Source organism: Synechococcus elongatus PCC 11801, assembly GCF_003846445.2.
Taxonomy (GTDB): domain Bacteria; phylum Cyanobacteriota; class Cyanobacteriia; order Synechococcales; family Synechococcaceae; genus Synechococcus; species Synechococcus elongatus_A.
In genome coordinates this window covers 1195717-1253387 of record NZ_CP030139.2, presented here as the reverse complement: position 1 = coordinate 1253387, position 57671 = coordinate 1195717, and the positions used below count along the sequence as shown (strand labels likewise).

The following is a 57671-nucleotide window of genomic DNA, read 5'->3' as shown; positions in this document are numbered from 1 at the left end:
GATCTTAAGAAGGTTAATTTCAGTCAAGATCAGTCAGTCAAACGACTGTTGGTTTCCAATAATGAAGTCTACGCAGGTGATGCTCTTAGCTCATTCAAACCTGCAAAACCTTTTGAGTTTGCCGGTTTGTAAATCAGGTCATTAAGATTTGCAACAGGTCTGGCCTGGCTCATTGCGATCGCTTAGGTTTACCTACTTCCCAGCTATAACAAAGGGCCGATCGCTGTCGGCCCTTGTCCTTTTATCCAATGTTGCTAGAAATTCTGCGGCCCTGTGTAGCCTGACAAATTTGCCAGCTCTTGGAGCGGTCGCGTACCCGAGTACTGCTTGCCATTAATTTCCCAGGTGGGGAAGCCCTGGATACCCGCTTGTTGACAGAGTTGCGGACGCGCATCACGACCTTGAGGGTCGCATTCAACAACATCCAGCTTTTTCACGGCTTCTTGGCCAAACAGTTCTTTCTGATCGTGGCAGTGCGGACACCAGTAAGCGCTATACATCTTGGCGCCCGTCTTGGTGAGGTATTCAGCCAAGGACACGGCTGCGGGTTTCGAGACGTTGACAATGGGTGGGCCTACTTGTCCTTGATCTGCAAGGGCTGGGTTCTCACTCCCCCCTGCATAAATTCCCAACAGGGTCACCAAAACGGCGATCGCAGTGATGAAGCCACCAAACAACACTTGACCGAGGTCTTCCCAGTCATGACCGAAAAGTGACACGAGCAAAATTCCCAATGAGAGGATAGCCGAGCCAATACAGAAGAAACAGAAGGCTTTGATCTCATAGGCCATCAAATAGATCAGATAGCCACTGAAGACAACCATTGCCGTTGAGAGTAGAAAGAGCAACAACCAGGTGCTCTTCTCAAGCTTTAATCGCAGGCTTTTCGCTTGCTCTGTTTTGACAAACAACGGTAGAGCAGCCAAAATACCGGCACTCAAATAAGCGATCGCCCCAAACAGCGAGAGGGGCAGTCCAAACAGCACTGCATAGGGACTGTTGAGAACTTGGGAGCAGCCTCCGCCAAAGAGCGGACAGACCGTTTGTTCAATGATGCCGAACTTCTCAAGAGTGATGTAGCCCGTATCCAGCAAGCCAATGGTGGCGAGGAAGAGGATGATGGGCCGCGACCAACGATGCAGCCAAGGAGTCGGACGTTTGCGCACCATAGTGCTGTTCTGTACTCACCAAGGGACGGAACACCCACAGTGTCTCTGTGTGGCGTCGCTGCTGTCCACAATAGCGGCTCTCCTGCTCTGCTGCCTGTCTATGAATCAGAGATGAGCCGTCATCATCTGACTGGCGATCGCAGCGATCGCCCAAGGGTACGCAACAATGGTGCAAGCCGTATCGGTCGATGATTGGGAACGACTTGTGACATTTAAGGTTGGACTGTTGGGGCTGGGAACCGTGGGCACCGGCACTGCAGAGATTTTGCTAGACCCTACAGATCGGCAACCCCTGCTGCAAGAACTCGAGCTGTATCGGGTCGGGGTGCGTAACCTCGAGAAGGCTCGCAGTGTCGAAGTCCCTCGCGATTGCCTCACGACGGATTTAGAAAGTATCGTCCGCGATCCAGCCGTAGAAATTGTTGTTGAGTTGCTGGGTGGACTCGAGCCAGCCCGCAGCCTGATTTTGACGGCGATCGCCCACGGCAAGCATGTGGTGACCGCCAATAAAGCGGTGATAGCCCGCTACGGCGAAGAAATTTTTGCGGCAGCGGCGGATGCTGGCGTGTACGTTCTTCTGGAAGCAGCGGTCGGTGGCGGGATTCCTGTGATCGAGCCGCTGAAACAGTCCCTCTGTGCCAATCGTATTCAGGGCATTTTGGGCATTGTTAACGGCACGACCAACTACATCCTGACGCGGATGCAGCGCGAAGGCGGAGACTTTGGACCGATCTTGGAGGATGCGCAGCGACTAGGCTATGCCGAAGCCGATCCCACGGCTGATGTCGATGGCTGGGATGCGGCTGACAAGATTGCCATTTTGGCGTCGCTAGCGTTTGGCGGCAGAGTCGAGCGATCGCAAATTACCTGCGAAGGTATCCGCGCAATCACAGCAAGCGATATTGCCTACGCTGAACGGCTCGGTTTCACGATTAAGCTGCTGGCAAAAGCCAAGCGGCAAAACCAAGGCGACACTTGGCGACTGGAAGCCAGCGTCTATCCGACTTTGGTCCCCCTTAGTCATCCGCTCGCCAGCGTCAATGATGTTTACAACGCCATCTTGGTTGAGGGTGAACCGGTTGGGCAGGTGATGTTCTTTGGACCGGGTGCAGGGGCAGGACCGACGGCCAGTGCTGTTGTGGCCGACATCCTCAACATTGCGGCGGTGCTGAGTGCAGGCGGCGATCGTGATCACCTCGATCCGCTGCTGGCTTGTCGCTATTTGCAAACAGTGGAGCTGGCACCACCGGCTGAAACAGCAGCTCGTTTCTACTTGCGCATCGTTGTTCAAGATAGTCCCGGCGTGATTGGCAAAGTCGGCACGATCTTTGGTGAGCAAGGCATTAGTCTGGAGTCGATCGTGCAGACTGACGTCAGTGGCGAGACGGCTGAGTTAGTGGTGATTACCCACGAGGTGCAGGAAGGTATCATGCGACGAGCGATCGCTGAGCTGGAAGCCTTACCACTGGTGCAGGCGATCGCTAATCTCTTGCATGTGCTCTAGTGGCTGATTGCACTGTCCAACTACTGAGGAGTTCCTGGACTCAGCCCAAAACGCACAGACTGTGTCCAGCTCAAACATCGGCATCGATAAGTTTCGCTTGGGGTGTCGATTGAAAATTTCTGCGGGTCTTAGGGGATCAACCTATAAATTTATCCCCTAGTATTTTCAGAAACCATAGATTTTCTTAAAACCTACTGCTCCTCACCTCTGGCTTCGGCAGAGGGGTCTTATTCCGCACCTTGGAGGTTGTGATGCTTTCTGCTGCCAGCCAGAGCGTCTGGCTGATTCCCGGCTACTCGCTATTCAGTGCGATCGCTTCCTTGCTGTGGTCTCCCGGGCTGGTTCGCCTTACAGGGCCGCGGCCCTCTGGCTATGTCAATGTCGTTGCCAGCGGCTTGGCGTTCCTGCATTCCCTGCTGGCGCTCTGGGCAATGCAACCCGCACAAGGCTCCTTTCGCTGGCTCAGCACGGTGGGCTTCGAGCTGTGTTTTGACTGGTCCACCACCACGGCGGGACTGGTCGCCTTAACCGTGATCAGTGGCCTGACCTGGTTTGCCCAAATTTATGCGATCGGCTACCTCGAACGAGATTGGGGCTGGGCGCGCTTCTTTGGCTATCTCAGCCTGTTTGAAGCAGGGCTGAGTGGTTTGGTTCTCTGTGACTCGCTGTTCTTCAGCTACGTCATTCTTGAGATGCTGACGCTGGGGACCTACCTCATCGTCGGTTACTGGTACAACCAGCCGCTGGTACTGACCGGTGCCCGCGATGCTTTCTTGACGAAACGTATTGGGGACTTGATTCTGCTGATCGGGGTGTTGGGTCTGCTGCCGCTGGCCGGGACTTGGAACTTTGATCAACTGGCGGAATGGGCATCTACGGCTAAACCGTCTCTAGCATTGACGGCGATCGCGATCGCTTTGATTGCCGGTCCGTTGGGCAAGTGCGCTCAATTCCCCTTCCACCTCTGGCTGGATGAGGCGATGGAGGGGCCGCTACCCTCGACGATCCTGCGGAACGCGATCGTTGTCGTCTCCGGTGCTTGGGTTCTGATCCGACTGCAGCCAATCATTGCCGCGGTGCCGCTGGCTGAAACCCTGCTGATTGGCGTCGGGACCGTCACTGCTATCTGCGCCAGCCTGATTGCGATCGCGCAGGTGGATGTCAAACGGGCGCTGTCCTACTTGGTCAGCACCTGGATGGGCTTGGTCTTTATCGCTGTCGGTGCTGGTCAAACCGTCGCTGCCGAACGGCTGTTGCTGGTCTACAGCCTCTCGATGGCGCTGATGATGATGAGCGTCGGCACGATTGTGATCCGCAATATCACTCAAGACATCACCCAGTTGGGTGGCCTCTGGTCGCGACGCCCGCTGCCGGCCCTTGCGTTTGCCTTGGGTGGCCTATCGCTGTTGTCCATGCCGCCCTTCGGTGGCTTCTGGGCCTGGTTGGGCTTGGCCGAAGGACTGTGGCCGGTATCGCCTTGGTTAGTGATTGTCTTGGTCTTTGTGCTGGCAGCTGTTGGCTTTGGCCTGACCCGCGTCTTTGCCCGCATCTGGGGTGGCCCGACCAAGGAAATGTCAACGCGATCGGCTGAGGTGCTCTGGCTGATGGTGCTGCCCATGCTGGTCTTGGCGGGTGTGACCCTCCACTTGCCGATTGTGATGTACCGCGTCGGACTGTTACCCCAGTTGAATAATCTGGCTATTCCCTTGGTGTGGGCCAGTGTGGTTGGCGTCGCGACAGGTGCGGCTGTCTACTTTGGGCCGGCTCGCAATCAGCCGGTTCGTCTACCCTGGCAAGGCTTGCAGAACTTCTTCGCCCAGGATTTCTACACACCCATCCTCTACCGACGCACGATTGTGGCCAGCGTGAGCGCTGTGGCGACGGTCTTGCAATTCCTCGATCGCACGATCGTCGATGGTACTGCCACCCTGATGGGGCTGATTGCGCTCGGTAGTGGTCAGAGCCTGCGCTACAACGTCTCGGGGCGAGCCCAAGGCTATGCCTTGACGATGTTGTTGGCGATCGCAGTGGGCAGTGTCTTCTTCCTGATGCCGTTCCTACGGCAGTCTTCCGTACTCGGTCTGCTCTAGGAGGAATTGGACGATGTTAGTTGCTTTGATTGCAGCGGCCTTAGGGTCTGCTCTTCTCTTCTCTGTCGGCGGCGATGACAGCGCCAAACTCCGGCGCTGGGCGATCGCGGCTGCAGGCGGCATCCTCCTGCTCGCGGTTAGTCTCCTCACGGGCTTTGATCCGGCGATCGCTACGCCCCAACTGGCGATCGATTGGGACTGGCTACCCGCCCTAGGGATTCACTTCAGCTTAGGCTTGGATGGCCTGTCGCTGCCGCTGTTGCTGTTGGCTAGCTTGCTGACCTTGCTGGCGATCGCCTCTAGCCCAGCCGATCAGTCGCGCCCCCGCCTCTACTACAGCCTGATCTTTTTGGCTGCGGCGGGCATGGTCATCTCCTTGCTTTCGCGCGACCTCATGCTGTTTGTGCTCGGCTACGAGCTGGAGCTGATTCCGGTCTACCTGCTGATCTCGATTTGGGGCGGGGAACAGCGAGGTGCCGCTGCCACTCGCTTCTTGATCTTCACGGCGATCTCGGGAATCCTGCTGCTGCTCGGTGCGATCGCCACTGCTATCCTCAGCAGCCAGCCCTTTAGCTTCTCTCTGGATCAGCTCCAGACTGTTGATCTGCCCCTTGCGCTGCAACTGCCCTTGCTGTTGCTGTTTGTGGCTGCCTTCGCGATCAAACTACCTTTGGTGCCGTTTCACAGCTGGCAGCCCGCAGCCTATGGTCAAGCCTCACCGGCGATCGCCATGCTCTTGGGAGGCGCGATCTCCAAATTGGGTGGCTACGGTCTCTTTCGGTTTTGCTGCAGTCTCTTCCCCGAAGCTTGGTCTTTGATTGCACCCAGTTTGGCGGTTCTCGCGGCGATCACCGCTCTCTACGGCACCCTCAATGCCCTGCGGCAAACTGATTTGCAGCGACTGGTCGCTTTTAGCTCGATGGGGCACATGGGAACTTTGCTGCTGGCTTTGGCAGCAGGAACCCCGCTCGCTCTGCAGGGCGCGATCGCCCAAATGGTCGCCCACGGCTTGATTCTGGCGCTGTTGTTCCAACTGATTGGCACGATCGAGCGGGTTACCGGTCGGCGCGATCGCGATCAACTCTCGGGTCTACTCAATCCAATTCGGGGACTGCCCCTGACCGCGGGTCTGCTGCTCATGGCTGCCATGGCCAGCGCTGGGATTCCGGGACTCGTTGGCTTTATCGCGGAATTCCTGATCTTCCAAGGAAGCTTCGCTATCTTCCCTTGGGCTACGGTCGGCTGTATCGCCGCTTCGGGTCTGACCGCGGTCTACTTTGTCAGCCTGATCAACCGAGCCTGCTTTGGCAAACTCGATAACCAAGAAGCCCGTTGGCGGTCTGTCACGGCTAGCGAGCGCTGGCCCGCTGTTGTTCTCGCCTTGACGGTGATGGCGCTGGGTATTGCACCCCAGGCTTTGGTGCGCTGGAGCGAAGGCAGCAGTTTGGCGATCGCGGCGCATCTACCACAACCGCTCCAGTCCACGATCGCGGAAGGGCGATCGCGATCGACGCCGGTGTTCCCTACCCCATCGCTCTCTGCTGTCCTGCAGTAACGCACTCTTTCCCAGTTCACCGCTCTTGATCTTGCGAGGCCTGCTGCCATGACTGTCACGACCCGTCCGCCCCAACTACCCCCGTCCCAGCATCCCTTTGCTGAGGTCATTCATCGGCTGGAAGCTGGGGGCTCGATGCTGCCCGACACCCCCGACAACTTGAAGCAGATCATCGGCATTTATAAGGCCTATGCCGTGCCGATGGATTTCTACTGGCGGGACCTGCTTTATATTGCCGAGCAAGTGTTTCTGAATCCCCTGCCGGCTTTCAAGTACTTCCCCTCGCAGGAGTATCTCGATCGCCCTAACTCCTACGCCGGTGACAGCGCCGACCTCCGGATTTGGCGAGGCGAGGCAACAGCGCACCCCGAGCTACTGGAATTTATGCAGCGGGGCGAGTTGAAGCGCAAGCTGCCGAAGGTCTTGCATCACCTCTGGCACGATCGCATCAACATGGAGTTTGCCGAAGCCTGCATGGACGCCATGCTCTGGCACCAAGGCATGGGCGGTCGCTTCAATGACTACCTGGAAAGCGAGGAGTATCGCCAGAACGCCGATCGCGCCATTCGGGCCTACTTCAAAGGCAACCCGCTGATGTTGGGGCTGTACAAGCTCTTCCCCGAGATGTTCCTCGAGCAGGTGCGGATGCTCTCCTACACTGCCAACCTCGGGCTGTTCTGGGAGGTGATGGCGCCGGTCTTCTTCGAGATGAGCGACATCTACGACGAAGGCGGTTTCAAGGGCGTGCCAGATGCAATGAACTTCCTCGTCAACGGCATTTTCGCGGTCGCAGGTCGCCCGATCTATCACCATGTCTTCATCGATGGCGAGTGCTACGAAATTATTCCCAAGTCGATGGGCTTTACTTGGCTCTATGAAGCGGCGCTGCCCTACGTGGAAGCAGTGTTTTACCGAACGGCGCCCTTCCGAGGCACCAAGTCCTACAACGCTCAGGCACTCCAAGTGCCGGATCAGCAGGCAGACTTCCACTACGGCATTCTCTACGCCGATGTCTTCCCTGTCGGCTCCGCTGGCATTCCACCGACGCTGCTAATGCAGGACATGCTGCACTTCCTGCCGCCCTACTTGGTAGAGGAGTATCAGCAACACTGTCGCGGGGAAGACGACATGCTGATTCAGTTGGGCATTAGCTTCCAGCGATCGATGTACAACGTCACTTCGGCGGTGATTCAAGCGCTGCGGGCTGCCTTGCTCTATCCCCTCGATGACACCGATCCGGTCCATCTGCAAGCCAATCGGGCTTTCTTCGAAGCACAAATCAATCGATTCCTGCGTCCCGAAGCACGGTTGCGTGATGTCCAAAGTCAGGACTATCGCTAACCCTGTTCTCATCTGTTTTGCTCCTTAAACTTCTGAGGCTTGCACGATGGCCAAAATCCTTGAGGTTGCCCGCGAGGCGGGCTGCTTTCAGACGTTGCTGACGGCTGTTGAAGTTGCCGGTTTAGTTGATGCACTTAACAGCGACGGCCCTTTTACCGTTTTTGCGCCGACGGATGAAGCGTTTGCCGCGCTGCCCCCTGGCACCGTCACGACGCTGGTTCAGAATCCGCCCCAACTCGCTCGGATCTTGAAATTTCACGTGACGGCTGGAGCGCTCTCCAAGTCTGATCTGATCGATCGACCGTCTGTGGATTCCTTGGAAGGCGCACCTATCCCCATTGGTCGGGCAGAACCCTTTGAAATCAAAAATGCAACGGTTCTCTCGGCGGATATTGCCTGTGATAACGGCATTGTCCATGTTCTCAATCGCGTGATCTTGATGGGGTAATCAGCCTCTCTCAATCGTGATGGTGGTGCGATCGCGCGTTTCCAGCAACGACCACTGCGTACTCGACTGCACAACAGTCCTAGTCATGGCATTCAGTAGGGTCCGATTGGACATTCCCTGAGTGCCATTCATTTTGGGTTGCGCACTGTCTAGTTACGGGGCCGCTCGGTCGTACTTGCTCTCGCTAGGATCACCAACAGCGCAGAAGAAGTGTTTTGATGATTTATCGATTGATTCTTGGGCTGACTGCGATCGCGATCGCCCTAGCCGCTGGGCTGGGCTTGCCGTCAGTGGCTCAAGCAGCCAGAACAGAAGTGACCTATGTTTGCGCCGATGCACCTCTCGTAGCGCTGTATGACAACGGGCCGGTCGATGATCCGCGGGTGAACAATCAGCTAGCAGGAACCTTACCCGGCGCTTTCGTAGTTTTGCGCTGGCGGGATCTGAATTTACAGCTGCCGCGCACCAATATCGAAGGGGCTCCTAGCTACAGTGACAATAAATGGTTTTGGAGTCTCAGCGATCCTGACCATCCCACCTTCTTTGTGAAAGTGGGCGATCGCCAAGATGTCCCCTGCGATCGCACCGATAGCGTAAACACAACTCGTTTGTAGGTTTTATCCGCACCATTAGCAGTTGCCGAGTGGATGCTTGAATTCAATTCTGACCTGGATATGAATTTTATTTAGTCTCAGCTTCTACTCTCATTAAAACTCATCGAAATTTTCTGTGAATTTATCATTAAAAATAATTCGCGAGTAAAATAGTGAAAATTAGAGAAATCGCTTTTGTAACTCATCGATCTATCTCAGTCTCCAGTAAACGGTATTTGGGTTGAGGAATCATTAGATGGCAACGGTCTCGATGTTCGCGATTGAAAAAGCCATCGATCGGCAACCACTCACGGTTTTGCCAACTCTGCCCATTGCCGATGCTTTGGCTCTGATGGAGCAGCAGCGATCGACATATGTGCTGCTAGTGGAACCACCCCAAAAACTGGTGGGTATCTTTACGGAGCGAGATGTAGTCCGTCTCACTGCTGCTAAAAGAGCGCTCGCCTCAACCTGTATTGCTGATGTGGCAACCTCTTCCGTGCTCACGATTTCCGAAGCGGGAACGAACGATGTAATCAGCACGCTGAATCTGTTTCGGCAATACAACGTTCGACATCTACCTGTGGTTACAGCAACAGGTCAAGTTGCTGGTGTGATGACCTATGAGGGCATTCGACGACTGCTGAAACCGATTGATTTGTTGCGACTTCGGCGCGTGTCGGAGGTGATGGTACGGTCGGTGATCTGTGCTGATCGCTATCAATCAGCTTTAGCTTTAGCGAAGTTGATGAACGATCGCCAAATTAGTTGTGTTGTGATCACGGAACAGGATCGGTCAGGCTATCCAAAACCTATTGGATTGGTGACCGAGCGCGATATCTTGCATCTACAAGTTCAGAGAGCTGATTTACATCAGACAACCGCTGCCGATTTTATGGGAGCTCCGCCTGTCTGCATCCAAGCTGATGACACGCTTTGGCAAGCTAATCAACGCATGCGTAGCCGACAAATTCGGCGCTTGCTAGTGGTTGATGATCGGGGCATCATGATTGGCCTGCTCACGCAGACCAGCCTGATTCAAATGATTGATCCCTTTGAGGCAACACTGACCATTGAAACCTTGCAGCAGATGGTTGGTGAGCGAACAGAAGCCCTTGATGCTGCCAATGAAAAGCTTGAGCGTAAAGCCCTTGAACGTAAGCGGGCGAAAGCGGCGCTTCAACAGCAAATCTATCGGGAACGATTGGTCAATCGCACGGCTCAGCGAATTCGTGAGTCGCTGCAGCTCGATGAGATTCTAGCGACGACGGTTTCGGAGGTTCGGCAGTTTCTAAAAGCTGAACGGGTTCTCATTTATCAATTTCAACCGGAACAGGTTGGCGCGATCGCTGCAGAGTCTACGGATATTAATCAAGCCTCAATCCAAGGTAATTCTGCCCTTGAAGGAATTTTGCAAGCCATTGATCCAACTTTTTACTCTCGCGACCGCATTCACTCGATTCCTGATTTACAAGCCGAGGGAATCGAAATTCCCAATGTGCTTCTTCTCAAACGCTTACAATTACGCGCCAGCCTTGTTGCCCCCATTTTTGCTCAAGATATCCTCTGGGGACTCCTCATTGTTGGTCAAAATTCAGAGCCGCGCCGTTGGGAAAAGCTAGAAATTGATCTGCTTAAGCAGTTAGCAACCCAAGTGGGAATTGCCATTCAATAGGCCCATCTCTATGCTCAATTGGCAGCAGCCAATCAACAGCTCTTGCGCCTTGCTCAGTCGGATGGTTTAACCGGGTTAGCGAATCGCCGCTGTTTTGATCAGTCCTTGGTGACAGAGTGGAACCGTGCACTCCGCGATCAACAAGCCTTGGGTTTAATCCTGATTGACGTAGACTTTTTTAAGCAATTTAACGATACCTATGGCCACCAAGCTGGCGATGACTGCCTCAAGGCAGTGGCGACAGCACTTCAGAAGGTTGTTGCGCGTCCAGCAGACTTGATTGCTCGCTATGGCGGAGAAGAATTTGTTGCGCTTCTACCCAATACGCCCGCTCAAGGGGTCTTGCATCTGGCGGAAGCCATGCGTTCTGCCGTTGAGCAATTGAAAATACCCCATCAAGGCTCGCGAGTTCGCCCTTGGGTCAGTCTAAGTTTGGGAGCCACTGCCTGGATTCCCGATCCTCAGCAGTCACCAGATCTCTTGGTTGCTGCCGCTGATCAAGCTTTGTATCGTGCCAAGGAGTCAGGTCGTGATCGCGTCTGTTTGGCAGAGATTCCGTCTCTCGCAACTTCTTGAAGCGATCGCTTAAGTGGGGGGGTGGTTCGCCATTTGTGGCCAGTCTGGATGGACCAAAAAGCCCCGACTGATTTCTATACCCTGAGCATTGCAACCCACCACGAATTGGGCAGTATCTTGGGGGGCGATCGCTGCAAGTTCCAGCAAGCTACGGGCTTCCGCCACAATCCCTGCCCGATCGCGATCGTGGACGTAGCGCGACATCCAGAGATCACGGGGCAAACTCGCCCAACGATGAATGGACGGGAACTCCGCAGCGGAGGGCAGGCGATCTCGATGGAGAAGCCAGCCTTGTTGTGCGTGGCGTGAAACTTCTGCTTGATCGGTAGGCAGTGCTTTTCCCCAAGGTACAAAGGCAAATCCGCGAGAGAGAAGACGGCGTTGCCAAGGCGATCGCTTGGCTTCGGGAGCCTGTTGCTCGAGCCAATCTTGAAAAGCGTTTGTTTGACTCAGGGCCAACTGTCGTCCTTGCATACGCTGCAGTTTTTGAGTCAGCAGATCCTTGCTATCTGGGCCAACCCAAGCAGCACCGCTCCAGCCAAAAAACTTGAGTGCGAGTTCCCAATGCTCGTAGCGTTGCAAAACGCGATCCTCAATCAGGAAATCCAATTCTCCTAAGCAGGTCGAGCCATCGCGGAGTTGAAGCTGAGAGGCTAACAGTCGAAAGCGTGGAAGCTGCCGGAGTGCCCAGACCAGCAATGCTTCCGCACGGATCCCCAACTTGTAGGTACGGGGCTGTGCCGTCACCCACTCTGCGGCTTCGGCCGCAAGGCGATCGCGATCTTGGTCTTGCCATTGGGCTTGTAACTGTTGTCCTGCAAGGTGTAGTCGAGCATCCCCCACCAAGGGATAGCGATCGCGGCGAATCAATGCTGGACTTTGCAATAGCCACAGCACATCTGCCAACTCACGCGGCCAAGTGAGAGACTGAGCAGCCATCAGAACAGCAAGAACGATGCAGGCACTGTTGAGACCTTAGTCTCTTTCACCCTCTACCTTCTGTCTGCTTGGTGCAAGCAGGAGAACTGCCTCATTGTGAGAGTGCGTCATCCTCATGGATGGTTTCCAATCACCTCAAACCCAGCGTGAGACAGAGGACTGTTGTTTGATTACCCAGAAGCAGACGACAACGCAAGCGATCGCTGGTGATCAGTACTGCTGAATTGTGACCTGATTTGCAGGCGATCGGATATGGAAACGAGCTGAACCAGAGTAAAGCTGCTGCGTGTGATCAATCTCACAGTTGCTTGTGAGCTGCTACAAAGCTCCAAATCAGCGATCGGAGGAGAGTGAAAGTGTTCTCAGAAGAACAGCTCATGACTCTCCTAAACGACTCCCTTCAAATCACTCAAAAAACGACCGTTAGCCAAGCCATTCCTGAGTCTGTTAAGGAACAAGCTGCTGCTCAGATTGCAGTTACGCCAGAATATACGAATAAGCTCAACCCACCTTCTGGATTTGCGGGCCCAATCCCTGACTTCAAAGCACCGACCAAAGATATCGAGGGAGCCATTCAAACCACACCCGGTGGACAGAAAAACAATGGAACTATTTTTGGCACTGGATTCACTGTTGAGAGCTTTTTGAAGCACTCTTTGGCAAAGAAACAGGTGCAAATATTTGGCAATCTGTGCTAGAAGAAGTTGCCACCAAAACAGGTGTCTCTTTAGAGAATTTGACAAGGATTATCAATTCTCCTGAATTTAATCAAGGCTTTGCTAATTTACCAAAATTTGTATCAGTATCTACTGATGCAAATCCTAGTTATGCAGGTTCAATTGGTACTTCCTCAGGAGGTTCCTCAGCTCTTGGAGTAGTAGCAACAGCAGGTGGAAAATCACCCATTAGCAGCAATCCCATGGATGTTTTTCAAAACAATGGCGTCAGTGGGCTACTAGGTACGTCAGCTAGTGCAGGAGTTAAAACACTTGAAGACTTTAATAAAGCTAGTCTTATCGCAATAGATTACGATCCTCAGGAAACTCAGTTCGTCAAAGATTTTGCTAACGATGTAATGGTTGCTGCTACTGGCCTTGGAGCGGCAGCAGGTGTAGCTGCATTAGCTGGAGTATCCGCACCTCTTTTACTTGCAGCAGGCGCAGTTTTAGGAGGATATGGTGCTTATGCTCACGCTGTTGTAAGACTAACTGAGACGTACGGAACACCAGTTGAAGGTACTGCTACAGGATCTGCTATCAAGATTCCAGACCCAGAAATGCAGGGAAAAATCGTCAATATTATTAGCGAAGCTATTCTGGATCAGCTCGCTCAAGTGAATTTAGGAAAACCTGTCGGGCAAGGTGGAAGTGGAGATGCCATGCCAGTCGATGATGGTGGAATTGGTGGGGTATTTCAAGGTGGTGCGATCGCGGTTAATTCTCAATCACAACTCGGCAAAAATCTATTTGGTCAGCCCACCGGCTTGAATGGTGAGAATGTCAGCGGCGGCAACAAAGGCCTCGACACCTTTGGTAACAGTAATGGCGCAGGTGTGATTAATCCTGGCGATGGGGGCAGTAATCCTGCTGGCGACTCTCGCTTTCTGAATGATCCGGGTCAAGCGATCGGTGGTGCTCAATCAGCGCCCAATCTGTCTGGTGCACCGACTCAATCGGGTCAGACTTTGATCGGTACTGCTGGGAATGATGTCCTGACAGGTAGCACCAGCAATGATTTGCTAGATGGCCGTCAAGGTCGCGATATTTTGACGGGTGGCAATGGCAGCGATCGCTTTCGGTTTACAACTCCTGAATTCGGTCTGAATCAGGCCGATCGCATCACCGATTTCAACCGCTTGGCAGGCGATCGCCTTGAAATCTCTCGAGCCGCTTTTGATTTGGCAGCGAATACGGTGCTGAGCTTTCAAACTGTCAACAGTGATGCAGTCTTAGCACAAGCATTAGAGAGCAACAACCTGTTTGTCTATGACCAACGGAATGGCTCTCTCTTTTTTAACCAGAATGGTGCGGCTGCAGGCTTTGGCGAAGGCGGAGTCTTTGCAGTCCTTGAAGGAGGAGCTGCTTTAACTGCCAGTGACATTACTTTCCTAGGCTAGTCTTCACGGCTTCTTCAGTCACATCCTTCAACTCGTCAGCCAGACCTTAATGATTGAGGGTCTGGCTTGTTTGATGCGATCGACCCTTAAATCTCTTGAGTGATTTCGGTTGTAATTAGAAGTCCAGCAAAATCTAATCAATAACAAGGGCTCCACAAAAACCAGTGAAGTCCTCCGAATCTCTTGTGGTTTTAGTGTGCATTAGAACTGCTTGAGGAAGCGGAGATCACTGGCGTAGAGACGGCGGATATCATCCATACCGTGCAGCACCATCGCGAAGCGCTCCACGCCAAAACCGGCTGCAAAGCCGCTGTAGGTTTCCGGATCGCAGCCCACGGCTTTGAGAACATTGGGATCGACCATGCCGCAGCCTAAGACTTCTAGCCATTTGCCTTGCCAGAGCACATCGACTTCAGCTGACGGTTCGGTGAAGGGGAAGAAGCTGGCGCGGAAGCGAATCGGTAAATCGCCAAACAATGCCTGAATTAGGGTTTTGACAGTGCCCTTCAGGTCCGTGAATGTCAAACCCTCATCCACAGCTAGCAATTCCACCTGATGGAAGACTGCCGAGTGAGTCGCATCAACGGCATCGCGGCGATAGACGCGGCCTGGAGCGACGACCCGAATTGGCGGCTCCTGCTCTTCCATGTGGCGAATCTGCACGGAAGAAGTATGCGTCCGCAACAGGTTGCCGTCAGTCAGGTAGAAGGTGTCCTGCATGTCCCGCGCTGGGTGATCAGCGGGCATGTTCAGGGCTTCGAAGTTGTAATAATCCGACTCCATCTCTGGGCCTTCAGCCACCTGATAGCCGAGGCCGACCAGGATGTCGAGAATGCGATCGATCGTGCTTTGCAGCGGATGAATGCGACCCTGCGGGCGGTAGTGCCCCGGCATGGTCACATCGATCGCTTCTGCAATCAGTCGTGCTTCCAGTTCTGCTTTACCGAGGGCTTCGCGCCGCTGATCCAAATCGGTTGTGATGTGCGCTTTGACAGTGTTGGCTAGGCCACCAATGCGGGGGCGATCGCTGGCATCCAGTTTGCCCATCGCGCCGAGGATGGCTGAAAGTTCTCCTTTTTTACCCAAAAAGGCGATGCGCAGTTGCTCCAAGGCTTCACGATCGCTCGCTGCAGCGATCGCCTCGAGGGCACGGGTTTGCAGAGCTTCGAGTTGAGCCTCAAGCTCGCTGAGCTGACTGAGCATAGGATTCAAGCAAAAAGGGCGGCGGAGCCATCAAAGTCCAGATTACCAGTCGTGCGATCGCGCCGGTGTCGGCCACCCAACCCGTTTTGGGCGCAGAATCCGGCTAGGGTAGTCAGGGCAGGCCCAGCAATTCGGTATGCGACTTCTGATCAGCAACGACGATGGCGTATTCGCCCTCGGCATCCAAACCCTCGCCAACCGCCTCGCGCAGGCAGGCCATGAGGTCACGGTTGTCTGTCCCGATCGCGAGCGATCGGCCACGGGTCACGGCCTGACGTTACACAAACCGATTCGGGCTGAGCGGATTGAAGGACTTTTTGATCCGGCTGTGCAGGTCTGGGCTTGCTCCGGGACGCCTTCAGATTGCGTCAAACTAGCGCTCGGTACGCTTTTACCGGAACTCCCCGAATTTGTTCTCTCCGGCATCAATCACGGTCCGAATCTGGGCACCGACGTGCTTTACTCGGGCACTGTCTCGGCAGCGATGGAAGGGGTGATTGAAGGGATTCCCAGCATTGCTCTGAGCCTGGCGAGCTTCACAGCACGTGATTTTGAACCGGCTGCTGAAATTGCTGTGGAGTTACTGGAGCGCTTGCCGCACCCCAGTTCACCGAAAGTGCTGCTGAGCGTCAACATTCCGCCCGTACCGAAGGAAGAGATCGCAGGCATTCGTTTGACGCGCCAAGGCATTCGCCGCTATGTCGATCTATTCGATCAGCGGGTTGATCCACGCGGTAAGCCCTACTTCTGGCTCGCAGGCGAAGTTGTGGAAGAAAGTGAGCCGCAGGAACCGGCTGATAGCCACTGGAGCGACGTCGATGCGATCCGCCGCAACTATGTGACGGTGACGCCGCTGCAGTACGACTTGACACACTACGCCAGCCTCAACCAGCTCGATCACCTCAATCGCTAGGGGCGATCGCGTCCTGCAGGGCTAGGATCGCAATCGGTGATCACGGTGCAAGTAAAGGCTGGGAGAGCGATCGCGTGTTTGATGCCTTAGTGATTGGGTCGGGGCCAGCGGGCTTGGCGATCGCGGCGGAGCTGGCACAGCGCGGCTTGAAAGTCCAAGGACTGTCCCCCGTTTATCCGTTCCATCCTTGGGAAAATACCTACGGTATCTGGGGACCCGAGCTGGATAGCTTGGGGTTAGGGCACCTATTCGGGCATCGCTGGTCGAACTGTGTTAGCTACTTTGGTGATGCTTTAGTTCGACACCAGTACGATTACGGCCTCTTCGATCGCGCCAAATTGCAACAGCACTGGTTGCAGCAGTGTGAGCAAGGCGAAATGCGATGGCAGCTCGGCAAAGCAGCCGCGATCGCCTACGACTCGCACCATTCCTGCGTCACCACAGAAGTAGGTCAGGAACTGCAAGCACGGTTAGTAGTTGACACAACCGGGCACCAAGCGGCCTTAATCCAGCGTCCTCAGTCAGACGCGATCGCCTACCAAGCGGCCTACGGGATCATTGGGCAGTTCTCTCAGCCGCCGATTGAACCCGGGCAGTTTGTGCTGATGGACTACCGCAGCGATCACCTTTCACCGGAGGAGCGCCAGCTGCCACCAACCTTCCTCTACGCGATGGATCTCGGTAACGATATCTACTTCGTTGAAGAAACATCATTAGCGGCTTGCCCAGCTATTCCCTACGATCGTCTCAAACAGCGGCTCTATCAGCGACTGAATGCTCGCGGCGTGACGGTGCAGGCGATTCAACACGAGGAATATTGCCTATTTCCGATGAATTTGCCACTACCCGATCTGACTCAGCCGGTGGTGGGTTTTGGTGGGGCGGCCAGCATGGTGCATCCAGCTTCTGGCTATATGGTCGGGGCGTTACTGCGGCGGGCTCCTGACCTAGCAAATGCGATCGCGGCCGGACTCAATGCGAGCCCCAGTTTGACAACCGCAGAATTGGCAGCACAGGCTTGGGGAGGTCTTTGGCCAACCGAAAAAATTCGCAAGCACTACATCTATCAATTTGGCCTCGAAAAGTTGATGCGCTTCTCGGAAACGCAACTCAACCACCATTTCCAAACCTTCTTTGGTCTGCCGCAGGAGCAGTGGTACGGCTTTTTGACCAACACGCTCTCGCTACCGGAGCTAATTCAAGCCATGCTCGGCTTGTTTGCCCAAGCGCCGAACGATGTGCGCTGGGGGCTAATGGGTCAGCAAGGACGGGAACTCCAACTGTTTTGGCAGGCGGTCGTAGCTCGCTAAAGGCTGATGAAGGGCTGTATTTAGCCCCTGCAACGCTGGCCGCCTTTGCCAAGATCCCGTAAAGTTTTTGAAGCGCTGCTGTGATTGTTACAGAATCCCAGTGAGCAGTTGTCTCGCTTCAACTTGAGGATCGTTTCCCCCAAGCAATGGCTTCCGAAAACTACCTCAACCATCCCACCTTCGGATTGCTCTATCAGATCTGCAGCTTTGGGGATAGCAAAGAACTCTTTGCGACTCTGTATGCTCAGCGCCTCTTTTTCTTAGTCGCCTTCGATGCTCGCGGCACACGCTTTGAGCCGATCGGACGCAATGAAGCGCGCATGCTAGTTGACAATCGCCTGCGTCAGCTGCGCCGCGAAGCCAGCCTGCAGGAATACAATCAGTTGCAGCAAGTCTTTAAGCAAACTTTTCTGTAGCGAGCCAAGGAGTCAGAGGCAGGCATGGCCCAAATTGCCGAGCGGTTGGCCAGTCTCCGATCGCAGTTGCCGCCTTCAGTCCAGCTCATCGCCGTCAGTAAAAACCATCCCGCCACCGCAATTCGGGAAGCCTATGCAGCGGGGCAACGGCACTTTGGTGAAAATCGCGTTCAAGAAGCGATCGCCAAACAAGCAGAACTAACCGATCTGCCAGATTTGACTTGGCATCTGATCGGGCCACTCCAGAGCAATAAAGTCCGCAAAGCGGTCGAACACTTCGATTGGATTCACTCTGTGGATAGCTGGGCTTTGGCTGAGCGACTCGATCGCATTGCCGGCGAACTCGGGCGATCGCCCCAGATTTGCTTGCAGGTCAAACTGTTGCCGGATCCGAATAAAGCCGGTTGGGACCCCGTCGACCTCCGTGCAGACTTCAGTCAACTCAGCCAACTGCAGCACATCCAGATCCGCGGCTTGATGGCCATTCCACCCCTGGGTTTGACGCCTGCCGAGACACAAGCCTTGTTTGCCCAAGCGCACACCTTGGCGTCGGAGTTACAGCAGCAAGCGCCGCAGCTAAAACTGACTGAGCTTTCGATGGGAATGTCGAATGATTGGCCCCTCGCAGTCGCGGAAGGAGCAACTTGGATTCGGGTAGGGACTCAGCTCTTTGGTCCGCGATCGCCCCAGTAGTTGAAATTGATCATCCAGCTCCCAGATTGAGCCTGCGATCGCGTTGTAAGCAGCTTTCAGCACCATTGTTAAAAAAAAGCTGAGATTTGTTCAATAAGACCAGTCAAAATCTTGTTGTTTGTGCTATTACTACTGCGTCTCCATAGACCCAAGCAGTGCCACACGGCCTCGCTGGTGGTCGGCGGAAAGAGTGTGGTGTCGTTGTCCTTGGAGGAACTTGACCGTGTCTTTTGTAAATCGCATCCGCGATATCGTCGGTCTCAATGAGTCGGTGGAGTACGACGAAGAGTACGAAACCTATGATGTCGGTACGGACTCTTACAACAGCTATAACGATGCTGCAGAGACTGGTTCCCGCCGGAGACAGCGCAGCCACACGGCCGCTCTAGAGCCCGCCAGCACCCCTACCAGCAATGTGATTGGCTTGCCTGGTCTCAGCAGCAGCTCGGAAGTTGTGGTGATGGAACCCCGCTCCTTTGAAGAGATGCCCCAAGCTATCCAAGCCCTACGCGAGCGTAAGACGATCGTCTTGAATCTGACGATGATGGAGCCGGAGCAAGCTCAGCGTGCCGTTGATTTCGTTGCTGGCGGCACCTTTGCGATTGATGGCCATCAGGAGCGCGTTGGCGAAAGCATTTTCCTCTTCACCCCGAGCTGTGTTCACGTCACAACCCAAGGTGGTGAGCAGTACCTGAGCGACACACCGGTGGCAGCCCCTGTTCAGCCCGCGGCGAGTTTTGGTCGGACAGCAACTCCCACGCCAGCTTGGGCAACGGAAACGCGCTACGCCGCTCAATAGCGTACAAGTAGACTCTCCGCACCGCCTTAAGCGGCACCTCCCCCTAGTACCTGTCGAGGGCGATCGCAGTGATTGCACTTGGCAGGTTTTTCGTTGCTCTAGGATCAGAAGTGAATTTTTGAGTCGGGATCGGCATGATCAGCAGCTTGGGCATCATTGGCGGCGGTGTGATGGGAGAAGCCCTGCTTGCCCGGCTGTTGGCCCAAGGTCAGGTGGATGCCGCGGCAGTGATCGTTAGTGAACCCTTTGCCGCTCGTCGTGAGTTTTTGAGCGATCGCTATGGGGTGAAGTGTGTTGCCGAAAATGCTGAGGCATCCCAGGCGGATTGGCTATTGCTGGCGATCAAGCCCCAGGTGTTTGATGCCGCAGTGTCAGGCTTAGCAAGTCTGCGCTGCGATCGCCTGATCTTGTCGATTTTGGCGGGGGTGCCCTTGGCCAAGCTGGAAGCGGCATTTCCCGGTGAAGCAGTGATCCGAGCGATGCCCAATACGCCGGCGACTGTTGGAGCTGGGGTGACTGCGATCGCAGCGGGGCAGCAGGTGACTGCAGATCAGATCAGCCAAGCGCAGGAATTTTTCGCGGCTGTGGGTCGCGTTGTCACCGTGCCTGAGTCGCAACTAGATGCTGTGACGGGTCTATCGGGGTCGGGCCCTGGCTATGTCGCCTTGATTATCGAAGCCCTGAGCGATGGTGGTGTAGCTGCCGGCTTGCCGCGTGCGATCGCTACAGAGCTGGCGATTCAAACGGTGCGAGGAACGGCAGAACTGCTCCAAGACACCGGCTGGCATCCAGGTGAACTCAAGGATCGCGTCTGTAGCCCCGGCGGTACCACGATCGCCGGGGTGGCGACACTCGAATCTCATGGCCTACGCTCGGCGCTGATTGAAGCAGTCAAGGCCGCGGCGCTGCGATCGCAACAGTTGGGCTAGGTTCCTGCCTCACGATTCGTCGATAGCCGCTGGCCAATGCGGGGTTCTTCGCCCCGCCGTAGGCGATCGAGGTTGCTGCGATGCCGATAGATGACGTAAACACCGGCTGCGATGCCCAGAATCTTGTTGGGTAGCGGCTCGGGCAGAACTAGCATCAAAACAATGACGGTGATCGCTCCGGCGATCGAACCGAGCGAGACAATCCGAAACAGCGCCAGCAGCAGTAAGAAGGCCCCAAATCCTGAGAGCCCCACTACGGGCGATAAGGCCAGAAGCACACCCAGGCTGGTGGCGACGGATTTGCCGCCACGAAAGTTGAGCCAGATGGGCAGGCTATGACCGACGACAGCAATGATCGCAGCAAAGGCGGCTAGCCAAGCGATCGCGATGGGATCCAGACCATTAGCTGAAGCGATCGCCCGTGCTGCAACGACTGCGAGGACACCCTTGAGAATGTCGGTAATGAACACCACCAAGGCGGGACCTTTGCCCAACACGCGCAGCACGTTGGTAGCGCCAGTTGAGCCAGACCCCTCCTTGCGGATATCAATGCCTTTGAGCCAGCGGCCGGCCAGATAGCCCGCGGGGAATGAGCCCAAGAGGTAAGCAAGCAGCGCGATCGTGACAACACTGAGCAACATGGGTCTGGGTCAGAAGTCTGGACACTACCTTATTACGAGGCGTGAGCTTCCGGAGCTGGACTCGGCTATAAACAGCAAAGCCGACTGTCCAAGACAACCGGCTTCAGCAGGCAGGAAAAGTTGAAGGAGCGATTGTCCTTAGGCGGCAGCTTCCATCCAGTCGTAAATCTGTTCGAGTTCTTGCAGGTTCACCAAACCGTAGCGCCAGAGCACCATCGGGATGGGGCCTTGCTCTTGTTCGCTATGGCGGACGGCCATCTCAATCGAGGCATCTGGCAATGCCAGCTCTTCCTGCAGGAAACGAATCAGCTCTGGCTTCGCTGCAGCGATTGGAGTATTGAGACTAGATTCGTTGCCCGGGAAGGGGATGAAACTCATGGGATGTTGCGAGGATGACCGAGGAAGAATGCTTAGGAGCCCAAATGTTACACCGATGACAGAAAAAGTCAAGCGATGTGCATTCAGAGTAGTGCAGCTTAGACAGATGGGTCGCTGAATCGCAAACGAAAGCAACAATCAGCGGCTTTTAGTGCGCTGATGTTAACAGTCCTGGCGAGTTTGACAAGAGAGCAAAAGTGCTTAGGGTTTTTTGAGGTGAATCGGTTGCACCCACTGACCCGTCATGATTTGCAGGGCGAGCTTGCGTAGCAGTGGGATATGGCGCAGTGACCACAACCCGAGGCGCCGCAACTGGACTAGCGGCCAAAAGTGATTGGAAAAGAGGCGATCGAGTAGATCGGTAAAGCCCAAAATCAGCCAAGTTTCGCGTTTGCGGCGGCGTTCGTAGCGCCGCAAGAGCGTTAGGCGTCCCAAATCTTTGCGTCGTTGGCGATCGCTCGTCAGGGTTTCTATCAGGGCGCCCGCATCCTGAATGCCGAGGTTCAGCCCCTGTCCACCGACAGGATGACAGCAGTGGGCTGCATCTCCGACAAGAGCGAAGCGGTGCTGGACGTAGCGACGGCTTTGACGCAGCTGCACCGGAAAGATCCGGCGATCGCTGAGCAAGCGCAGTTGTCCGTAGCGATCGCCAAAGGGTTGTTGCAGTTGCTGGAGAAACTCTGACTCGGGAAGATCACGCAACTGTTGCGCCTGAGCATGGGGTGCCGTCCAGACAATCTGGGCGCGATCGCCTGGCAGGGGCAGCACGGCAAAGGGACCACTCTTGCGGAAACATTCCTGAGCAATGCCTTGGTGCGATCGCTCTAAGCTGATCACTGCCGTCAGACAAGATTGCCAGTAGGCCCAGCCATCGCGACGAATGCCGCAGGCTTCACGCAGGGGGGAATTGGGGCCATCGGCCGCAACGACGAGTTGACTCTGCCACTGCTGTTGAATGCCATCCCGCTCTAGCAACAGCATGGCTTGGCGGGTCCCCAAGTTGACTTCGAGAAGCTGTGTTGAGGGGAGCCAAGTCAAATTCGGGACCGTTGCGAACTGCTCGTACAGCGTCTCGAGCAGAACCCGATGCTCAGCGACGTAGCCAAGACTTTGCGATCGCTGTAAATCCTTCGGCAATAGTCGTACTGACTTGGGAAGGGCTGTATCACTGAGCTGAATTTCTTGGAAAGGTTGAATACGGGGCAGCAATGTTTCCCACAGCCCCAACTGTTCTAGTAAATCGGCAGCAGCCAAGGTCAAGGCATAGGCGCGATCGCGGCTGAGGACGACATTGGGTGGTTGAGCTTCCACGAGGGCAACCCGCAACCCTTGGCGGGCTAGGCCATAGGCCACCAAACTACCGACAATGCCAGCTCCGACAACAACGACATCGGTGGTCAGTAAAGGCGAAGGAGCAAACTCGGTGGGGTTGGCCTCGGTCAACATGGATAGGCACCACTCCAGCAGGGGACAGCTTTATTTTCAACGCTTCTCAGGAAAGCGGGGGGCGATCGCGATAATAAGCAGAGAGAATTCTGGGCGTTTCCATGACGGCTACGACTGTAAAACCGATGGGGCTTGCCTCTCGTTTGGTCAGTGGCATCCTCCAGATCCAGCCGCTGTTTGACCTCGCCCGCAAACGGGCGCGATCGATGATGGTGCAGCGTGCCAGTCAAATCGGTGTCGATTGGCCAGCCAGAACTGCTGCCCTGCGCCAGCGGCAAAGCGAGCAGTCGTTCTCGCCCGACTGGGAACAGGATCTGCAGGCTCTAACTAATCCTGATCTCCAGTACCCGAGCTATTACGTCGCACCCTTCCATGCCTATCCCGAAGGCAACCTGGGCTGGGATCCCGCCATGGAAGTTGAAGTGGCGGCACTTTCAGTCCATGCCCGCATTTGGCCGGAAGCTGGTGCCCAAGGGGATGCACAACTGCGCGCCAGCTATCACCAAGTATTGAAAGAGCAATTGCCAACCGCACCCCAGCGAATTTTGGATATCGGCTGTAGCGTCGGCATGAGTACCTTCACGCTGCAAGACACGTTCCCCGAAGCCGCGATCGCCGGTCTGGATCTCTCGCCCTACTTCCTTGCCGTCGCGAAATATCAGTCTGAGCAAGCGGGGCGATCGGTGCTTTGGCACCATGCTGCTGCCGAAGCCACAGGGCTACCGGATCAAAGTTTTGATTTAGTGTCTTCCTGCCTGGTCTTTCACGAACTACCGGCTCAAGCAGCTCAAGACATCCTCAAAGAGGCGCGACGCTTGCTGCCCGTCGGTGGTCACATTGCCCTGATGGACATGAATCCGCAGTCGGAAGTCTTCGCCAAGATGCCGCCCTACATCCTGACGCTGCTGAAGAGTACCGAGCCCTACATCGATGAATATTTCAGCTTGGACTTGGATGCTGTGTTTCAGACGGCGGGGTTTACTGCTCCGACTCGAGTTCGCAATAGTCCCCGCCACCATACGCTGATTGCCCAAGCGATTTAAGCGGGCGGCCAGTTGGCGATCGCCACAGGCTCAATCTCATCGGCCAGCTTGAAGCCGAAGATTTGGCTGTAGAAATACAGCTCACCTTCGAGCGATCGCTTGATGTTGGCGGCCTGCCGGAAGCCGTGCTGTTCCTCGGGGAAGGGGACATAGGCGACAGGCAGACCTTTCGCTTTGAGGGCGGCGACCATCGTTTCGGCCTGCGCCGGTGGCACGACCTTATCCTCCAGCCCTTGGAAGAAGATCACCGGGCAGTTGAGTTGCTCAACGTGGTGAATCGGCGATCGCTCGCGGTAGAGATCCGCCGCTGCCGGCCAAGGGCCAATCAAGCCATCGAGGTAGCGGGACTCAAACTTGTGGGTGTCTTCGGCGAGGGCTTTAAGGTCACCAATCCCGTAGCGGCTAGCTCCCGCTTTGAAAACATCGGTGAAGGTCAAGGCGCAGAGTGTGGTGTAGCCGCCAGCGCTGCCGCCATCAATGCAGAGGCGATCGCCGTCGACCAGCCCTTGCTCCGCTAGCCATTGGGCACCCGCGGCACAGTCTTCGACATCGACAATGCCCCACTGTCCTTGCAGGGCATCGCGATAGGGGCGGCCATAGCCGGTGCTGCCGCCGTAATCCACATCGAGGACGGCGATACCGCGACTCGTCCAATACTGAATGCCGAGGCTGAGGCTACTGCGGGTTTGTGCAGTTGGGCCACCGTGGCTTTTGACCAGTAGCGGTGGCTTCTCGTCCGCAGGCGCTTGGTAGTCGGGATTACTCGGCGGGTAGAAGTGACCGTAGGCAACCCGACCGTTGGCGCTGGGGAAGGCGATGCTTTGGGGAATGGAGAGATAACGCGGATCAAGATCCAGGCTGGAGCTGGATTTGAGTACCTGCCACTCGCCACTGCTGATCTGCAGTTCAACCACGGCACCCGGGCGATCGGGACCGGCTCCAGTAAACAAAGCGCGATCGCCCTCAACAACTAAGCCGGAGATGTCCGTGAACGGCAGGTCAAACGGTTTCAGGCTACCCGTAGCGAGATCCACCAGCGAGAGCGACCAGTGCCCTGCTTTCGTAGAAGCGGCTAGCCAGCGATCGCGATCGATTGGTGCCCAAGTGCGCATGCCAAATACCCACTGGGGCATGCCAAATTCCGCTTCAGTAGGCGCGATCGCCTGCGTCGTTTGACCATCCCAGCAGTAGAGATTCCACCAACCGCTGCAATCGGAGACAAAGCCCAAGCGCCCATCTGGCAGCCATTCCGGCTGAAACACCGACTCGCGATCGCCACCTGCTACCTTTTGCGGCGTTGCTAGCGAACCATCGGCTTGGAACTCTGCCACCCAGAGCTCAGTGCCATCCCAAGGCATATTCGGGTGTGACCAAGTCAGCCAAGCCAGCCGTTGTACATCGTTACTAAGGCGCGGCGACGCGTAGAAGTCAGCCCCGATCGCGAGAACCTGTCCTTCACTGGGTTCGCCAGTCAGGGGAATCGCCACGATCGCATCGATCGCTTCACCCTCGGGACGGTGATCTTCACGCACGCCAATCCAGCGGTGGCGCTGGCGATCGATCAGCCCATCGGCAAATTTCAGCGGCAGCTCCGGCGTTAATGGCTGCGGATCTTGGCCGGGAATGAGGCGGTAGAGCCGCTGATCCTTGTCATGGCTGAAGTAGACCACGCCCTGATCGATGCAGTAGGCGCCGCCGCCGTACTCATGAGCGCGGGTGCGGACATTCCAAGGTGCTGGCGTCAGTTCTTCAATCTGTCCTTCAGAACTTTGGCGGATCAGGGTGGTGCGGCCGCGTTCCGTGGGGCGCGACTCCAGCCAGTAGCGATCGCCTCCTGCTAGCGATACACCGCTTAATCCAACACTGCCTTGCACAATCAGGTCGGCACTGATCGGCGATCGCCAAGAACCGTAGGCAGCCGTGATCATTCAGGAGTCTCCATGCTTTCTCCACTCTGCCATCTGGCTGGAGTCCAACTCGAGGGCGATCGCTCCAGAGGGACTTGCCAGCCGCTCCATCTCCGCTGATGATGAGGCCACTTTCTGCCCTTCACTGCTGATCGAATCTCGGATGCAACTTGCAGTGCTTGATCGCTTGCGGCTCCCTGGCTTTAGTGGCTCGACCTTTGCGGCACGACTGGCGCGCTGGGGACTGGGCATCAGCCTGATCTACGTTGTGATTGCGATCGCAGCACCGCTCTTGCAGTCCTTGGGCTGGATTCAAAATCCGACAGAAGCGCTGCTCAATCCCATTCATGCCGCTCCTTCTTGGCAGCACTGGTTTGGTACAACGCGTCAGGGGTATGACGTCTTTTCCCGCACCCTGTTTGGCACCCGAGTGGCACTGCAGGTGGTCTTGCTGGGAACTAGCTTGAGCCTAGCGATCGGGGTGCCCTTAGGGTTAATTGCTGGTTATTGGGGTGGTTGGCTCGATCGTGCCCTCGTTTTCTTAATGGACGTGGTCTATACGCTGCCTGGGTTGTTGCTGTCGATCACACTCGCTTTTGTGGTTGGTCGTGGCGTACCCAATGCGGCGATCGCACTCAGCATTGCCTACGTCCCCCAATATTTCCGCGTGGTGCGCAACCAGACTGCGAGTGTCAAAAGCGAACCCTATATTGAGGCGGCGCGATCGCTGGGGGCTTCGACCCCGCACATCCTGCGCAAGTACTTGGTGGCCAACGTCATTCAAAGTGTGCCGGTGCTCTTCACCTTGAACGCAGCTGATGCGGTCTTGATTCTGGGTGGTTTGGGGTTTCTCGGTTTAGGTCTACCGGAGGCAGTGCCGGAATGGGGCTATGACCTGCGTCAGGCTTTAGATGCCCTGCCCACAGGAATTTGGTGGACCGCACTCTTTCCTGGGCTGGCAATGACGCTGCTGGTGGTCGCGCTCTCGCTACTGGGCGAAGGACTCGGAGAAACCCTTCAACCTCAGCGGCGCTAGGCTAAGGGCTATGGGGCTTGGCGATGCTGATTTACTCGATTACCTCCGCTGTGCGCGGCGGCTCTATCTGAATCGCTGGGGCGATCGCCAACAAGCTGAAGTTCCCAATGCTTATCTACAGCGGTTGCGTCGTCTGGCCTTAGAACGCCGGCGAGAAGTGGCGGCGGGATGGCAGGCGATCGCGGTTGATCCAATCGATCGCTCTGCCTCGACCCTTGATCTGATGGCGCAGGGGGTCGACTGCATCGAAGGTGCTCATCTCCAAGTTGGTACGGACTGGGCCGATCCTGATTTGCTGATTCGGCAGCCCGGTCAGTCGATTTGGGGCGATTGGATTTACCAGCCCGCCGCCGTCAAACTAGCGAAGAAACCCAAGACGGAATATCTGCTGCAGCTGGCGTTTCAGGCAGAGCTGCTAACCAGTCTTCAAGGCACTTGGCCGGAACAAGGCTGGCTTTTGCTCCGCGACTGCTATCCCAAGCCTTATAACCTCGATCTGCGGCGATCGCAACTGCAAACTCACTTAGAAGATTGCCGGCAAATCCTCGCTCGTCAGCGCGAACCGGAGTTGTTCATCAGCCGCAGTCGTTGCGACCTCTGCATTTGGCAGACGGATTGCCGCGATCGCGCCCGTGATCAGGTTCATCTTTCGCTGCTGCCAGGGGTATCGCCTAGCCGATTTGCCATCCTGCGGGATCTCCAGCTGGATCAACTGGAAGCTTTAGCAACCGCTGATCCGCAGAGTTTAGCGATCGCAGCTGACTGGGAACCCAGTCTTGCCAAGCGTTTAGTGCAGCAAGCCGCTGTCTTTCTCGATCAACAGCCGCAACCTCTCCAGCCCTACATTTTTCCGGATTCACCCATCGAGATCTTCTTCGATATCGAAGCTCAGCCCGATCTGGATCTCTGCTATCTCCACGGAGTGCTGATTCGCGATCGCCGTCGAGGACATGCCCAGTTTGAGCCGCTATTGGCTGAACAACCCGATCAGGAAGGCGAGACATGGCGGCAACTAATGATGTTGCTCGATCGCCATCCCCAAGCCCCGATCTACCACTTCTGTAGTTTTGAAGTGGACAGCCTGCGTCGGCTCGGGCAGCGTTATGGCCTCGCTGCTCATGCCCTAGAGCCGGTACTCGAACGCTTCATCGATATCCATGCGGTGCTGACTCGCAGTGTTCTGCTACCCACCGAGAGCTATGCCCTAAAAAGCATTGCCCGCTGGCTGGGCTTCGACTGGCGCGATACCGAGGCCAATGGCTCGCAGGCGATCCTTTGGTACGACCACTGGCTGGAAACGGGCGATCGCACCTGGCTCGATCGCATCCTGCTCTACAACGAAGATGACTGTCAGGCGACAGCGATCGTCAAAGACTGGCTCGCAGATTTTCTGCATGAGCCCTCGCTGCCTGCAGTAGCGACCTGCGGCGATGAGCAGATCGCGTTCTAGTCGTAGAAGTCGAACAGATCCTCATCGGATTGATCTGAGTCTTCGATCGCTTCAGGTGTTGCTGCATTGCGTTGCAGGGCAGTGTCAACCGCCTCGCGATCGGCGGACAGGTCTGCTGGCTCAGTCGCTGGCTCAGGGACTTGGATCGGTTCAGCTTCTGCGGCGTCACTGCTATCCTCCTCAGTCACAGGGGGGGCGATCGCGGCAGTCTCAGAATCATCTGCGGCGGCGTCCTCGACAACCGGCTCGGTCGTCGATTCCGTCACGGCTTCAGCCGATGGCTCTGAGTCTTGATTGGGAACAACGCTTGGCTCCGCTGTCTCAGGTGCCCGATCGGGAACAGCAGGAAGTTCTTCTGGTTCTGCGATTGCAGGTTCTGGTTCCGGTGCTGGCGGCACGTAATTGCGATCGACAATGCCCAGAATTTCGCGGCGATCGAGTTCACCCCGCACTAGGCGATCGAGTACGGCCTGACCGCCGGGCTGATAGTCGATCAAGCGCACGGTGGTGTTGAGTGGCCCCGATCGCGGTTGCCCCCGCTCATCGAGCAGTTCCAGCTTCACCCAGTTGCGGCCGGGCTTCAGCCCTTCTAAATAGATCGGCTGCCAGTCTTCTGTGCGGAAGCTTTCACCGTTGACCGTGACGCGGATCTGCCAATCTTCAATCTCGTCATCGGCCTGAGCCAGACTGTGGAGCGGCGCATTGGTGAGGTAAAAGTCCAGCATCACGGGCTCAGCGCCATAGCTGCCCTTGGGACGACTGTAGGTCAACAACGGCTGGTTGAGGTTTGGGCGATCGCTCTCAGTAGGGGTGAAGACGCTGAAGCTAACTTGGGCGTAGGCACCTTCATTCTTGAAGCTCTCATGCCAGGGCCGCGAGGCAAACACTCGCAGAGTATGGGTTCCGGGCTGGAGATCCGTCAGTTCAATCGGTTGGCTGACGTCGTAAATCGCTTGATAGGGCTCGTTATCGAGAATTAGGTGCAGGTGTGGCCCCATCTGCCACTGCTCATTCAGAAAGAGCGGATAGTCGCGGACTTGGAGCTTGACCTCGACGCGATCGCTCTCGATAACTTGGTCGGGCTTGGGGCTGAGAATTTTGACCTGCGGTTGATACTGATCCAGCGATCGACTCAGATCAGCGATTAATGCCGGTGGTGGAACTTCTTTGAGACGACTGGCTCGCAGCGGCTGGGCATCCAAGAGTGACGCACTGGGATCCGCACGACAACCGATCAAGGCGATCGCCAGAAGAAAAACCGCGATCCCTTGCCAGAGTCGCTTTATGCCCTGTTGATCCACGTCAAGCCTCTCACTTGCCCCTTGTCCTGTTGATACACCGTTGAGGGACACTCCTCCAAATCATCCGCTGACCCCACCGAGCGATCGCCCCCAGCACAGTTCGTCAGCATAGAAGCGACGATTCAGTAAACCTTTACATCTCTCAATGATTGCCCAGTAAATGGCTGCTAATTGAATGCTTTTCATTCGTTTTAGGAGGCCAAAACCCTTGTCCTGAAAGCTCTTTGAATTATTGTTAATCCCCTTGGGAGGCCCAAAAACGCGCCCCTATAATGCTCCCATCAGTGCTCCTTCCCGTGTGGAATCCTGCGTCGCTGTTTTTGTTTTCAGAGATTGCGGGACCTTCCTAACCCTGGCGCTCATCACTCCCTTGCTGAGTGCGCTGCGCTACCCGGGTTCATGGTGCTGTTTAGTCTCGGAGTTGCCGAGGGGGTGGCCCCGAGAAATCTGAGGTCGCCATCGTGTGGCTCTCAGAGGAAGGAGGAGGCCTCACCCTGTCTGAAGAGAGGAGAGTCTCAATGACGATAAGCCCACCGGAGCGAGAAGCGAAGGTGAAGGCGTCAGTCGATAAAGATCCAGTGCCAACTTCTTTCGAGAAGTGGGGCAAGCCGGGTCACTTCGACCGCACGCTGGCCAAAGGACCCAAAACCACAACCTGGATTTGGAACCTTCACGCTAACGCTCACGATTTCGATAGTCATACCAGTGACCTTGAAGATATTTCGCGGAAAATCTTCAGCGCTCACTTTGGTCACCTCGCGGTGATCTTTATCTGGTTGAGCGGCGCTTACTTCCATGGCGCTCGCTTCTCCAATTTCAGCGGCTGGCTGGCCGATCCAACCCACGTCAAGCCCAGCGCCCAAGTCGTTTGGCCGATCTTCGGACAGGAGATCCTCAACGGCGATGTCGGCGGTGGCTTCCATGGCATTCAGATCACCTCCGGTCTGTTCCAGCTCTGGCGGGCCTCCGGCTACACCAACGAGTTTCAGCTCTACGTCACGGCGATCGGTGCGCTCGTGATGGCGGGCCTCATGCTGTTTGCTGGCTGGTTCCACTACCACAAAGCAGCTCCCAAGCTGGAGTGGTTCCAAAACGTCGAATCGATGTTGAACCACCACTTGGCTGGTTTACTCGGTCTGGGCAGCTTGTCCTGGGCGGGTCACCAGATCCACGTGTCGCTGCCGGTCAACAAACTGCTGGACGCGATCGACGCTGGCGAACCGTTGGTGCTCAACGGCAAAACCATTGCCTCTGCGGCTGATATTCCGCTGCCGCACGAGTTCTTGGATGTCAGCTTGATCTCGCAGCTCTTCCCGGGCTTTGAAGCGGGTGTGAAAGCCTTCTTCACGCTCAACTGGGGAGCCTACGCAGATTTCCTGACCTTCAAAGGTGGCTTGAACCCCGTGACCGGTGGCCTCTGGCTGACCGATACGGCTCACCACCACTTGGCGATCGCCGTTCTCTTCATCGTTGCGGGTCACATGTACCGCACGAACTGGGGTATCGGCCACAGCCTCAAAGAAATCTTGGAAGCTCACAAAGGTCCTTTCACTGGCCAAGGCCACAAAGGTCTCTATGAGATTCTGACCACCTCTTGGCATGCCCAACTGTCGATCAACCTAGCCATCCTGGGTTCGATCAGCATCATCGTGGCTCACCACATGTACGCGATGCCTCCGTATCCGTACTTGGCGACCGACTACCCGACGATGCTGTCGCTGTTTACTCACCACATCTGGATTGGTGGGTTCCTGATCGTCGGTGCTGGCGCTCACGCTGCCATCTTCATGGTGCGTGACTACGATCCGGCCAAGAACGTCGACAACCTCCTCGATCGCGTTCTGCGTCACCGCGATGCGATCATCAGCCACCTGAACTGGGTGTGCATCTGGCTGGGCTTCCACAGCTTCGGCCTCTACATCCACAACGACACGATGCGTGCGTTAGGCCGTCCCCAAGACATGTTCTCGGATTCGGCTATCCAACTGCAGCCCATCTTTGCGCAGTGGATCCAAAACATTCATGCCCTTGCACCGGGTAACACTGCTCCCAATGCCCTGGCTTCGGTCAGCCAAGTGTTTGGTGGCGATGTGGTTGCAGTTGGCGGCAAAGTCGCTGCTGCCCCGATCGTGCTGGGAACTGCGGACTTCATGGTCCACCACATCCACGCTTTCACGATTCACGTCACGGCGCTGATTCTCCTCAAGGGCGTTCTCTACGCTCGGAGCTCGCGTCTGGTTCCTGACAAAGCCAACCTTGGCTTCCGGTTCCCCTGCGACGGCCCTGGCCGTGGCGGCACCTGCCAAGTCTCTGGTTGGGACCACGTGTTCCTGGGCTTGTTCTGGATGTACAACTCCCTGTCGATTGTGATTTTCCACTACAGCTGGAAAATGCAGTCCGATGTTTGGGGTTCCGTGCTGCCGGATGGTTCGGTGGCGCACATCGCGAATGGCAACTTTGCTCAAAGTGCCCTAACGATCAATGGCTGGCTGCGTGACTTCCTGTGGGCGCAAGCGTCTCAGGTCATCACCTCCTACGGCAGTTCGACCTCTGCCTATGGCCTGCTGTTCTTGGGTGCTCACTTTGTCTGGGCCTTTAGCTTGATGTTCCTGTTCAGTGGCCGTGGCTACTGGCAAGAGCTGATCGAGTCCATCGTCTGGGCTCACAACAAGCTCAAAGTGGCTCCTGCCATCCAACCGCGTGCGCTCAGCATCATCCAAGGCCGGGCAGTGGGCGTTGCTCACTACCTGTTGGGTGGAATTGTGACCACATGGTCTTTCTTCCTGGCCCGCATCATTGCAGTAGGTTAGGAGCGAGCATCTAGGACTTATGGCAACCAAGTTTCCTAAATTCAGCCAAGACCTCGCTCAGGATCCGACAACACGTCGGATTTGGTATGGGATTGCTACCGCCCATGACTTTGAAAGTCATGACGGGATGACCGAGGAAAATCTTTACCAGAAGATTTTCGCCTCGCACTTTGGACACCTCGCAATCATCTTCTTGTGGGTGTCTGGCAACCTGTTCCATGTCGCCTGGCAAGGTAACTTCGAGCAGTGGAGCCAAGATCCGCTCCATGTTCGCCCGATCGCCCACGCGATTTGGGATCCCCACTTTGGTCAAGGGGCGATCGACGCCTTTACCCAAGCGGGTGCTTCTTCTCCGGTGAACGTCGCCTATTCAGGCGTCTACCACTGGTGGTACACCATCGGCATGCGCACCAATGGTGACCTCTACCAAGGCTCAATCTTCCTGTTGATCCTGTCTGCGCTATTCCTGTTTGCAGGTTGGCTGCACTTGCAGCCCAAGTTCCGCCCCAGCCTCAGCTGGTTCAAGAACGCCGAATCGCGCCTCAACCACCACTTGGCAGGTCTGTTCGGCTTCAGCTCGCTGGCTTGGACGGGTCACTTGGTGCACGTCGCCATCCCTGAAGCTCGTGGCCAACATGTGGGCTGGGATAACTTCCTGTCCACCCTGCCTCACCCGGCTGGTTTGGCTCCGTTCTTCACTGGCAACTGGAGCGTTTACGCCGAAAATCCGGACACCGCTAGCCATGCCTTTGGTACGGCTGAAGGTGCGGGTACCGCAATCCTGACCTTCCTGGGTGGCTTCCATCCGCAAACGGAAGCGCTCTGGCTGACGGATATTGCCCACCACCACCTGGCGATCGCAGTGATCTTCATCATTGCGGGCCACATGTACCGGACCAACTTTGGTATCGGCCACAGCATCAAAGAGATTCTGGAAGCTCACAAACCCCCGGCTGGTGGTTTGGGTGCAGGCCACAAAGGTCTCTACGAAACGCTGAACAACTCTCTGCACTTCCAACTGGCGCTGGCACTGGCTTCGCTGGGTGTGGTCACCTCGCTGGTGGCTCAACACATGTACTCCATGCCTCCGTATGCCTTCATCGCGAAGGACTATACGACCATGGCTGCGCTGTACACCCACCACCAGTACATCGCGACCTTCATCATGTGCGGTGCGTTTGCCCACGGTGCGATCTTCTTGATTCGCGACTATGACCCTGAGGCAAACAAAAACAACGTGCTGGCTCGCGTGCTGGAGCACAAAGAAGCGATCATCAGCCACCTGAGCTGGGTCTCGCTCTTCCTGGGCTTCCACACCCTCGGCCTTTACGTTCACAACGACGTCGTCGTTGCTTTCGGTACCCCCGAAAAACAAATCCTGATCGAGCCGGTCTTCGCACAATTTGTGCAAGCCGCTTCGGGTAAAGCGCTCTACGGCTTCAACGTGCTGCTGGCGAATGCTGACAGCGCTGCGACTGCTGCAAGCCTGGGCACCTACCTGCCCAACTGGCTGGATGCTATCAACTCCGGCAAAACCGCTCTCTTCCTGCCGATCGGCCCTGGCGATTTCCTGGTTCACCACGCGATCGCTCTCGGCCTGCACACCACCACCTTGATCCTGGTCAAAGGTGCTTTGGATGCCCGTGGCTCCAAACTGATGCCGGACAAGAAAGACTTTGGTTACAGCTTCCCTTGCGACGGTCCTGGCCGTGGCGGCACCTGCGACATCTCGGCGTGGGACGCTTTCTACCTGGCTGTCTTCTGGGCACTGAACACCGTTGGCTGGGTGACCTTCTACTGGCACTGGAAAAACCTGACCGTTTGGCAGGGCAACGTGGCTCAGTTCAATGAGTCCAGCACCTACCTGATGGGCTGGTTGCGCGACTACCTCTGGTTGAACAGCTCGCAGCTGATCAACGGTTACAACCCCTTCGGCACGAACAACCTGTCTGTCTGGTCTTGGATGTTCCTCTTCGGTCACCTGATCTGGGCAACTGGCTTCATGTTCCTGATCTCTTGGCGGGGTTACTGGCAAGAGCTGATCGAAACCATCGTCTGGGCGCACCAACGCACCCCGCTGGCCAACATCGTTGGCTGGAAAGACAAGCCGGTGGCTCTGTCGATCGTCCAAGCTCGGGTTGTGGGTCTGGCTCACTTCACGGTGGGTTACTTCCTAACCTATGCGGCCTTCTTGATTGCTTCGACAGCCGGCAAGTTCGGTTGATAGCGCTCAGCTAGGCCAATAACAAAGCAAAGCCCCTGACTTCGGTTGGGGGTTTTGTCGTTGGAGAACAAATGGTTTGCGTCTTCGGATTCGCTGAATATTCCTCCTCCCAAAACAAGAGAGGGGAAATCTAAGACTGGATTCAGTTGCCCGTTTAGCGATCGCTGTAGGCGCTCATCGGTAAGCAGGAGCAGACAAGGTTGCGATCGCCGTAGGCATTATCGATACGGCTGACCACTGGCCAAAACTTATGCTCCCGTGTCCAAGAGGCGGGATAGGCAGCTTGCTCGCGGCTGTAAGAGTGATTCCAGTCAGTTTGGAGCAAGACCGCAGCGGTGTGAGGTGCTTGTTTGAGCGGATTATCAAGGGCGTCGAACTCACCAGAGGCGATCGCTTCGACCTCGTGGTAAATGCCGATCATGGCTTCACAGAAGCGATCGAGTTCTGCCAGCGATTCACTTTCAGTGGGCTCCACCATCAGCGTCCCAAGCACTGGCCAAGACATGGTGGGAGCGTGAAAGCCGTAGTCCATCAAACGCTTAGCGACATCCTCAACTTCGATGCCTGCCGTACGTTTGAGTGGCCGCAGGTCGAGGATGCATTCGTGGGCAACAAAGCCACGATCGCCTCGATAGAGGATGGGATAGTAGGGCGCGAGGCGGGTGGCAATGTAGTTGGCATTGAGAATCGCGATCGCGCTGGCTTGCGTCAGTCCAGCGGCACCCATCATCCGGATATACATCCAAGAAATGGGCAGGATGCTGGCACTGCCCCAAGGAGCTGCTGCGATCGGGCCAAGTGCTTGCGGATCGATATTGACTTCCGGAACAAGCGGATGACTCGGCAGGAACGGGGTAAGGTGCGCCGCTACACCGATCGGGCCAACTCCAGGGCCGCCGCCGCCATGGGGAATACAAAAGGTCTTGTGGAGGTTGAGGTGGCAAACATCTGCCCCAAATTGACCGGGCTGACAGAGACCCACTTGGGCGTTGAGGTTGGCGCCATCGAGATAAACCTGGCCGCCATGTTGATGGACGATCGCACAGATCTCTGCGATCGCCTCCTCAAAAACACCGTGAGTGGAAGGATAAGTGACCATCAGTGCCGCTAGCTGATCCGCATGCTGGGCGGCCTTTTGCTGCAGGTCACTGACATCAATGTTGCCGCGATCGTCACAGGCGATCGGCACGACCTTCATGCCGGCCATGACTGCGCTGGCGGGATTGGTGCCGTGGGCGGACTGAGGAATCAAGCAAATCTGGCGGTGACCTTCGCCACGGCTTTGGTGGTAGCGCTGGATGACCAGTAGACCCGCATATTCCCCTTGGGAGCCGGCATTTGGTTGGAGGGAAACGGCGGCAAAGCCTGTAATCTCAGCGAGCCAGTTTTCCAGCTGTTGAAAAAGTTGTTGATAACCCTGAGTTTGGTTCAGCGGTGCAAAGGGGTGAATTTGATTAAACTCGAGCCAACTGATCGGTAACATCTCAGCCGTGGCATTGAGCTTCATCGTGCAGGAGCCGAGCGGAATCATCGCCGTAGTCAACGACAAATCGCGGCTTTGCAGGCGATGGATGTAGCGCAGTAGCTCAGTTTCGGAGTGGTATTGCTGAAAAACAGGATGAGTCAGAAAGGGCGTCTGCCGCGCAAAAGCCGGATCCACCTGTCCATCTGCCGCAGCAGTGATGTCTTCCCAAGCGGGCAATGATTGGCCGTCGGCAAAAACAGTCAGTAATTCAGTTAGATCAGTCTGAGTTGTCGTCTCATCCAAGCTGATACCAAGCCGATGATCGCTCAGACAACGCAGATTAAAACCCGCTGCTTCTGCTCGCGACTGCCAAACTTTCGGGTCTTCGACCTCGATGATCAGCGTGTCAAAGCCGGGCTGTTGAGGAATCTTGAACCCGAGGGACTGCAGCCCCTCAGCCAAAATTTGAGTGTTACGCCGCACTTGCTGCGCGATCGCAGTCAGCCCTTCTGCCCCGTGGTAGACCGCATAAAATCCAGCTACAACTGCCAGCAGGACTTGCGCCGTACAGATGTTGCTAGTGGCTTTGTCGCGACGAATATGTTGCTCGCGGGTTTGCAATGCCAAGCGCAAAGCCGGATTCCCTTGAGCATCTTTAGAGATGCCGACAATCCGACCTGGAATCTGTCGCTTGTAGGCTTCTTTGGTCGCAAAAAACGCAGCGTGAGGGCCGCCGTAACCGAGCGGAACGCCAAACCGCTGACTATTACCAACCGCGATGTCGGCACCAAATTCCCCCGGCGGGGTCAGCAGAGTGAGCGCCAGCAAGTCACAGGCAACGGTCGCGATCGCGCCCTGAGCATGGGCTTGTTCAATCACCGAGCGGTAGTCTGCGATCGTGCCATCAGTGGCGGGATATTGCAGTAGCAGCCCAAAAATTGGGGTCTGAAAGTCAAACTGCAGCGGATCGCCAACGAGCACTTCAATCCCCAGCGCAGCAGCTCGAGTCTGCACCACGGCGATCGTTTGCGGATGACAGTTGTGGGCAACGAAGTACGTCTGAGACTTTGACTTCGCGACTGCTAAACTGAGCGTCATCGCTTCGGCTGCCGCTGTCGCCTCATCCAACAAGGAGGCGTTGGCAATCTCTAGACCCGTCAGATCGCTGACCATCGTCTGGAAATTGAGCAGCGCTTCTAAACGACCTTGGGCAATCTCCGCTTGGTAGGGCGTGTAGGCGGTGTACCAGCCAGGATTTTCGAGAATGTTGCGCTGAATCACCGGTGGTGTCAGGCAGTTGGCATAGCCTTGACCGAGGTAGGAGCGCAGCACTTGATTGTGATTAGCGATTGCCTTGAGTTCTGCCAGTGCCTCGGCTTCGCTACAGGGCTCAGGCAAGTTGAGCGATCGCGGCAGCCGGATATTGGCCGGCACAACTACGGAGAGTAAGTCTTCCAGACTGTCGCAGCCCAGCTTCTGCAGCATGTGCTCCACATCTGCTGGCCGAGGGCCAAGGTGACGCTGAGCAAAGTCGTGGGGCGAAGCAGGCATGGACAAATCCCCCGCAAGGTTGGGCCTATTGTGCAAGATCCTGGGGCGATCGGCAGGTGTTATTTCCCTTCGACCAGCGCTTGATATTGAGTGGCATCGTAGGAGTCTGACAAATCGGGCTTGGCGGCCAGTTGTACCTTAAGCAACCAACCCTGCTCGTAGGGATCGCTATTCAGAATCTCTGGGGCTTCTAACACGGCTTCATTCCGTTCCAGAATTTCGCCAGTCACCGGCGCGTATAGTTCCTCAACTGCTTTAACAGACTCGACGGTGCCAAAACTTTCCCCGATTGTGATCGTGCTACCCACTTCCGGTAGTTCCAGAAAAACGATGTCACCGAGCTGGTCGATCGCATAGGCACTGATCCCAATGGTGGCGACATCGCCGTCCAGCTGAAGGTACTCGTGACTATCGAAGTAGCGAAGGTTGTCGGGGTAGATCAGCGCCATCGCAACAAAATCGGGAGGACGCTTTCAGTTTGCCCGTTGCCCGACGGGAAAAACAGGGGGTCAAGCCGAGAATCTGTAATCCTTCTTGCAGCAGCGGTTGGGGAGTGCAGTGCTAGTCCCCACAGCTTGGAGAACCACACCCCTCAACGGATTGTCATCTCATGCGATCGCAGCTTTTTATTGCCTTGACATCTCAGTGATCATGGTGCGATCGCGATTGGCATAGCTGTTGCAATCCAGTCCATTCCCGCTGGGCTGCTGAGTCTGCAATCTCGGTTTCTGCCATCCCGAGAATTGAAACCGGTACACTAACCTCTGACCTCGTGGCAGAGCAGCCGTTTTGGTCTACATCAAACAGATCGAGCTGAGCCATTTCAAGTCCTTTGGGGGCACCACCTCGCTGCCGTTGCTGCCGGAATTCACGGTGGTGACGGGGCCGAATGGTTCTGGGAAATCCAACATCCTCGATGCATTGCTGTTTGCCCTCGGACTCTCGAGCTCCAAGGGAATGCGAGCCGATCGCCTGCCGGATCTGGTTAACTCCACCTACGCCAGTCGCAGCCGTAGCACGGTCGAAACGCTAGTCAGCGTTACCTTTGCCCTCGATGACTGGCAGCCCGAAGCAGAGGAGACAGAAGAGGAAGAAGGCACTGGCATACAGTCGGGCATGGCGGAGTGGACGGTCAGCCGCAAGCTGCGAGTGACACCCTCGGGCACCTATACCAGCACCTACGCCATGAATGGCGAGGCCTGCACGCTGCAGCAATTGCATGAGCAACTGAGTCGACTGCGGATTTATCCCGAGGGCTATAACGTCGTCTTGCAGGGCGATGTAACCAACATCATTTCAATGAGTCCCCGCGATCGCCGCCAAATTATTGATGAGCTGGCGGGTGTGGCTCAGTTCGATCGCAAAATCGAGCAGGCCAAAGGCAAACTCGAATCGGTGAAGGAGCGAGAAGATCGCTGCCGGATCGTTGAGCAGGAGTTGATCGAGCAGCGCGATCGCCTGGCTAAGGATCGGGAAAAAGCTCAGAAGTATCAAGCGCTGCGCCAAGAACAGGCGACCAAGCAGATCTGGGAAGCTGTGTTGCGTTGGCGGGCGGGTCAGCAGCAGGTCCAAACCCTGCAGCGATCGCTAACTCAGTTAGCGACTGATGCAGCCACGGATCAACAAACTCAGCAGACGCTCGAGCAACAAATTCAGCAGACGGAAGTAACCCTAGAGAGCCTCAATCAACGGGTTAAAGCACTGGGGGAAGAAGAGCTGCTAAAACTGCAAGCAGCGCTGGCCCAGCAGGAGGCTGAACAGCGGCAGAGTCAGCGGCAGCAGCAGGAATTAGTCGAGGCTCAAACCCAGACGCAGCAGCAAATTCAGGCATTGCTGCAAGCCCAAACCCAGTTGCAGACGGAAGGACAACAGCAGGCGCAGCAGGCCCAAACCCTGCAAACGACGATCGCCCAAACCTTACAGCCGCAGTATCAGCAAGCGCTGGAACAAGTGGAGGCTGCACGGCAGGCTGCCCACGCCCTCGCCGCCCAATCCCAAGACTGGGTGACGCGCCAAACCAGCCTGCGTCAACAGGCCGACGCGATCGCGGCTCAAGTGGAACCGCAGCGAGCAGAACAGGCCCAACTGCTGGAGCGCCAAACTCAACTGCAGCAACAACTGGAGGCAACCCAAGCGGCCTTGGTAACGGTCACAGCCGAGCTAGAGACAGAACAGGCTGAAGGCGATCGTGCCGCTCTCAGCCAAGCGGAAGCGGCGGTGGTCACTGCGGCAGATCAGCTTGTGCGGCTAGAGGAAGAACTGCAAATCCAACAGGAAACCCGCGATCGCCTGCTCAAGGAGCAGCGTGAGAAACAACGCCAGCTCGATCGTCAAGAGAGCTTGCGCCAAGCCCTGCAAGAAACCCAAGGCACGGCCGCTGCGCGAATGATTCTGGAGACGGGCTTGCCTGGTGTCCATGGACTTGTGGCCCAACTTGGACGAGTTGAGCCCCGCTACCAAGTCGCCTTGGAAGTGGCGGCGGGCGGGCGTTTGGGCTATCTCGTCGTCGATGATGACAGCGTTGCAGCAGCAGGTATTGAACTGCTCAAGCAAAAGAAGGCCGGTCGGATTACCTTCCTACCCCTCAACCGCATTCGGGCTGGTAAGCAGCCGGAAATTCCGCGTTGGCAGCAGCCAGAGGGGTTGGTTGATTTGGCGATCGCCTTGGTGGATTGCGACGATCGCTACCGCGAAGTGTTCAAGTTTGTTTTGGGCGGCACCGTTGTCTTTGAACGGCTCGACCAAGCTCGCCGCTACATGGGTCAGTACCGCATCGTCACCCTCGATGGCGAGCTGCTGGAAACCAGCGGGGCGATGACTGGCGGTAGCTTGTCGCGGCGATCGGGCGGATTGAGTTTTGGCAGTCCCGATAGCGGCGAATCGGCGGAAGTACGAGCGATTCGCGATCGCCTCGAACAGTTGGAAGTCATTCTCGATCGCAGTGAGTTGCAGATTCTCAACCTGCAAGCGGTGATTAAAGATGCGGCCAGTGCGCTCAACGATCGCCGCCAGCAACAACGCGAGCAGCAACTGACTGTTCAACAACGCCAGCAAACCCTGCAGCGTTTGCAGCAACAACAGCAACATCTCAAGGCTGAACTGCAGCAACGCCAACAGCAAGCGAGTCATGCCCAGGCACGGCTGGAAGCCTTGGCCGTAGAATTGCCTGCTGCACTGGAACAACTTCAAGTACTCCGGCAAGCCCTGGTGGAATTGGAGGACTCCCCCATCCACGGCGAGTGGCAGCAGCGGCAAACGATTCTGCAACAGCAAGAGGCGCTGCTCCAGCGACAGGAAACGGCTCTGCGCCAAGCCGAACAACAGCTGCAGCAATTGCAGACCGACCAAAAACGCTTGCAGGACCGCACCACTGCAGCCCAAACCCAAGTCAGCCAGCTGCGGCAACAGCAGGCGGAACAGCTCAATCGTCTTGCTCAGATCGATGAACAGCAGCGCCAGCAAGCGACCGCGATCGCCCAGCTCCAGCAACGCCAAGCCCAACTAGAAGCCCAACTCGGGCAAGAGAAAGTCGATCGCGATCGGGCGGAACGGCAACTGCAAGAGCAGCGATCGCAGCGACAAAATCTGGTCTGGCAGCAAGAAAAGCGCCAGCAGCAACAACTAGAACTGCAACAGCAATTGAACGAGCTCGAGGCCCAACTCCAGGCACAGCAGCAGGAATTGCCGCAGCCCCTGCCCGAAATTCCGGAAGCGGTGCAACAGCAGGGTATGGAAGCGCTGCAGCATGAACTGCGATCGCTGGCGAAGCGCATTCAGGCGATGGAGCCAGTCAACATGCTGGCGCTGGAAGAATATGAGCGCACCCAAGCTCGACTGGAGGAATTATCAGAGAAGCTGACCACGATTGAAGCGGAGCGCACGGAGTTACTGCTGCGCATCGAAAATTTCACCACCCTGCGTCGACGCGCCTTTATGGAATCCTTTGAGGCGATCGATCGCAATTTCCAGGAGATTTTTGCGCACCTGTCTGACGGCGACGGCTCACTGCAGCTGGACAACCCTGAAGATCCCTTCAGCAGTGGCCTCAATCTAATTGCCCACCCCAAGGGCAAACCGGTGCGTCGCCTCGCGTCGATGTCCGGCGGCGAAAAATCCCTGACGGCTCTCAGTTTTATCTTTGCCCTGCAGCGCTATCGGCCCTCCCCTTTCTATGCCCTCGACGAAGTGGATAGCTTCCTCGACGGTGCTAACGTGGAGCGGCTGGCACGGGTGATTCGTCAGCAAGCGCAAGCAGCCCAATTTATTGTGGTCAGCCACCGGCGCCCCATGATTGAAGCGGCGGAGCGCACGATTGGCGTTACCCAAGCTCGTGGGGCCCACACCCAAGTCTTGGGGATCCCACAACCCTAGCCAACCGGCCGCTAGGATTGCCTTATGCTGGGCGACAATGTAAAGATGTCGCGACATCAGCCACAATCCGAAGTGACTGCTTCTGACCAAGCTGTCGCCACTTCTGGGGCCTAAGCATTGGTCCCTCACGATAGGACTCAAGAATGACCGCTGAGCAAGTTTGGTTGCGTTCCGAAATTATGGGAACCCAAGTCATTACTCGTGACAGCGGGCGACGATTGGGCGTGGTCGGTGAGTTACTCGTCGATATCGATCGCCGCGAAGTAGTGGCCTTGGGCTTGCGCGACAACTTGCTGACGCGCTTCTTGCCCGGCGTCCCGCGCTATATGTTCCTGAGCAGCATCCGACAAGTCGGTGATGTCATCCTCGTCGATAACGACGATGTGATTGAAGACAATTTCGATGCGATCGGCCTCAGCAATCTGATTAATTGCGAGGTGATTACCGAAGCGGGAGAGCCGCTGGGTCGTGTCCGTGGGTTTAAGTTTGACATCGCCACCGGTAAGCTCGAATCCCTAGTGATCGCCTCTTTGGGCTTGGCTTTTGTGCCGGAAAGTGTCCTCAGTACCTTTGAGCTGGGCGTACAGGAAATTGTTAGTGGCGGGCCCGATCGCGTCATTGTCTTTGAGGGTGCCGAAGATCGGATGGTGCAGCTGACCGCTGGCCTGCTCGAGAAACTGGGGCTCGGTGGTTGGGACGACGACGAGTACGATCGCTACTCCCTACCGATTACCCCAGTCGAAAATCAGCTCGGTGCCGGTGAACCGCTGCCGCCGCAACGGGATTACAGCCAGCAACCGTTCCGCGCTCGGCGCGAAGATCGCCGCCAAGAAGAACTGGTTGAACCGCTGCGCCAAAGTCGTCCGGCTGCCCGTCGTCTCTACATGGACGAGGAAGAAGCGGCACCCGCACAACGTCGCTGGGAAGATGAGCCTGCACCTCGCCCGCGATCGCAACAGCCTAGCCGCGATCGCTACATCGACGAAGATGAAGGCTACGACGATCTGCCTGCACCCCGCGTCCAACGTCGTGCTGATTCAGCACGACCCGCACCAACTCGGGCGAGCAACCCACAACCGCTGCCCCAAGATGATGATCCGTTTGGGGACGCATGGGCCGAGCCAGATAACAGTCCTGAACTGCAGCTGCCCCAGCACCAACGTCAGCCAGAATACGAAGAAGGCTAGGTTGCACTGAATCGAAATTGAGCTACTGCAGGCAGTAGTGATATTCAACAGTGGCTCATTGCCTGATATTTTGTAAAACGCGTACAACTCAAGCAGCGTCAGTCTTTGCCTGCTGACTCAGGTTGCTGCTTGCGGTTCTCTAACTGCGCGATCGCCATGCTCAAGAATTGGCGACTTCCCGCAGTCCCACACGAATTTGGCGCGATCGCTTGCTAAAAATACAGAGAACAAGTTATACCTGTTTAACAGGTTGTCTTTGTTTAACGGAGAACCATGACCGTCTCCCTCAATCCCCTCTTGGCTGATCCTCCTGCACTCGGTGTTGGACGGCACTGCATCCTTGAGATCTACGGCTGTGCCGGTGAACTGCTCAATGATGCTGCTTACGTAGATCGTTCGATTCGTGAAGCCGCGATCGCTGCCGGAGCGACTCTCCTCAATCAGGTCTGCCATGAGTTTGAACCTCAGGGCGTGACAGCTCTAGCACTGCTGGCTGAATCCCATATCTCCATCCACACCTGGCCCGAAAATGGCTATGCAGCGGTGGATGTCTTTACTTGCGGCGACCACACTCAGCCCGAAGTCGCCTGCCACCATCTCATTCAAGCTTTCAAAGCTGAACATCATAGTCTGCACAGTATTGTCAGACGGCCTCCCGCTGCGATTCGCGAACACGAGCGCGTGCCGGCCTAACGCCAAGGTCATCGATTCAATCTAGTGATTAGCGGTGGGCGGCTCCTTGAACCGAAGTCTGGGGGCCGCCTTCTCTTTTCCGTTGTTTTTCTTTGCTGCACAGCACATGAACGAACCATGGCAAAAAAAATTTTTGGTGTCCGCGTTGAGGAAGATTTACGCCAGCAATTGAAGCAGTTGGCGTTGATTAAGGGTTTCTATCACAACAGTGGCCAGCACAAGGGCAAGCCCGATCTCAGTGGCTTGGTGCTGGCGATTCTGGAAGAGTATGTGGCTCAAAACCAAGCAGTACTCGATGCTGCTGGGCCGTTTGTGGAAGAGCCCGAGCCAGCCACTGCGCCCAAATCAACTCCAACCCGTCAGCGTAAACCCGCCGCCACAGCGTCGAAAGCGAAAACAACGCGATCGCCCCGCAAACGTAAAACCTCTGGTTCTGGTCCCGCCAAATAAGGTGGCGGCGCTGTTAGGAATCCACTGGCTGCCGACGACGGAGCAGGCGATCGCGCAGTTGCTGAACTTCTGGTAGAGGCAAACGACTGACCGGCAGAGCAAAAGCCAGTAAACCCACGCCACTCGCGATCGCCAGTTTCACAATCAGCAGGATCAGATTCTGCGCGGGCCAGAGGCGATCGAGCCCCAGTTGAGCACCGTAGGCCAAGACCCCACAGCCAAAGCTCCAAGCACTGAGTAGCGCAATCCAGCTCCCCCATGGCAGGAGAGGCAATCCTTTCAGTCGACGATGCAAAATCCAGAGCAGGGCAATAAGAGAGACAAGGTTGACGCCTACGGTGGCCAAGACTAAACCGGGTGCGCCAAAGGGTTTGAGCAGCAGCCAGTCGAACAGGGCATTGAGGAAGATATTGAAGATGCTGATGCGGAATGGAGTCTGACCATCGCCTAGGGCATAGAAAACCCGCACTAGGACATCGCGCCCGAGGTAGACAAACATACCGATGCTGTAGGCCACCAGCAGCGAAGCCACCAGATCAGTTGCTTCAGTTTGAAAGGCGCCGCGCTCGTAGACCAACTGCACGATTGGGAAAGCTAGTGCTGCCATCAAAGCTCCGAGGGGCAGCATCAACAGCGCAGTCAAAAATAAGCCCTGACGGATCCGCTGCTTCAGTTCTGGCCATTGCTCCGGCTCTGCTAGACGAGAGAGCACCGGCAACAACGGTACCAAAATGACATTCGAGAGAATGCCGAGGGGAGTTTGCACCAGTAGACCGGCATAGCCTAAACCGGCGGCGGCTTGGGGAATGAAGGAGGCAAAGAACAGATCGGTGTAGACGTTGATCTGCAGCATGCCTGAAGAAAAAGTGGCAGGGCCGAGAATTTTCAGGACTGCTTGTACCTCGGGACGTTGCCATTCAAAGCGCAATCGCAGTCCGGCGAGGCCATGACGAAACTGGGCGGGCAGTTGAATCACCCATTGCAGGATCGCGCCTAGCAGCGTGCTACCTGCCAACACAATGCCGCCCAGAATTGCGAGTTGGGGACTGGTGATTTGGCTGCCGACTTGCCACCACAACACCCCGACGCCACCAATCACAGCCAAGCTGGAAAAGAGCGGGCTGACTGAGGGTAGCCAGTAGGTATCAGCGGCGTTGAGCACGCCAAAGCCAATGCCAATCAACCCTGCGAGCAAGGCCATCGGTGCCATGATCCGCAGCTGAAGAACCGCGATCGCCCTTGTTTCTTGACCGGTCGGCGTTAGGTCCAGACCCGGTGCAACCAAACCGATCAGCGGATCAGCAAAGATCACCAGCAGCACGGTGACGATCAGCAGACTGATGCCAACAAGGGTCGTAATCGTTTCGACCAAGGGGCCACTGTCGCGGCGATCGCGCTTGGCAAGAACACTGACCATCGCACTGTGAAAAGGACCGTTAATCCCCCCCAATAGAATGAGCAGGAAGCCCGGAATGACGTAGGCATAGTTGTAGGCATCGAAGGCTGGCCCAACCCCAAAGGCGGCCGCGATCGCCTGTTGCCGGACCAGTCCAAAAACTTTGCTGAGCAGGGTGGCCACAGCAACGATGCCAGCAATGCCAGCAAGCGATCGGGCCGGTTTAGGAGCGTCTGGCACAGGATGCGAAAGAATGGATGACGGCCTGAACAGTCTACGACGCCCCCATGCCTCAGCGGCTCTACACCTATCCCCCTCTGTTGCGGGGGCGCCTGCTCCAGCGCTACAAACGCTTTTTTGCCGATATTGAACTCGACAGTGGTGAGACGATTACTGCTCACTGTCCCAACACAGGTCCAATGACAGGTATCTGCCAGATCGGTAATCCTGTCTACGTCTCGAAATCGGATAACCCTAAGCGCAAGCTGGCCTACACCTGGGAGCTGATTGAGGTAACGGACAACGAACCGACTTGGGTAGGCGTCAACACCGGCTTGCCCAATCGTGTGGTTCAAGCCCTGTTGGAGCAGCATTATCTAACCGCTCTAGGTGACTACGGCACAGTCCAGCGGGAGGTTCCCTACGGTGAAAACAGTCGGGTGGACTTTCGACTAGAAGGCGATCGCCCCATCTACGTCGAGGTCAAAAACACGACCTGGACAGATGGCCGTCTAGCGCTTTTCCCCGATACCGTTACGACCCGTGGCCAAAAGCATCTCCGAGAGCTGACAGCCCTGCTACCGGAAGCGCGAGCGGTGATGCTCTACTTCATCAATCGCGGTGATTGCACCGCCTTTGCACCGGGTGACAGCGCTGATCCGGTCTATGGCCAACTGTTGCGGACTGGCGTAGCAGCAGGACTTGAAGTCTATCCCTGTCAGTTCCAGATCAGTCCTGAAGGAATTGATTTTCTAGGTGTGGCCCCTTTGCAACTCTAGAGGGATCAGTGATGTTCAGGATGCACTTGGGTTTCTTCTGGAACCTGCGCTAGGCTGCGATCGCTTCTGTTGCTTTGCTATGAACTACGCTCTTACCCAAGCTGTCCTGACTGGCACCCTTGAGGTCATCACCTTTGGCGGTGCTGCTGTTTTGGGCGTGGCTGCCGTCCGCAGTTGGGTCAGGGATGTCTTGAATCCCGATCGCACCTTGATTCAGCTCCGTCAGCAACTTCAAGACTTGGAGCGGAAACTTGAAGAAGCTCCCGAAGATCTTCGACAAGTCGGTCGACTGCGGGCTGAGAATGCAATCCTGACCCAAAACAATCAGCAACTTGAACGCTTAGTAAGTCAACTGCAGCAGCAGGTTAAAGACCAAGAAAACACTCTCTTAGGGTTAGTTCAAGAGAAACAAGATTTACTCACTCAAGTTAGCGATCGCGATCGCCAAATTGCCCAGCTCACCACGGCTTTACAGACCCTTGAAGCCCAAGCTGATCAGCGATCGCAGGATTTTCAAGAGCTACTGGAAGAGCGCGAACAAATCTTGGAAGCGATGGAACTCGCGCAAACCGATCGCGATCAGCTGGCCCAGACCCTTCAGCAACTGCAAGTACAGCAAGGTAGTCTGACCAGCCAAGCCAGCCGTTTAGATGAGCAGAATCGGGAGCTCATTAGTAATCTGCAGGTGCGCGAGCAAACCATCCAGCAACTCCACGACAACTTGACCGCGCTGGAATCACTGCTGCAAGAAGAGCAAGAGCGCAGAGCAGAACAAGAGACGCAACTCATTCAAGTTCGTGAGCAGCTCCAGATTTTGATTCGGCAGCGCTTGAGCCAACAGGCTGGTGTGCGCCCTGCCACAGTCCGCCGTTGGCTAGGCGGTGCCTAGAGTCTCCTTCAGAGTCACCTGGCTGGATGCTCTCTAAAACAGTATTCAATCCCTCCGTCCAGCCATTGTTCTTATCGAATTGAGCCTGTCTCAGCTCACAATTTGATAGCTGCAGGAAAAGAAGTTTCTCCTGAGTGGAATAGTGATTAGTGAAGCAATTGCGCATTGCTGTGTGCTGGTCTTGAGTGCTTATGCTAGGGCTAATGAATGGATCGATGAGAAGGAGTGAGTTCCTTGCGTTCAGCGATCGGATGCTGGGTCTGGCGATGAAGCATGCTGAACATCACAAAATGATTCACGAAATCATCTTGAAAGTCCGTTCTTAGTGTTCTTTTTCCTGCACGTTGATCATGATTTTTTGGTTAAAATAAAGAAACTTTGTTTCTTGATGGTGGAACTGTAGCCGCTGATTCTCTGAAATTTAGATCATCTCTTCTAAAATGTGTTCAGTGGTTACATATTCCGGTTTACAGTTATAAGAATCTCTTTGTTATCTGAGGTCTGGGATGAGGTCGGCGGACGCTGATTTGGGAGCTTCAAGCGGTCCAATAGGGGGTAATAATGCCCTTTGTCGCTACTTGGGAAATACCATTCGCGAATTGCGTCAGCGCCATGGATTAACGATTGCAGAAGTCTCTCAGAAGGCTGGAATCTCGCGTGGCATGCTGTCGAAAATTGAAAACGCACAAACATCAGCGAGTTTAGAAACCCTAGAAAAATTAGTATCTGTTCTAGGAATTTCGCTCAGTGCGCTGTTTAAGGGCTACGAAGTCTCGACAGAGAAAGTCTTTTTGGTTCCCAGCGGTACTGCCAAAGAGGTGGTTCGACGGGGAACTCGCAACGGCCACACTTATCAGCTATTAGCTAGTGATCCCAGTACGCAATTTTGCTTTGAGTCCTTCTTAATTACCCTTCATGAAGGGTCGGAGCCGTTTGCCGCTTTTGAACATCCCGGCTTTGAATCAATTTATGTTCTCGAAGGAAAAATGCAGTATCGCCACGGCGATAGATCTTACTTGCTGCAAGCGGGAGATGCGCTCACTTTTCAAAGTGATATTCCCCACGGTCCTGAAATGCTGATTGAGCTACCGATTCGCTTTTTAGCGACTGTTTTCAATGTGCGAGGCATGCTGCCTGAGTTTGCGTTTATTGCTGCATCTGAGGTAACTGGGGCCGAAGAACCAGAGGGGCAGTCCTAGCCCGATCGCAGTTGCGGATATTTTTCTCGCTTGAGACTGGTGATTGCCCCTGTTTGAGACCAGAATCCAGCAAGTGGGCGGCTGGTGATAACTTGACGATCGCGATGCACTGGGAGTACCTCTACCGCGATCGCCAGAGTGGGCGCTAAAGTCTGGGAAGTTTTTGCTGTCTTCCAAACCCCAGCCTATGGCGACTGTTGTATTTGTCGGCTACAGCGTTTTGCACAGCCTGCTACTGGTCGGTGCGCTGCTGCTCAGTTGGCGATCGCCGGGTTGGGACACGGCCATCCTCGCGTTTGTGGCGCTCGGGCTGGTTTATGACAACGCGATCGTGGCGGCTGGCCGCTGGATTGGGGAAGGCGATCGCCTCGCAGGTCTCGCTAAGTGGCGCTATCTACTGCACATCCTTGGCTCGCCGCTTTTGATCATTGCCGGTTGGCAGGTGGCCCTACGAGCGGGTTTTGCTTGGGCGGAAACATCCACGGCGATGTGGCTGGCGATCGCCCTGACGGCCAGTCTGATTGGCATTGACCTCTGGACGCGCTACCGCGGCTTGGATCTCGCGCCCGTCAACTTCGGCGGCACGCTGCGCTATAAGGATGTGCGCTTCAATCCTGAAATTCCAGTCATTCTGACCACGCTGATTTTGCTGGGGCTGGGCATTCTTTTCGATCGCGAGCGGCAATGGCCTTGGTTGCAAGCGGGTGCGATCGCCATGCTCGTGACCGGTGCCATCCCGATTCGGCTGGTGGGGGTGCTGGCCAGTAATGGTGGCGAAGTGCTGTTCTGCGCCAGTCTTCTGTTGAGCGTCTGGCATTTCAGTCATGGCTAATTTATTAGATGTCACGCTGCTGCCGAATCACTGGTATGCCGTTGCAGCCAGTACTGACTTAGTAGGTACAACGCCGATCGCAGCGTCTCTGCTCGATCGACAGCTGGTGATTTATCGCACTGCTGGCGGGCAAGTTGTGGCACTGGACGATCGCTGCCCCCACCGGGGGGCCTCGCTGGCCTGTGGGCAAGTCAAGGACAACGCGATCGCCTGTCCCTATCACGGCTGGCAATTCGCACCCGACGGTCATTGTGTCCACATTCCTTCTCAGCAAGCTGAGGCGCGAATTCCTCAAGCTGCCAAAGTGGCGACCTATCCGGTGCAAGAGCGCTACGGCTTGATCTGGGTATTCACGGGCGATCGCGATCGGGCTGGCCAAACGCCCCTCTGGGAACTGCCGGAGTATGAACAACCTGGCTGGCGGGTTGTCCAAGGTCAGTTCGACTGGGCAGCGGACTATCGGCGCGTCACGGAAAACGGCATGGATGTGGCGCACTCGCCTTTCGTCCACGCCAATTCCTTTGGCGCCAGTGGCAATGAAGTGATCGCTGATTTTGAACTGGAAAAAAGCGATCGCGGGGCTCAAATCTGGATTCCAATTGAGCCGAAGGCGAACTATCGCGGCAGCTTCAACCTGCTAGGACGCAAGCAAGAGACTCCTAAAGCAGGGCGATCGGGGGCGGCATTTCACTTACCGAACATCACCCGGATCGATATTGAGTTTGGCAATTTTCATCTGATCTTGGTGGGCATCCACCAACCCACTTCAGCAACAACAACTCGTAGTCACTGGTTGCATGTCCGAAATTTCTTGACGGCAGGCTGGGCTGATAGTGGAACGCGGCGACGTACCGCCAAGCTCTTTCAGGAAGACCAACGGATTATTGAAGGCATTCTGCCCCTGCGCGATCGCAATGAAATTTCGGTCGCTTCCGATCGCCTGCAACTGCACTACCGCCAGCTCTGGCAGCAACACTGCGATCGCTACCTCGTCACTCAAGGCTGACCCATGTTTTTCAAGAACTACTGGTATCCCGTAGCCCTGGCTAAGCAGGTTGGCGATCGCCCCTTGTCCGTTACCCTCTGCGGTGAAGCGATCGCTCTCTACCGTGATGGCAGCGGTCAGATTCAGGCCTTGAGCGATCGCTGTGTTCATCGGGGTGCAGCACTCTCCGGCGGTTGGGTCGAAAACGACTGTCTCGTTTGTCCCTACCACGGCTGGCAGTACGACGCCCAAGGCCACTGCCGCAAAATTCCCGCCAATACGGAGCAACAGCGGATTCCCTTCGCGGCGAAAGTCCCCCACTATGAAGCGACAGAACGCTATGGCCTAGTCTGGCTGTTCTACGGCGATTTGCCCGAGGCCGAGCGTCCACCCTTGCCACCCTTGCCGGAATATGATGATCCAGCTTGGCGTACCGTGCAGGGCGAAGTGACTTACACCACCCACTACACCCGCGTCACTGAAAACCTGATGGATTTCGCTCACGCGCCCTTCACCCACTCGGGTTCGTTTGGGGCAGCATCAGATCCATTAATTGAGCCTTATAAAGTCGAACAACTTCCAGAAGGCTTGCGCGCCCAAACCCAGTTCACCAAATCGGCCTATCGCGGCATTTGGAAGCTGTTCAATCGCGGCGATGCCCCGCGAACGGTCACGACGACGATCACCCTGTACATGCCCTGTATCGTCCGCACCGAAACGGACTTGGGTAATGGTTTCCGCTTCATTGGCTATGGCGCAAACCTGCCCATCGATGCGGAGACGACCAAGACCTTTTGGCTGACTGTGCGCACCTTTTTCACCGGTGCTTGGGCGGATGGCGACACGGTGCGCCGCAGCCTCAAAATCATCGAAGAGGACAAGCGGATTGTCGAAACTCAGCGCCCCAAGATGATTCCCTTGGACGATCGCAGCGAAACCCACGTCGCCGCTGATGCCCTGCAAATCGGCTACCGCAACTTGCTGCGACAAGCCCGCGATCGCGGTTGGGCGATCGCCGACTCCAGAACAGCTGCTCAAGAACTAGTCCCTGCCGCCAAATAATCACCGAGTAGCTTCACTGCTTTAGCAACCCCATCCTCAGCCCGCAACTGTTCTCCGATCGCCTGCGCCCGCGATCGCATGTGCGGATCGCTAACGGCTTGGGTGATTGCGCTGGACAGAGTCTCTGCCGTCAAGCCCTCGCGGGTAATTGGTGCTGGACCTGCGCCCAGTTCTGCGACCCGCTTGCCCCAAAAAGCTTGGTCGTTGCCGTAGGCCGTGATGATCGTTGGCAAACCTGCCTGCAAGCTCGCTGCTGTGGTGCCACAGCCGCCGTGATGCACTGCGGCCGCAAGGCGCGGAAATAGCAGACCAAAGGGTGCAGACTCTAGCGGAAAGACTGTATCTGGCAGTTGAGAGCGATCGACCCGACTCCAGCCCGCTAGCAAAATGCCGCGTTGACCACTCAGCAGTAAGGACTCAACCGCGATCGTAGTCAACCGCTCTGGTTCTTGGTCGACCATGCTGCCAAAGCCGATGAACACGGGTGGTTCACCCGCTGCGAGAAATGCTTCCAACTCTGGCGAAAGGGCTGCCTCGGTTTCGGGTAGCAGCCAGTAGCCAGTCAGATGTGCCTGCTCCGGCCAGTCTGCTGGCTTCGGCAAGGTTACCTCGCTCAGCGGATGCAGGAAGACTTGCCCTTTGCGCACCAATTGTTTGTAGGGACTACTCCACCCCAAGGGTTTCAGCCCTAAATCTTGAACCCGCCACTGGTTAACGGTCTTGCGGGTTGCCGCCCAGAGCAACTTATCGACTGCGTAGTGACTGAGCCAATTGCCCCAGCTCCCGCCAAGCTTGAAGTTGGGCGGAAACCAAGGGCTGGCAAAGGCATGGGTAAAGCCATAGGGGGTTGGCGATCCCAGGAAACAGGGAATATGCAGGGCTTCGGCAATATGAGTTGCTCCCCGCGCATTTGGCGAAGCCACGATCGCTTCTGCATCCTGACAAGCCAGCCAAGAATCCTTGAGAATCTGGCCAAGAAGCTGTGCGGCTGCAGCCACGGTCTCCTTGGAATAGGCCCCTGATTGTTGCTGCACGCCTTGAGGATCGCCTGCTAGCAGCCGGAATTCTAGCCCTAGCCCTTCCACCATCGACTGGTAGTTGGCTTGAGTGGCGATCGCCACCTCATAACCTGCTGCTTTCAGACCCACGCCCAGCGCCATAAATGGCTGCACGTCGCCGCGCGTCCCAATCGTCAGAATGACAATCCGCATCGATCTACTCCGCCGGACGAGTTAACAGCAGCATTTGCGTTTCGCCATAGACCGGATCGCGCACCGCTTTCAGTTCCGCCGGAATTCCCGCTGCCGTCAGATCGCTCAGCAACTGTTCCACGTAGGCATGACTGCCACCACCGCTGCCCCGCGTCGGGGAAATGCGTACCTCGCGATCGCAGACCCGATAGAGTTCCAGCACTGATTGGTAATGAAAGGGGTAGTTGAAGCCGTCGTCGCTGGCGTAGATGAACAGGAAGTTGCCACAGAGGACACGATCGAATTGGCGATCGTCGAAGGGCAAAACGGGCAGTGCTGCTTGAATGTAGCGATCGCGATTTGCTTCAAAATCAGCTAAGAACCCAGCTGCAGCCTGGCGTGCCGAGCCCTCGACAACTGAGGATTCGGGTGCCGCATCGCCTAACTGCGCCGAGATGATCGGGAACAGCTGCACCACGGTATCGATATCCGCCTCGATCTGCTGTCGTACCACTTCTGGATCGGGGTCATAGGCTGGATCCACCCCGATCGCGGCAATTCCTAATGCATTCGCTTCTGCAACAAATGAGGCTGGCCCGCCCGAGCAATCCAGCACGCGATCGCCCTGCCAAGCCGTTGCTTGAAAGTCGAAAATTTGCTCGTACTGGGCCAATGTACGGCCGTAAACACAAACCGAAGTGGAGACCGAGTCAGCCATCGCAGCAGCTCTTAACTGCGGTCATTCTATGGGCTGACGCGATCGCGGCAAGAGCAACAGGATGGCGATCACATTCAAAGCGGCCAAACTCCAGAAGAAAGGATCCGCGCCGCCGCGATCGTAAACAACGCCCAAAATCAGCGGGCCAATCACCTGCGCGAGGCTCTGCCAGCCCTGCACACTGCCCAAAACCTGCCCCTGTTCTTCAGCGGTGACGCGCCGAGAAAACAAGCCGCTTAATGCCGGAATCACGAAGCCGCCAAACAGCGCCGTCAAAATTTGAGCTGGATAAAGTTGAGTCCCGGGTTGCGGTACCTGTGCCAGCCAGAAGTAACCCGCTGCCATACCCCCAAGCCCTAGAAGTGCCAAGCCCTTTTCTTGGAAGTAGGGCAGTAGCCGACCAAAGATCAGTCCTTGACCGAGTGCAGAAGTAAACCCGCCCGCGATCAGCACGCCCGCTACCTGCAAGGGTGTCCAGCCAAAGCGATTTTGCACGAACAGCACAAACAAACTAGTGAAGCCTGCGAAAGCGAAGTTGTAGATGAAGGCACTCGCCAGCGATCGCCGCAGCTTGGGGTCGCGACTCACTGCCCAGAGTTGTTTGAGCGGATTGAGATCTTGCCAAGGTACGATTCGGCGGCGCTCGGGTGGCAGCGATTCCACCACAGTGAATACCGTCAACGCGGCGTTGATGAAGGCAAGGATCGCCGCAAACCAAATTGGTAAGCGCAAGTTAATCCCTGAGAGCAAGCCTCCCAAGGCAGGGCCAAACAAAAAGCCCAATCCAAAGGCTGCGCCAATCCAGCCAAATTGAGTCGATCGCTTCAGAGGATCTGATTCGCGATCGGCGATGTAGGCTTGGGCGATCGCAAACACCCCACCTGCTAGACCAGCCAAAATCCGCGCCGCAAATAGCAGCGGCAGATTTTCCACCAAACTACCGATCGCCAGCAGCACATAAGCCAGCCCTGTAAACACCAGCGTCAGGATCAGCGGCGGGCGGCGGCCGAAGCGATCGGAGAGCGAGCCGAGAACGGGCGTTGAAATAAACTGCGCCAGGGTGTAAACGCTAGCAAAAGCACCGAGCAGAAAAGCATTGCTACCAAAGGGGCGCAGCAGCTCCGGCAAAATCGGCAGCAAGAGTGTTACCCCCAAAGCGTCCATAAAGACGTTGAGCGCAACGGCAAAAAAAGCGAGGCGTTGTCGAGCCATAAGAGGGGGAAGCACTGCCACGATTCACGCAGGCGTAGGCAGGACTGTCAATTCACCCGCCGGAATCGCGATCGCCCCCTAAGATCAAAAGCGGTGCTATTTCCCCGAAACGCATGGACGCAATGGAATTTTTCCGGCAGAGTGCCGGTCAGTGGCGATCGCAGCGCACCACCCACCACCTTGCCTTTCGGCGGGCTGAAAATGGCGACTCCAGCATCTTTGTGGAGGCTTTGGAAAAGACCGATCCACGGGTCGTTGAAATCTGCACCATGCATGCTGTTGATCCAGCGACCGCGATCGGGGGAGCCTATGTCAGCTGGCAGGGGTCGATGGATTGGGATCGTGAAGCAGAAGGCCATTCGGGAACGACCGTATTTGCCCTTGTGCCCGATGATGCCAGCGGTCGCAGCGGTCAACTCCTGCGCGAGCGTGGCTATGCGGAGATCGTGCCGGTGATTGGTCGTTTTGATCTCGACGACAACAACAACCTCAACCTGATCACCGACTACGAAACCATGAGCGCGGTGGAACAGTTTTGGTTCATGGGACCCAACCTGCGCTTGCGTGCCAGCACCGTGACTCGTTTTGGCGGTTTGAGCACTGCAGCGTTCTGTGCGGAGATTCGCCAAACGGAAGCTGTCGCTGCTGACGAACCGTTGCATGTCGATCAGCTCTACTCCAGCTTGGGTTGGTAGCAAAAAGCCGCGATCGTTAAGCTCTGTAAGAATTTCGGGACTGAGTTTCGGTGGCGTTCCCCGACGCCGATATGATTGGGCTTAATCTTCGCAAGAATTCGTAAGGTTAGGGAGTTTTATTGCGTGGCCCTTCCCCTCTTGAACTACGCGCCAACAACGCAAAATTCGCGCGTAGCTGGCTTCGAAGTTCCTGGCGACGAGCAGCCAAAACAGTACAACACTGAAGACCAGTACTCACCGGTCCAATTTGATGAAGTGATTCAGGCGGCCTATCGCCAGCTCTTCTTCCACGCCTTCAAGCGCGATCGCCAAGTGGTGCTGGAATCGCAGCTGCGGAATGGTCAAATCACGGTTCGAGACTTCGTCCGCGGTCTCCTGCTCTCTGAAACCTTCCGTTCCAGCTTCTACGAGAAAAACAGCAACTATCGTTTTGTTGAACAAGTCGTCCAACGCGTGTTGGGTCGCGATGTTTACGGCGAACGGGAAAAAATTGCTTGGTCCTTGGCAGTTGCCACCCAAGGCTATGAAGGTTTCATCGACACGTTGCTCAACAGCGATGAATACCTGAGCAATTTTGGCTACGACAAGGTGCCCTACCAACGTCGTCGCATTTTGCCGGGCCGTGCACTGGGTGAGACCCCGTTCAACATCAAGTCGCCCCGCTACGACGCTTACTACCGTTCGATTCTCGGCTTCCCGAAAGCGGTTTACGCTGGTGGTCCGGTCAAACGCTTCCCGGCGCAATACCTCAGCGCCAAAGCTGGCGATCCGGGTGCATACCTCGACTTGGCTCGCAGCATCGGTGCACGCGGTCAAGCCTTGGGTGCTTCCGCTGACATCGACTACCTCAACAAAGTTCCTTACCGCAAGCGCTAAGGCTCGGGTCACTCCCTAACCCCTAGCATTGCTGAGGCTGCTGCTTTCCAGAGAGGAGAGCAGCAGCTTTGTTTGTGCATTTGTACACAACTTGCCATTGTGTAAGCGACAAGGGGCGTAAGCCCCTTGTTAAAGCTGTTGCCTCCTGAGGAGACTCAAGGGCTCAGGTTTGCCAACTGGCGACCAGGCTCAGAGGGTCGTGGCGATCGCCGCTCAACTGGACACCCCGACCATTCGCTGCAAGGTGACGCAGAATTTTATAGATCGTCTCGACTTGCTCCGTTTGGCCTAGAGCTTCTGCGATCGCCGCGATCGCAAGCGGCTGCCCTTGCTGAAGTAGCTCCACAATCTGCCGTTGCAGCGCCAACACACTGGCTGCAGCTTTTTTGCCCGCTTCTACCCCTGGCTGGTGATAGGCATTGATGTTGACCAGACTGGCATAGAGGCCCACCGCCCGCTCGTAGAGCGCAATCAAGGCTCCAACCTGTTCTGCATCAACGCGAGGCACGGTGATTGTGATTGACTCTCGGCCATTTTCGTAGAGTGCGGCGCGGGTTCCCTGCAACAGACCACTGAGGTAGTCGCCGCTAGTGATGCCGGGCTCGACAGCTGGTGATGGCCCGTTCCGGTCTTCCAGAACCTCGATGAAGGTGGCAAAGAAATTGGCGATGCCTTCGCGCAACTGCTGCACATAGGCATGCTGGTCGGTCGAGCCCTTGTTGCCGTAGACCGCAATACCTTGGTGAACGACTTTGCCGAGGAGATCGCGCTCTTTGCCGAGCGACTCCATAATCAACTGCTGCAGGTAGCGGCTAAACAGGAGCAGGCTGTCCTTATAGGGCAGGATCACCATGTCTTTTTGGCCTTGCCCATTGCCTGCCCAGTACCAACTCAGGGCGAGTAGTGCCGCTGGGTTACGGCGCAGATCTGGTACGCGAGTGAGCGTATCCATCTGCCGTGCCCCCGTCAGCATGGCCGTGATGTCGATGCCCAACAGTGCAGCCGACAGCAGCCCAACGGCTGAGAGTTCTGAGGTGCGGCCACCCACCCAGTCTTCCATCGGGAAGCGAGCCAGCCATCCTTCCGCGATCGCGACTTGATCGAGATGGCTACCAACGCCCGTCACGGCAACCGCTTGGGGGCCAAAGGCAATGCCACGCTGGGCAAAAGCCGCTTGCACTTCCAGCATGCCGTTGCGGGTTTCGGGGGTGCCGCCAGATTTAGAGATGACGATCACCAGAGTTGATGCTAGACGATCGCCCAGTCGTGCCAAAACGCGATCAAAGCCAGCCGGATCGGTGTTGTCAAAGAAGTGAATGTTCAGTAGGGCATCGTCGGGGGCCAATGCCTCTGCAACAAACTGGGGTCCTAAGGCTGACCCACCAATCCCAATCGAA

At 56.1% G+C, this 57671-nt stretch carries 49 protein-coding genes (2 of these 49 only partly in view); 34 read left to right on the top strand and 15 right to left on the bottom strand.

Features of this window, described 5'->3' with window-relative positions:
- Positions 1–132, top strand: the final stretch of a protein-coding gene (locus DOP62_RS05955) for a linear amide C-N hydrolase (protein ID WP_338442634.1). The gene continues 939 nt to the left of window position 1, outside the view; only the last 132 of its 1071 coding nucleotides appear in the window; the start codon falls outside the window, past its left edge; the stop codon is at positions 130–132.
- A gap of 122 nt (positions 133–254) precedes the next feature.
- On the opposite strand, the gene DOP62_RS05950 is transcribed toward DOP62_RS05955, so the two are convergent.
- Positions 255–1169, bottom strand: a complete 915-nt coding sequence (locus DOP62_RS05950) for a vitamin K epoxide reductase family protein (RefSeq protein WP_208676466.1) — start codon at positions 1167–1169, stop codon at positions 255–257.
- Between the two features lie 205 nt (positions 1170–1374).
- On the opposite strand from DOP62_RS05950, the gene DOP62_RS05945 reads away from it, so the two are divergent.
- From DOP62_RS05945 to DOP62_RS05910, 8 genes are all read left to right on the top strand, one after another.
- Entirely contained in the window at positions 1375–2673 is a 1299-nt protein-coding gene (locus DOP62_RS05945) for a homoserine dehydrogenase (RefSeq protein WP_208676914.1), read from the top strand.
- Positions 2674–2924: 251 nt separating this feature from the next.
- Complete coding sequence (locus DOP62_RS05940; protein WP_208676468.1) at positions 2925–4763, top strand: NAD(P)H-quinone oxidoreductase subunit F; 1839 nt, start codon at positions 2925–2927, stop codon at positions 4761–4763.
- A gap of 13 nt (positions 4764–4776) precedes the next feature.
- The gene (locus DOP62_RS05935; RefSeq protein ID WP_208676470.1) at positions 4777–6318 is read left to right on the top strand and encodes an NADH-quinone oxidoreductase subunit M; all 1542 of its coding nucleotides are present in this window, start codon (positions 4777–4779) and stop codon (positions 6316–6318) included.
- A gap of 48 nt (positions 6319–6366) precedes the next feature.
- Positions 6367–7659: a CO2 hydration protein gene (locus DOP62_RS05930; protein WP_208676472.1), complete on the top strand. Its 1293-nt coding sequence runs from the start codon at positions 6367–6369 to the stop codon at positions 7657–7659.
- 46 nt (positions 7660–7705) lie between these two features.
- Positions 7706–8107: a fasciclin domain-containing protein gene (locus DOP62_RS05925; RefSeq protein ID WP_208676474.1), complete on the top strand. Its 402-nt coding sequence runs from the start codon at positions 7706–7708 to the stop codon at positions 8105–8107.
- Between the two features lie 218 nt (positions 8108–8325).
- Positions 8326–8721, top strand: a complete 396-nt coding sequence (locus tag DOP62_RS05920; RefSeq protein ID WP_208676476.1) for a hypothetical protein — start codon at positions 8326–8328, stop codon at positions 8719–8721.
- Between the two features lie 235 nt (positions 8722–8956).
- Complete coding sequence (locus DOP62_RS05915; RefSeq protein WP_261790045.1) at positions 8957–10375, top strand: CBS domain-containing protein; 1419 nt, start codon at positions 8957–8959, stop codon at positions 10373–10375.
- 18 nt (positions 10376–10393) lie between these two features.
- On the top strand, positions 10394–10951 hold the full coding sequence (locus DOP62_RS05910; RefSeq protein ID WP_261790046.1) for a diguanylate cyclase: 558 nt from the start codon (positions 10394–10396) through the stop codon (positions 10949–10951).
- 9 nt (positions 10952–10960) lie between these two features.
- Here DOP62_RS05910 and DOP62_RS05905 read toward each other — a convergent pair whose 3' ends face one another.
- Positions 10961–11890: a DUF1853 family protein gene (locus tag DOP62_RS05905; protein ID WP_261790047.1), complete on the bottom strand. Its 930-nt coding sequence runs from the start codon at positions 11888–11890 to the stop codon at positions 10961–10963.
- Positions 11891–12246: 356 nt separating this feature from the next.
- Here DOP62_RS05905 and DOP62_RS05900 point away from each other — a divergent pair, with 356 nt between their 5' ends.
- Positions 12247–12588: a hypothetical protein gene (locus DOP62_RS05900; RefSeq protein WP_208676478.1), complete on the top strand. Its 342-nt coding sequence runs from the start codon at positions 12247–12249 to the stop codon at positions 12586–12588.
- Entirely contained in the window at positions 12582–14006 is a 1425-nt protein-coding gene (locus tag DOP62_RS05895) for a calcium-binding protein (RefSeq protein WP_208676480.1), read from the top strand. Before DOP62_RS05900 ends, DOP62_RS05895 begins: the two co-directional genes overlap by 7 nt.
- A gap of 201 nt (positions 14007–14207) precedes the next feature.
- Here the strand turns inward: DOP62_RS05895 and pheS are convergent, their stop codons facing one another.
- Positions 14208–15209: a phenylalanine--tRNA ligase subunit alpha gene (gene pheS, locus DOP62_RS05890; RefSeq protein WP_208676482.1), complete on the bottom strand. Its 1002-nt coding sequence runs from the start codon at positions 15207–15209 to the stop codon at positions 14208–14210.
- A gap of 136 nt (positions 15210–15345) precedes the next feature.
- Between pheS and surE the strand changes: the two genes are divergently transcribed.
- The 6 genes from surE to proC all read left to right on the top strand — a co-directional run bounded on the left by surE (position 15346) and on the right by proC (position 20269).
- Positions 15346–16122, top strand: a complete 777-nt coding sequence (surE, locus tag DOP62_RS05885; RefSeq protein WP_208676484.1) for a 5'/3'-nucleotidase SurE — start codon at positions 15346–15348, stop codon at positions 16120–16122.
- A 74-nt stretch (positions 16123–16196) separates the two neighbouring features.
- On the top strand, positions 16197–17432 hold the full coding sequence (gene crtL / locus DOP62_RS05880; protein ID WP_370538895.1) for a lycopene beta cyclase: 1236 nt from the start codon (positions 16197–16199) through the stop codon (positions 17430–17432).
- Positions 17433–17578: 146 nt separating this feature from the next.
- Positions 17579–17848, top strand: coding sequence for a transcriptional coactivator PipX (gene pipX / locus DOP62_RS05875; RefSeq protein WP_208676486.1), 270 nt, complete (start codon positions 17579–17581; stop codon positions 17846–17848).
- A gap of 24 nt (positions 17849–17872) precedes the next feature.
- Complete coding sequence (locus tag DOP62_RS05870) at positions 17873–18541, top strand: YggS family pyridoxal phosphate-dependent enzyme (protein WP_208676488.1); 669 nt, start codon at positions 17873–17875, stop codon at positions 18539–18541.
- Between the two features lie 223 nt (positions 18542–18764).
- Positions 18765–19340: a cell division protein SepF gene (locus DOP62_RS05865; protein WP_208676490.1), complete on the top strand. Its 576-nt coding sequence runs from the start codon at positions 18765–18767 to the stop codon at positions 19338–19340.
- A gap of 134 nt (positions 19341–19474) precedes the next feature.
- Positions 19475–20269 carry a pyrroline-5-carboxylate reductase gene (gene proC / locus DOP62_RS05860; protein WP_208676491.1) on the top strand — a complete coding sequence of 265 codons (795 nt, stop codon included), beginning with the start codon at positions 19475–19477 and terminating at the stop codon, positions 20267–20269.
- Here proC and plsY read toward each other — a convergent pair.
- The 3 genes from plsY to DOP62_RS05845 all read right to left on the bottom strand — a co-directional run bounded on the left by plsY (position 20266) and on the right by DOP62_RS05845 (position 22734).
- Complete coding sequence (gene plsY / locus DOP62_RS05855) at positions 20266–20910, bottom strand: glycerol-3-phosphate 1-O-acyltransferase PlsY (protein WP_208676493.1); 645 nt, start codon at positions 20908–20910, stop codon at positions 20266–20268. The genes proC and plsY overlap by 4 nt on opposite strands.
- Before the next feature lie 138 nt (positions 20911–21048).
- Positions 21049–21288 carry a DUF2949 domain-containing protein gene (locus tag DOP62_RS05850; protein WP_011244347.1) on the bottom strand — a complete coding sequence of 80 codons (240 nt, stop codon included), beginning with the start codon at positions 21286–21288 and terminating at the stop codon, positions 21049–21051.
- A 201-nt stretch (positions 21289–21489) separates the two neighbouring features.
- Positions 21490–22734 (bottom strand): FAD-dependent hydroxylase, encoded by a 1245-nt coding sequence (locus tag DOP62_RS05845; RefSeq protein WP_208676495.1) that lies wholly within the window; start codon positions 22732–22734, stop codon positions 21490–21492.
- A 101-nt stretch (positions 22735–22835) separates the two neighbouring features.
- On the opposite strand from DOP62_RS05845, the gene DOP62_RS05840 reads away from it, so the two are divergent.
- Complete coding sequence (locus DOP62_RS05840) at positions 22836–23777, top strand: class I SAM-dependent methyltransferase (protein ID WP_208676497.1); 942 nt, start codon at positions 22836–22838, stop codon at positions 23775–23777.
- Here DOP62_RS05840 and DOP62_RS05835 read toward each other — a convergent pair.
- The gene (locus DOP62_RS05835) at positions 23774–25705 is read right to left on the bottom strand and encodes a S9 family peptidase (protein WP_208676499.1); all 1932 of its coding nucleotides are present in this window, start codon (positions 25703–25705) and stop codon (positions 23774–23776) included. The genes DOP62_RS05840 and DOP62_RS05835 overlap by 4 nt on opposite strands.
- Positions 25706–25847: 142 nt before the next feature.
- Here DOP62_RS05835 and DOP62_RS05830 point away from each other — a divergent pair, with 142 nt between their 5' ends.
- On the top strand, positions 25848–26720 hold the full coding sequence (locus DOP62_RS05830) for an ABC transporter permease (protein ID WP_208676501.1): 873 nt from the start codon (positions 25848–25850) through the stop codon (positions 26718–26720).
- A 10-nt stretch (positions 26721–26730) separates the two neighbouring features.
- The gene (locus DOP62_RS05825; protein WP_208676503.1) at positions 26731–28170 is read left to right on the top strand and encodes a TM0106 family RecB-like putative nuclease; all 1440 of its coding nucleotides are present in this window, start codon (positions 26731–26733) and stop codon (positions 28168–28170) included.
- Here the strand turns inward: DOP62_RS05825 and DOP62_RS05820 are convergent.
- On the bottom strand, positions 28167–29471 hold the full coding sequence (locus DOP62_RS05820; RefSeq protein ID WP_208676505.1) for a hypothetical protein: 1305 nt from the start codon (positions 29469–29471) through the stop codon (positions 28167–28169). The genes DOP62_RS05825 and DOP62_RS05820 overlap by 4 nt on opposite strands.
- A gap of 518 nt (positions 29472–29989) precedes the next feature.
- On the opposite strand from DOP62_RS05820, the gene psaA reads away from it, so the two are divergent.
- Together psaA and psaB are read left to right on the top strand one after the other, a co-directional pair.
- Positions 29990–32281, top strand: a complete 2292-nt coding sequence (gene psaA, locus DOP62_RS05815) for a photosystem I core protein PsaA (RefSeq protein ID WP_208676507.1) — start codon at positions 29990–29992, stop codon at positions 32279–32281.
- Between the two features lie 19 nt (positions 32282–32300).
- Entirely contained in the window at positions 32301–34505 is a 2205-nt protein-coding gene (gene psaB / locus DOP62_RS05810) for a photosystem I core protein PsaB (protein ID WP_011244355.1), read from the top strand.
- A gap of 154 nt (positions 34506–34659) precedes the next feature.
- Here psaB and gcvP read toward each other — a convergent pair whose 3' ends face one another.
- Both gcvP and gcvH read right to left on the bottom strand, forming a co-directional pair.
- Positions 34660–37521, bottom strand: a complete 2862-nt coding sequence (gene gcvP / locus DOP62_RS05805; protein ID WP_208676509.1) for an aminomethyl-transferring glycine dehydrogenase — start codon at positions 37519–37521, stop codon at positions 34660–34662.
- A 59-nt stretch (positions 37522–37580) separates the two neighbouring features.
- Positions 37581–37970, bottom strand: a complete 390-nt coding sequence (gene gcvH, locus DOP62_RS05800; RefSeq protein WP_208676511.1) for a glycine cleavage system protein GcvH — start codon at positions 37968–37970, stop codon at positions 37581–37583.
- Positions 37971–38310: 340 nt separating this feature from the next.
- Between gcvH and smc the strand changes: the two genes are divergently transcribed.
- The 4 genes from smc (at position 38311) to DOP62_RS05780 (ending at position 44222) form a co-directional block, all read left to right on the top strand.
- A complete protein-coding gene (gene smc / locus DOP62_RS05795) occupies positions 38311–41892 on the top strand; it encodes a chromosome segregation protein SMC (RefSeq protein WP_208676513.1) in 3582 nt (1193 codons plus the stop codon).
- Positions 41893–42035: 143 nt separating this feature from the next.
- Positions 42036–43079 (top strand): PRC-barrel domain-containing protein, encoded by a 1044-nt coding sequence (locus DOP62_RS05790; protein ID WP_208676515.1) that lies wholly within the window; start codon positions 42036–42038, stop codon positions 43077–43079.
- Between the two features lie 273 nt (positions 43080–43352).
- Positions 43353–43772, top strand: a complete 420-nt coding sequence (gene speD, locus DOP62_RS05785; RefSeq protein ID WP_011244360.1) for an adenosylmethionine decarboxylase — start codon at positions 43353–43355, stop codon at positions 43770–43772.
- A 117-nt stretch (positions 43773–43889) separates the two neighbouring features.
- On the top strand, positions 43890–44222 hold the full coding sequence (locus tag DOP62_RS05780) for a hypothetical protein (protein WP_208676518.1): 333 nt from the start codon (positions 43890–43892) through the stop codon (positions 44220–44222).
- Positions 44223–44235: 13 nt separating this feature from the next.
- Here the strand turns inward: DOP62_RS05780 and murJ are convergent, their stop codons facing one another.
- Positions 44236–45858, bottom strand: a complete 1623-nt coding sequence (gene murJ, locus DOP62_RS05775; RefSeq protein ID WP_208676520.1) for a murein biosynthesis integral membrane protein MurJ — start codon at positions 45856–45858, stop codon at positions 44236–44238.
- A 47-nt stretch (positions 45859–45905) separates the two neighbouring features.
- On the opposite strand from murJ, the gene sfsA reads away from it, so the two are divergent.
- The 6 genes from sfsA (at position 45906) to DOP62_RS05745 (ending at position 51583) form a co-directional block, all read left to right on the top strand.
- Entirely contained in the window at positions 45906–46616 is a 711-nt protein-coding gene (gene sfsA, locus DOP62_RS05770) for a DNA/RNA nuclease SfsA (protein WP_208676522.1), read from the top strand.
- Between the two features lie 79 nt (positions 46617–46695).
- Complete coding sequence (locus tag DOP62_RS05765; protein WP_370538894.1) at positions 46696–47505, top strand: hypothetical protein; 810 nt, start codon at positions 46696–46698, stop codon at positions 47503–47505.
- 506 nt (positions 47506–48011) lie between these two features.
- On the top strand, positions 48012–48704 hold the full coding sequence (locus tag DOP62_RS05760; RefSeq protein WP_208676524.1) for a helix-turn-helix domain-containing protein: 693 nt from the start codon (positions 48012–48014) through the stop codon (positions 48702–48704).
- A 187-nt stretch (positions 48705–48891) separates the two neighbouring features.
- A complete protein-coding gene (locus DOP62_RS05755) occupies positions 48892–49536 on the top strand; it encodes a hypothetical protein (protein ID WP_208676526.1) in 645 nt (214 codons plus the stop codon).
- Positions 49529–50542: an aromatic ring-hydroxylating dioxygenase subunit alpha gene (locus tag DOP62_RS05750; protein WP_208676528.1), complete on the top strand. Its 1014-nt coding sequence runs from the start codon at positions 49529–49531 to the stop codon at positions 50540–50542. Before DOP62_RS05755 ends, DOP62_RS05750 begins: the two co-directional genes overlap by 8 nt.
- A 3-nt stretch (positions 50543–50545) precedes the next feature.
- The gene (locus DOP62_RS05745) at positions 50546–51583 is read left to right on the top strand and encodes an aromatic ring-hydroxylating dioxygenase subunit alpha (protein ID WP_208676529.1); all 1038 of its coding nucleotides are present in this window, start codon (positions 50546–50548) and stop codon (positions 51581–51583) included.
- Here DOP62_RS05745 and DOP62_RS05740 read toward each other — a convergent pair.
- From DOP62_RS05740 to DOP62_RS05730, 3 genes are read right to left on the bottom strand one after another with little or no spacing between them, the layout of a single operon-like run.
- The gene (locus DOP62_RS05740) at positions 51556–52794 is read right to left on the bottom strand and encodes a glycosyltransferase (RefSeq protein ID WP_208676531.1); all 1239 of its coding nucleotides are present in this window, start codon (positions 52792–52794) and stop codon (positions 51556–51558) included. The two genes, DOP62_RS05745 and DOP62_RS05740, sit on opposite strands and share 28 nt — an antisense overlap.
- A 4-nt stretch (positions 52795–52798) precedes the next feature.
- Complete coding sequence (locus DOP62_RS05735) at positions 52799–53491, bottom strand: hypothetical protein (protein WP_208676533.1); 693 nt, start codon at positions 53489–53491, stop codon at positions 52799–52801.
- 21 nt (positions 53492–53512) lie between these two features.
- Complete coding sequence (locus DOP62_RS05730; protein WP_261790049.1) at positions 53513–54724, bottom strand: MFS transporter; 1212 nt, start codon at positions 54722–54724, stop codon at positions 53513–53515.
- A gap of 92 nt (positions 54725–54816) precedes the next feature.
- Here DOP62_RS05730 and DOP62_RS05725 point away from each other — a divergent pair, with 92 nt between their 5' ends.
- Both DOP62_RS05725 and DOP62_RS05720 read left to right on the top strand, forming a co-directional pair.
- Entirely contained in the window at positions 54817–55398 is a 582-nt protein-coding gene (locus tag DOP62_RS05725) for a phycobiliprotein lyase (RefSeq protein WP_208676535.1), read from the top strand.
- A 123-nt stretch (positions 55399–55521) separates the two neighbouring features.
- Positions 55522–56274, top strand: a complete 753-nt coding sequence (locus DOP62_RS05720; protein WP_208676537.1) for a phycobilisome rod-core linker polypeptide — start codon at positions 55522–55524, stop codon at positions 56272–56274.
- A gap of 163 nt (positions 56275–56437) precedes the next feature.
- Here the strand turns inward: DOP62_RS05720 and DOP62_RS05715 are convergent, their stop codons facing one another.
- Positions 56438–57671, bottom strand: the 3' portion of a protein-coding gene (locus tag DOP62_RS05715) for a glucose-6-phosphate isomerase (protein WP_208676539.1). 353 nt of this gene lie beyond the right edge of the window; only the last 1234 of its 1587 coding nucleotides appear in the window; the start codon falls outside the window, past its right edge; its stop codon occupies positions 56438–56440.

Bases quoted from the DNA above. Each gene is read 5' to 3' on its own strand.
- DOP62_RS05950 (WP_208676466.1), bottom strand. From the start codon at position 1,169: ATGGTGCGCAAACGTCCGACTCCTTGGCTGCATCGTTGGTCGCGGCCC.
- DOP62_RS05940 (WP_208676468.1), top strand. From the start codon at position 2,925: ATGCTTTCTGCTGCCAGCCAGAGCGTCTGGCTGATTCCCGGCTACTCG.
- DOP62_RS05935 (WP_208676470.1), top strand. From the start codon at position 4,777: ATGTTAGTTGCTTTGATTGCAGCGGCCTTAGGGTCTGCTCTTCTCTTC.
- DOP62_RS05930 (WP_208676472.1), top strand. From the start codon at position 6,367: ATGACTGTCACGACCCGTCCGCCCCAACTACCCCCGTCCCAGCATCCC.
- DOP62_RS05925 (WP_208676474.1), top strand. From the start codon at position 7,706: ATGGCCAAAATCCTTGAGGTTGCCCGCGAGGCGGGCTGCTTTCAGACG.
- DOP62_RS05920 (WP_208676476.1), top strand. From the start codon at position 8,326: ATGATTTATCGATTGATTCTTGGGCTGACTGCGATCGCGATCGCCCTA.
- DOP62_RS05915 (WP_261790045.1), top strand. From the start codon at position 8,957: ATGGCAACGGTCTCGATGTTCGCGATTGAAAAAGCCATCGATCGGCAA.
- DOP62_RS05905 (WP_261790047.1), bottom strand. From the start codon at position 11,890: ATGGCTGCTCAGTCTCTCACTTGGCCGCGTGAGTTGGCAGATGTGCTG.
- pheS (WP_208676482.1), bottom strand. From the start codon at position 15,209: ATGCTCAGTCAGCTCAGCGAGCTTGAGGCTCAACTCGAAGCTCTGCAA.
- surE (WP_208676484.1), top strand. From the start codon at position 15,346: ATGCGACTTCTGATCAGCAACGACGATGGCGTATTCGCCCTCGGCATC.
- pipX (WP_208676486.1), top strand. From the start codon at position 17,579: ATGGCTTCCGAAAACTACCTCAACCATCCCACCTTCGGATTGCTCTAT.
- DOP62_RS05870 (WP_208676488.1), top strand. From the start codon at position 17,873: ATGGCCCAAATTGCCGAGCGGTTGGCCAGTCTCCGATCGCAGTTGCCG.
- proC (WP_208676491.1), top strand. From the start codon at position 19,475: ATGATCAGCAGCTTGGGCATCATTGGCGGCGGTGTGATGGGAGAAGCC.
- plsY (WP_208676493.1), bottom strand. From the start codon at position 20,910: ATGTTGCTCAGTGTTGTCACGATCGCGCTGCTTGCTTACCTCTTGGGC.
- DOP62_RS05850 (WP_011244347.1), bottom strand. From the start codon at position 21,288: ATGAGTTTCATCCCCTTCCCGGGCAACGAATCTAGTCTCAATACTCCA.
- DOP62_RS05845 (WP_208676495.1), bottom strand. From the start codon at position 22,734: ATGTTGACCGAGGCCAACCCCACCGAGTTTGCTCCTTCGCCTTTACTG.
- DOP62_RS05840 (WP_208676497.1), top strand. From the start codon at position 22,836: ATGACGGCTACGACTGTAAAACCGATGGGGCTTGCCTCTCGTTTGGTC.
- DOP62_RS05835 (WP_208676499.1), bottom strand. From the start codon at position 25,705: ATGATCACGGCTGCCTACGGTTCTTGGCGATCGCCGATCAGTGCCGAC.
- DOP62_RS05830 (WP_208676501.1), top strand. From the start codon at position 25,848: ATGCAACTTGCAGTGCTTGATCGCTTGCGGCTCCCTGGCTTTAGTGGC.
- DOP62_RS05825 (WP_208676503.1), top strand. From the start codon at position 26,731: ATGGGGCTTGGCGATGCTGATTTACTCGATTACCTCCGCTGTGCGCGG.
- psaA (WP_208676507.1), top strand. From the start codon at position 29,990: ATGACGATAAGCCCACCGGAGCGAGAAGCGAAGGTGAAGGCGTCAGTC.
- psaB (WP_011244355.1), top strand. From the start codon at position 32,301: ATGGCAACCAAGTTTCCTAAATTCAGCCAAGACCTCGCTCAGGATCCG.
- gcvP (WP_208676509.1), bottom strand. From the start codon at position 37,521: ATGCCTGCTTCGCCCCACGACTTTGCTCAGCGTCACCTTGGCCCTCGG.
- gcvH (WP_208676511.1), bottom strand. From the start codon at position 37,970: ATGGCGCTGATCTACCCCGACAACCTTCGCTACTTCGATAGTCACGAG.
- DOP62_RS05790 (WP_208676515.1), top strand. From the start codon at position 42,036: ATGACCGCTGAGCAAGTTTGGTTGCGTTCCGAAATTATGGGAACCCAA.
- speD (WP_011244360.1), top strand. From the start codon at position 43,353: ATGACCGTCTCCCTCAATCCCCTCTTGGCTGATCCTCCTGCACTCGGT.
- DOP62_RS05780 (WP_208676518.1), top strand. From the start codon at position 43,890: ATGGCAAAAAAAATTTTTGGTGTCCGCGTTGAGGAAGATTTACGCCAG.
- sfsA (WP_208676522.1), top strand. From the start codon at position 45,906: ATGCCTCAGCGGCTCTACACCTATCCCCCTCTGTTGCGGGGGCGCCTG.
- DOP62_RS05765 (WP_370538894.1), top strand. From the start codon at position 46,696: ATGAACTACGCTCTTACCCAAGCTGTCCTGACTGGCACCCTTGAGGTC.
- DOP62_RS05760 (WP_208676524.1), top strand. From the start codon at position 48,012: ATGAGGTCGGCGGACGCTGATTTGGGAGCTTCAAGCGGTCCAATAGGG.
- DOP62_RS05755 (WP_208676526.1), top strand. From the start codon at position 48,892: ATGGCGACTGTTGTATTTGTCGGCTACAGCGTTTTGCACAGCCTGCTA.
- DOP62_RS05750 (WP_208676528.1), top strand. From the start codon at position 49,529: ATGGCTAATTTATTAGATGTCACGCTGCTGCCGAATCACTGGTATGCC.
- DOP62_RS05745 (WP_208676529.1), top strand. From the start codon at position 50,546: ATGTTTTTCAAGAACTACTGGTATCCCGTAGCCCTGGCTAAGCAGGTT.
- DOP62_RS05740 (WP_208676531.1), bottom strand. From the start codon at position 52,794: ATGCGGATTGTCATTCTGACGATTGGGACGCGCGGCGACGTGCAGCCA.
- DOP62_RS05735 (WP_208676533.1), bottom strand. From the start codon at position 53,491: ATGGCTGACTCGGTCTCCACTTCGGTTTGTGTTTACGGCCGTACATTG.
- DOP62_RS05725 (WP_208676535.1), top strand. From the start codon at position 54,817: ATGGACGCAATGGAATTTTTCCGGCAGAGTGCCGGTCAGTGGCGATCG.